The sequence below is a fragment of the Weissella hellenica genome (genome assembly GCF_005405545.1).
Taxonomy (GTDB): Bacteria; Bacillota; Bacilli; order Lactobacillales; family Lactobacillaceae; genus Weissella; species Weissella hellenica.
Map to the genome: position 1 here is coordinate 1 of NZ_BJEG01000009.1, position 57,671 is coordinate 57,671.

Annotated in this window: 60 protein-coding genes and 5 pseudogenes (1 of these 65 running past the window's edge); 50 read left to right on the forward strand and 15 right to left on the reverse strand. The window is 39.8% G+C overall.

Going from position 1 to position 57,671, the window contains the following annotated elements; all coding sequences use genetic code 11:
* Positions 1-62: 62 nt before the first annotated feature.
* The 6 genes and pseudogenes from FFM61_RS09100 to FFM61_RS05675 all read left to right on the forward strand — a co-directional run.
* Positions 63-266, forward strand: a pseudogene (locus FFM61_RS09100) (prolipoprotein diacylglyceryl transferase family protein); the annotation flags it as partial.
* Positions 250-474, forward strand: coding sequence for a DUF2933 domain-containing protein (locus FFM61_RS05655; protein WP_002307648.1), 225 nt, complete (start codon positions 250-252; stop codon positions 472-474). The pseudogene FFM61_RS09100 and the gene FFM61_RS05655, both read left to right, overlap by 17 nt.
* Positions 471-656, forward strand: a complete 186-nt coding sequence (locus FFM61_RS05660; RefSeq protein WP_002307645.1) for a DUF2933 domain-containing protein — start codon at positions 471-473, stop codon at positions 654-656. The genes FFM61_RS05655 and FFM61_RS05660 overlap by 4 nt, the downstream gene beginning before the upstream one ends.
* Positions 657-888: 232 nt before the next feature.
* Positions 889-2,414: pseudogene (locus tag FFM61_RS05665) on the forward strand (ABC transporter permease/substrate-binding protein).
* A complete protein-coding gene (locus FFM61_RS05670) occupies positions 2,415-3,386 on the forward strand; it encodes an ABC transporter ATP-binding protein (protein WP_074426897.1) in 972 nt (323 codons plus the stop codon).
* A gap of 77 nt (positions 3,387-3,463) precedes the next feature.
* On the forward strand, positions 3,464-4,795 hold the full coding sequence (locus tag FFM61_RS05675) for a dihydrolipoyl dehydrogenase family protein (RefSeq protein WP_074426898.1): 1,332 nt from the start codon (positions 3,464-3,466) through the stop codon (positions 4,793-4,795).
* A gap of 427 nt (positions 4,796-5,222) precedes the next feature.
* On the opposite strand, the gene FFM61_RS05680 is transcribed toward FFM61_RS05675, so the two are convergent.
* The 7 genes from FFM61_RS05680 to FFM61_RS05710 form a co-directional block, all read right to left on the reverse strand.
* Positions 5,223-5,906 carry an IS6 family transposase gene (locus FFM61_RS05680; protein WP_074426899.1) on the reverse strand — a complete coding sequence of 228 codons (684 nt, stop codon included), beginning with the start codon at positions 5,904-5,906 and terminating at the stop codon, positions 5,223-5,225.
* Between the two features lie 283 nt (positions 5,907-6,189).
* Entirely contained in the window at positions 6,190-6,432 is a 243-nt protein-coding gene (locus FFM61_RS05685; protein WP_074426900.1) for a hypothetical protein, read from the reverse strand.
* A 220-nt stretch (positions 6,433-6,652) separates the two neighbouring features.
* A complete protein-coding gene (locus FFM61_RS05690) occupies positions 6,653-6,922 on the reverse strand; it encodes a hypothetical protein (protein ID WP_074426901.1) in 270 nt (89 codons plus the stop codon).
* A gap of 338 nt (positions 6,923-7,260) precedes the next feature.
* Complete coding sequence (locus tag FFM61_RS05695) at positions 7,261-7,461, reverse strand: DpnD/PcfM family protein (RefSeq protein WP_074426902.1); 201 nt, start codon at positions 7,459-7,461, stop codon at positions 7,261-7,263.
* A gap of 8 nt (positions 7,462-7,469) precedes the next feature.
* Positions 7,470-7,655, reverse strand: coding sequence for a hypothetical protein (locus FFM61_RS05700; RefSeq protein WP_074426903.1), 186 nt, complete (start codon positions 7,653-7,655; stop codon positions 7,470-7,472).
* Entirely contained in the window at positions 7,655-8,086 is a 432-nt protein-coding gene (locus tag FFM61_RS05705; RefSeq protein ID WP_074426904.1) for a hypothetical protein, read from the reverse strand. The genes FFM61_RS05700 and FFM61_RS05705 overlap by 1 nt, the downstream gene beginning before the upstream one ends.
* Before the next feature lie 2 nt (positions 8,087-8,088).
* On the reverse strand, positions 8,089-8,343 hold the full coding sequence (locus tag FFM61_RS05710) for a hypothetical protein (RefSeq protein WP_074426905.1): 255 nt from the start codon (positions 8,341-8,343) through the stop codon (positions 8,089-8,091).
* A 502-nt stretch (positions 8,344-8,845) separates the two neighbouring features.
* Between FFM61_RS05710 and FFM61_RS08970 the strand changes: the two genes are divergently transcribed.
* The 8 genes from FFM61_RS08970 to FFM61_RS05745 all read left to right on the forward strand — a co-directional run bounded on the left by FFM61_RS08970 (position 8,846) and on the right by FFM61_RS05745 (position 20,057).
* Entirely contained in the window at positions 8,846-9,010 is a 165-nt protein-coding gene (locus FFM61_RS08970; protein WP_168388698.1) for a hypothetical protein, read from the forward strand.
* Positions 9,000-11,234 (forward strand): toprim domain-containing protein, encoded by a 2,235-nt coding sequence (locus FFM61_RS05715; RefSeq protein WP_074426907.1) that lies wholly within the window; start codon positions 9,000-9,002, stop codon positions 11,232-11,234. The genes FFM61_RS08970 and FFM61_RS05715 overlap by 11 nt, the downstream gene beginning before the upstream one ends.
* Positions 11,231-11,830, forward strand: a complete 600-nt coding sequence (locus FFM61_RS05720; RefSeq protein WP_074426908.1) for a hypothetical protein — start codon at positions 11,231-11,233, stop codon at positions 11,828-11,830. Before FFM61_RS05715 ends, FFM61_RS05720 begins: the two co-directional genes overlap by 4 nt.
* Positions 11,827-13,713: an AAA family ATPase gene (locus tag FFM61_RS05725; RefSeq protein WP_074426909.1), complete on the forward strand. Its 1,887-nt coding sequence runs from the start codon at positions 11,827-11,829 to the stop codon at positions 13,711-13,713. The genes FFM61_RS05720 and FFM61_RS05725 overlap by 4 nt, the downstream gene beginning before the upstream one ends.
* The gene (locus FFM61_RS05730) at positions 13,710-16,799 is read left to right on the forward strand and encodes a type IV secretory system conjugative DNA transfer family protein (protein WP_074426910.1); all 3,090 of its coding nucleotides are present in this window, start codon (positions 13,710-13,712) and stop codon (positions 16,797-16,799) included. Before FFM61_RS05725 ends, FFM61_RS05730 begins: the two co-directional genes overlap by 4 nt.
* An 18-nt stretch (positions 16,800-16,817) precedes the next feature.
* Positions 16,818-18,965, forward strand: coding sequence for a pLS20_p028 family conjugation system transmembrane protein (locus FFM61_RS05735; protein WP_074426911.1), 2,148 nt, complete (start codon positions 16,818-16,820; stop codon positions 18,963-18,965).
* Positions 18,966-18,988: 23 nt separating this feature from the next.
* Complete coding sequence (locus FFM61_RS05740; RefSeq protein WP_074426912.1) at positions 18,989-19,294, forward strand: hypothetical protein; 306 nt, start codon at positions 18,989-18,991, stop codon at positions 19,292-19,294.
* Positions 19,270-20,057 (forward strand): IS5 family transposase gene (locus FFM61_RS05745; protein WP_371258037.1). Its coding sequence is split into 2 segments (ribosomal slippage): positions 19,270-19,537 and positions 19,537-20,057, totalling 789 coding nucleotides; the frame shifts between segments, so codons are not numbered across the junction. The genes FFM61_RS05740 and FFM61_RS05745 overlap by 25 nt, the downstream gene beginning before the upstream one ends.
* Here the strand turns inward: FFM61_RS05745 and FFM61_RS05750 are convergent.
* The 5 genes and pseudogenes from FFM61_RS05750 to FFM61_RS05770 all read right to left on the reverse strand — a co-directional run bounded on the left by FFM61_RS05750 (position 20,044) and on the right by FFM61_RS05770 (position 23,313).
* Positions 20,044-20,403 carry a hypothetical protein gene (locus tag FFM61_RS05750; protein ID WP_074426915.1) on the reverse strand — a complete coding sequence of 120 codons (360 nt, stop codon included), beginning with the start codon at positions 20,401-20,403 and terminating at the stop codon, positions 20,044-20,046. The genes FFM61_RS05745 and FFM61_RS05750 overlap by 14 nt on opposite strands.
* 115 nt (positions 20,404-20,518) lie before the next feature.
* Complete coding sequence (locus FFM61_RS05755; RefSeq protein WP_074426916.1) at positions 20,519-21,577, reverse strand: baeRF6 domain-containing protein; 1,059 nt, start codon at positions 21,575-21,577, stop codon at positions 20,519-20,521.
* A 96-nt stretch (positions 21,578-21,673) separates the two neighbouring features.
* A pseudogene (locus FFM61_RS05760) lies at positions 21,674-21,992 on the reverse strand (MazG nucleotide pyrophosphohydrolase domain-containing protein).
* A 173-nt stretch (positions 21,993-22,165) separates the two neighbouring features.
* The gene (locus FFM61_RS05765; RefSeq protein WP_306452592.1) at positions 22,166-23,056 is read right to left on the reverse strand and encodes an IS3 family transposase; all 891 of its coding nucleotides are present in this window, start codon (positions 23,054-23,056) and stop codon (positions 22,166-22,168) included.
* 5 nt (positions 23,057-23,061) lie between these two features.
* Positions 23,062-23,313, reverse strand: a complete 252-nt coding sequence (locus tag FFM61_RS05770) for an IS3 family transposase (RefSeq protein WP_074426918.1) — start codon at positions 23,311-23,313, stop codon at positions 23,062-23,064.
* Positions 23,314-23,395: 82 nt separating this feature from the next.
* On the opposite strand from FFM61_RS05770, the pseudogene FFM61_RS05775 reads away from it, so the two are divergent.
* Positions 23,396-23,548, forward strand: a pseudogene (locus tag FFM61_RS05775) (transposase); the annotation flags it as partial.
* A gap of 70 nt (positions 23,549-23,618) precedes the next feature.
* Entirely contained in the window at positions 23,619-23,837 is a 219-nt protein-coding gene (locus FFM61_RS05780; RefSeq protein ID WP_074426919.1) for a hypothetical protein, read from the forward strand.
* 232 nt (positions 23,838-24,069) lie between these two features.
* Here the strand turns inward: FFM61_RS05780 and FFM61_RS05785 are convergent, their stop codons facing one another.
* Both FFM61_RS05785 and FFM61_RS05790 read right to left on the reverse strand, forming a co-directional pair.
* The gene (locus tag FFM61_RS05785; RefSeq protein WP_074426920.1) at positions 24,070-24,249 is read right to left on the reverse strand and encodes a hypothetical protein; all 180 of its coding nucleotides are present in this window, start codon (positions 24,247-24,249) and stop codon (positions 24,070-24,072) included.
* Positions 24,250-24,259: 10 nt separating this feature from the next.
* Entirely contained in the window at positions 24,260-25,060 is an 801-nt protein-coding gene (locus tag FFM61_RS05790; RefSeq protein ID WP_074426921.1) for a ParA family protein, read from the reverse strand.
* Between the two features lie 297 nt (positions 25,061-25,357).
* Between FFM61_RS05790 and FFM61_RS05795 the strand changes: the two genes are divergently transcribed.
* The 31 genes and pseudogenes from FFM61_RS05795 (at position 25,358) to polA (ending at position 53,666) form a co-directional block, all read left to right on the forward strand.
* Positions 25,358-25,696: a hypothetical protein gene (locus FFM61_RS05795; RefSeq protein ID WP_074426922.1), complete on the forward strand. Its 339-nt coding sequence runs from the start codon at positions 25,358-25,360 to the stop codon at positions 25,694-25,696.
* A complete protein-coding gene (locus tag FFM61_RS05800; protein WP_074426923.1) occupies positions 25,697-26,341 on the forward strand; it encodes a hypothetical protein in 645 nt (214 codons plus the stop codon).
* Positions 26,342-26,370: 29 nt separating this feature from the next.
* Positions 26,371-28,323, forward strand: a complete 1,953-nt coding sequence (locus FFM61_RS05805) for a putative type IV secretion/conjugal transfer ATPase (protein ID WP_074426924.1) — start codon at positions 26,371-26,373, stop codon at positions 28,321-28,323.
* Positions 28,324-28,542 carry a hypothetical protein gene (locus FFM61_RS05810; RefSeq protein WP_074426925.1) on the forward strand — a complete coding sequence of 73 codons (219 nt, stop codon included), beginning with the start codon at positions 28,324-28,326 and terminating at the stop codon, positions 28,540-28,542.
* A gap of 3 nt (positions 28,543-28,545) precedes the next feature.
* On the forward strand, positions 28,546-29,274 hold the full coding sequence (locus FFM61_RS09105; RefSeq protein WP_240005979.1) for a phage tail tip lysozyme: 729 nt from the start codon (positions 28,546-28,548) through the stop codon (positions 29,272-29,274).
* A 75-nt stretch (positions 29,275-29,349) separates the two neighbouring features.
* Complete coding sequence (locus FFM61_RS09110; protein WP_240005980.1) at positions 29,350-29,775, forward strand: M23 family metallopeptidase; 426 nt, start codon at positions 29,350-29,352, stop codon at positions 29,773-29,775.
* Positions 29,776-29,784: 9 nt separating this feature from the next.
* Positions 29,785-30,192: a thioredoxin family protein gene (locus FFM61_RS05820; RefSeq protein WP_074426926.1), complete on the forward strand. Its 408-nt coding sequence runs from the start codon at positions 29,785-29,787 to the stop codon at positions 30,190-30,192.
* A 3-nt stretch (positions 30,193-30,195) separates the two neighbouring features.
* Complete coding sequence (locus FFM61_RS05825) at positions 30,196-30,783, forward strand: hypothetical protein (protein ID WP_074426927.1); 588 nt, start codon at positions 30,196-30,198, stop codon at positions 30,781-30,783.
* A gap of 6 nt (positions 30,784-30,789) precedes the next feature.
* Complete coding sequence (locus tag FFM61_RS05830) at positions 30,790-31,149, forward strand: hypothetical protein (RefSeq protein WP_137604615.1); 360 nt, start codon at positions 30,790-30,792, stop codon at positions 31,147-31,149.
* A 5-nt stretch (positions 31,150-31,154) separates the two neighbouring features.
* Positions 31,155-31,454, forward strand: coding sequence for a hypothetical protein (locus FFM61_RS05835; RefSeq protein WP_074426929.1), 300 nt, complete (start codon positions 31,155-31,157; stop codon positions 31,452-31,454).
* Positions 31,455-31,723: 269 nt separating this feature from the next.
* The gene (locus FFM61_RS05840) at positions 31,724-32,095 is read left to right on the forward strand and encodes a hypothetical protein (protein WP_074426930.1); all 372 of its coding nucleotides are present in this window, start codon (positions 31,724-31,726) and stop codon (positions 32,093-32,095) included.
* A gap of 35 nt (positions 32,096-32,130) precedes the next feature.
* Complete coding sequence (locus FFM61_RS05845) at positions 32,131-33,702, forward strand: hypothetical protein (RefSeq protein WP_074426931.1); 1,572 nt, start codon at positions 32,131-32,133, stop codon at positions 33,700-33,702.
* The gene (locus FFM61_RS05850; RefSeq protein ID WP_074426932.1) at positions 33,703-33,984 is read left to right on the forward strand and encodes a hypothetical protein; all 282 of its coding nucleotides are present in this window, start codon (positions 33,703-33,705) and stop codon (positions 33,982-33,984) included.
* 124 nt (positions 33,985-34,108) lie between these two features.
* Positions 34,109-34,384, forward strand: a complete 276-nt coding sequence (locus FFM61_RS05855; protein WP_074426933.1) for a hypothetical protein — start codon at positions 34,109-34,111, stop codon at positions 34,382-34,384.
* Positions 34,385-36,570, forward strand: a pseudogene (locus FFM61_RS05860) (type IA DNA topoisomerase).
* A 54-nt stretch (positions 36,571-36,624) separates the two neighbouring features.
* Positions 36,625-36,789: a type II toxin-antitoxin system RelB/DinJ family antitoxin gene (locus FFM61_RS05865; protein ID WP_043941736.1), complete on the forward strand. Its 165-nt coding sequence runs from the start codon at positions 36,625-36,627 to the stop codon at positions 36,787-36,789.
* A gap of 304 nt (positions 36,790-37,093) precedes the next feature.
* Positions 37,094-37,486: a hypothetical protein gene (locus FFM61_RS05870; RefSeq protein WP_074426934.1), complete on the forward strand. Its 393-nt coding sequence runs from the start codon at positions 37,094-37,096 to the stop codon at positions 37,484-37,486.
* A 237-nt stretch (positions 37,487-37,723) separates the two neighbouring features.
* Entirely contained in the window at positions 37,724-38,761 is a 1,038-nt protein-coding gene (locus FFM61_RS05875; RefSeq protein ID WP_074426935.1) for an IS30 family transposase, read from the forward strand.
* Positions 38,762-39,192: 431 nt separating this feature from the next.
* Positions 39,193-41,058, forward strand: coding sequence for a DNA primase (gene dnaG, locus FFM61_RS05880; protein ID WP_074426936.1), 1,866 nt, complete (start codon positions 39,193-39,195; stop codon positions 41,056-41,058).
* Positions 41,059-41,068: 10 nt separating this feature from the next.
* Positions 41,069-42,202, forward strand: coding sequence for an RNA polymerase sigma factor RpoD (rpoD, locus tag FFM61_RS05885; protein WP_042494209.1), 1,134 nt, complete (start codon positions 41,069-41,071; stop codon positions 42,200-42,202).
* A gap of 106 nt (positions 42,203-42,308) precedes the next feature.
* Positions 42,309-42,989 (forward strand): MFS transporter, encoded by a 681-nt coding sequence (locus FFM61_RS09115; protein ID WP_240005981.1) that lies wholly within the window; start codon positions 42,309-42,311, stop codon positions 42,987-42,989.
* A 51-nt stretch (positions 42,990-43,040) separates the two neighbouring features.
* Positions 43,041-43,532 carry an MFS transporter gene (locus FFM61_RS09120; protein ID WP_240005982.1) on the forward strand — a complete coding sequence of 164 codons (492 nt, stop codon included), beginning with the start codon at positions 43,041-43,043 and terminating at the stop codon, positions 43,530-43,532.
* A gap of 118 nt (positions 43,533-43,650) precedes the next feature.
* Complete coding sequence (locus tag FFM61_RS05895) at positions 43,651-44,364, forward strand: response regulator transcription factor (protein ID WP_074426937.1); 714 nt, start codon at positions 43,651-43,653, stop codon at positions 44,362-44,364.
* Between the two features lie 19 nt (positions 44,365-44,383).
* Positions 44,384-45,754, forward strand: a complete 1,371-nt coding sequence (locus FFM61_RS05900) for a sensor histidine kinase (protein ID WP_074426938.1) — start codon at positions 44,384-44,386, stop codon at positions 45,752-45,754.
* A 22-nt stretch (positions 45,755-45,776) separates the two neighbouring features.
* On the forward strand, positions 45,777-46,379 hold the full coding sequence (gene udk, locus FFM61_RS05905; RefSeq protein ID WP_074426939.1) for a uridine kinase: 603 nt from the start codon (positions 45,777-45,779) through the stop codon (positions 46,377-46,379).
* A gap of 54 nt (positions 46,380-46,433) precedes the next feature.
* Entirely contained in the window at positions 46,434-47,507 is a 1,074-nt protein-coding gene (gene pepA, locus FFM61_RS05910; protein WP_074426940.1) for a glutamyl aminopeptidase, read from the forward strand.
* A 32-nt stretch (positions 47,508-47,539) separates the two neighbouring features.
* Positions 47,540-48,178 carry a YtpR family tRNA-binding protein gene (ytpR, locus tag FFM61_RS05915; protein ID WP_074426941.1) on the forward strand — a complete coding sequence of 213 codons (639 nt, stop codon included), beginning with the start codon at positions 47,540-47,542 and terminating at the stop codon, positions 48,176-48,178.
* Between the two features lie 12 nt (positions 48,179-48,190).
* Positions 48,191-48,568, forward strand: a complete 378-nt coding sequence (locus tag FFM61_RS05920) for a hypothetical protein (RefSeq protein ID WP_074426942.1) — start codon at positions 48,191-48,193, stop codon at positions 48,566-48,568.
* A 106-nt stretch (positions 48,569-48,674) separates the two neighbouring features.
* Complete coding sequence (gene murC, locus FFM61_RS05925) at positions 48,675-50,015, forward strand: UDP-N-acetylmuramate--L-alanine ligase (RefSeq protein WP_074426943.1); 1,341 nt, start codon at positions 48,675-48,677, stop codon at positions 50,013-50,015.
* A gap of 100 nt (positions 50,016-50,115) precedes the next feature.
* On the forward strand, positions 50,116-50,835 hold the full coding sequence (locus FFM61_RS05930) for a Bax inhibitor-1/YccA family protein (protein WP_074426944.1): 720 nt from the start codon (positions 50,116-50,118) through the stop codon (positions 50,833-50,835).
* A gap of 131 nt (positions 50,836-50,966) precedes the next feature.
* Entirely contained in the window at positions 50,967-53,666 is a 2,700-nt protein-coding gene (polA, locus tag FFM61_RS05935; protein ID WP_074426945.1) for a DNA polymerase I, read from the forward strand.
* A gap of 72 nt (positions 53,667-53,738) precedes the next feature.
* Here polA and FFM61_RS05940 read toward each other — a convergent pair whose 3' ends face one another.
* Complete coding sequence (locus FFM61_RS05940) at positions 53,739-53,927, reverse strand: hypothetical protein (RefSeq protein WP_074426946.1); 189 nt, start codon at positions 53,925-53,927, stop codon at positions 53,739-53,741.
* Positions 53,928-54,129: 202 nt separating this feature from the next.
* Here FFM61_RS05940 and FFM61_RS05945 point away from each other — a divergent pair, with 202 nt between their 5' ends.
* From FFM61_RS05945 to pnuC, 3 genes are all read left to right on the forward strand, one after another.
* Positions 54,130-56,025: a glycoside hydrolase family 2 TIM barrel-domain containing protein gene (locus FFM61_RS05945; RefSeq protein WP_074426947.1), complete on the forward strand. Its 1,896-nt coding sequence runs from the start codon at positions 54,130-54,132 to the stop codon at positions 56,023-56,025.
* Positions 56,003-56,965 carry a beta-galactosidase small subunit gene (locus FFM61_RS05950; RefSeq protein ID WP_074426948.1) on the forward strand — a complete coding sequence of 321 codons (963 nt, stop codon included), beginning with the start codon at positions 56,003-56,005 and terminating at the stop codon, positions 56,963-56,965. Before FFM61_RS05945 ends, FFM61_RS05950 begins: the two co-directional genes overlap by 23 nt.
* Positions 56,966-57,161: 196 nt before the next feature.
* Positions 57,162-57,671, forward strand: the 5' portion of a protein-coding gene (pnuC, locus tag FFM61_RS05955) for a nicotinamide riboside transporter PnuC (protein ID WP_083194433.1). Its footprint extends 132 nt past the window's final position; 510 of the gene's 642 nt are visible here — the first part of the coding sequence; its start codon is at positions 57,162-57,164; its stop codon lies off the right edge, out of view.

Below are 57,671 nucleotides of genomic sequence, written 5' to 3' on the forward strand. Positions count from 1 at the left end.
AAGATATCAACCTAGTCAACACGAACGTGTTGATAATCAGCTCAAAGAAAAAATTAAATTGATTTGGGAAAATAATTTTAATTTATGTTTCACTATATTTCGTCGGGAGATTCTGGATTGAAGGATTACGGACCGACAGTTTAATGCTAACAGCAAACTTGAGAATGGCTCAAGTCCTGTCCATAGTCCTATTAATTGGCTCTATATTAACTTACATCTATCTCAAAAAATCTAAGGAGGAAGATTCACATGGAAGCATTACTTAATCTCTTACCACTACTATTACTACTAATTTGCCCTATCTCAATGATGTTTATGCATAAAGGGCACGGACATGCTGGGCATCATCATATGCATGGAGAAGATCATTCAAAACACACTGGTTCCGAAAATGATATAGCAAGTTTAAAAATCCAAACTGAGCAATTAAAAGAAGAAGTTGCTACTCTAAAGAACTTAGTTAAGGAGCGATGACAATGCAGTGGTTATTACTTTTATTATGTCCGATAATGATGATATTTATGATGAGGGGTATGCACTCAGGATCGCATAATGAAAAAGATGACGAACAATTGAAACAGGATCTTGAAAATTTAAAAGAGCAAAATGATATCTTAAGTAGTGAACTAAGCGATTTGAAGTCAAGGTTAAAATAAGTTAAAGGAGGCGTGACATAAGTTACCTAGTTACGCTCTCCAAAAAACAAGGAGCACTTGGAAATCATGAGATTTTAAATTAATGAATAATTTTAACGTGAAACTACAATAGTTACAAAATTTAGTGAATTGCCGGTGCGTATTACTATGATTTTTGGCGCATTATGCTACGATTAAATACATGGATAATTAAGAAGTTATTAAGCAATAAAGGTGAGCACTGGAGGTTAGCATGCAGACATTAATACAGACGTTTATAGATCGACGCGGGGATTTGCTGACTGCGCTATGGCAACACTTGGGGATTTCATTAGCATCATTAGTCATCGCAATGGTAATTGCGATTCCGTTGGCTATTTGGGTCGTTCGACGACCACGGTGGGCCGAGGGATTATTACAGCTCACGAGTGTCTTACAGACGATTCCGTCTTTGGCACTGTTAGGGTTATTGATTCCGTTAGTTGGGATTGGAACGGTGCCAGCAGTAATTGCGCTGGTGATCTATGCTTTACTGCCAATTTTTCAAAATACTTATTTGGGTATCTCAGAAATTGACGCCTCAATTGAAGAGGCCGCCAATGCCTTTGGGATGTCACGAATGCGTAAGTTGTTTAAAGTTGAACTACCCATTGCCCTACCACAGATCATTGCTGGGATTCGGACCGCGCTCGTCTTAATTATTGGGACGGCTACTTTGGCCGCTTTGATTGGTGCTGGGGGTCTCGGGACCTTTATCATGCTCGGTATTGACCGTAATGATACCTCGTTATTATTGATTGGGGCTATCTCATCAGCATTGTTAGCAATTCTGCTGAGTGCGCTCGTTCGGTGGTTTCAAACGGCTAAACCACGCCACGCCTTAATTGTCTTTGTCGGTATTTTAGCTTTACTAGGTGGTGGCGGGGCTTATAGTGTTTATGCCAATCGAGTTGAAACAATTACGATTGCAGGTAAACTCGTTCTGAACCAGAAATCTTGATTAATATGTATAAGCAGCTGATTGAAGCTGAAGATGAGCATGTTCATGTGACGCTCAAGCCTAACTTTGGCAAGACCACGTTCTTATTCAGCGCGTTAAAGAATAATCAGGTTAATATTTATCCTGAATTTACTGGCTCGGTGCTGGAGACCTTAGGTAAGGGAAATAACCCAGCTGGTCAAACAGCTAACCAGACCTATCAGCTCGCCAAACAGCGCCTCGCTAAACAGGAAAAAATGACTTACTTGAAGCCGATGCAGTATAACAATACGTACGCATTGGCAGTGACTAAGAAATTTCAACAAGAACATCATTTGAAGATAATCAGCGACTTAACGCAAGTTGAATCGATTCTGAAACCCGGAATGACCCTAGAGTTTATTGATCGTAATGATGGCTTAAAAGGAATCAAGAAGACTTATGGGTTAGACGTGACTGCAAAGTCGATGGAGCCGGCGCTACGCTATGAAGCTATCAGTAAGGGGAAAATCAACTTGGTAGATGCCTATGCGACGGATAGTGAATTACGGCAGTATCACTTGGCCTTATTGAAGGATAACAAGCACTTCTTCCCAACGTATCAAGGGGCACCGTTGATGAAGACGAGCTTTGCCAACAAACATCCTAAGGTCGTTAAAGCGTTGAATAAGTTAGCAGGAAAGATTTCAGAAACTGATATGCAAGAAATGAACTATGAAGTCAATGTTAAGAAGCAGTCCGCTTCGACGGTTGCACATCGCTATCTTGTGAAGCACGGTTTATTGAAGGAGGGACGTTAAATGACAACGGCAATTGAATTTCAACACGTCCAGAAAGACTTTAATGGGCAGACCGTGATTCCCGACCTTAATTTAACGATTGACCAGGGTGAGCTATTTGTTTTGGTAGGGACTTCTAGGAGTGGCAAAACGACGTCACTTAAAATGATCAACTGCTTAGAGCCATTGACGGCTGGTAAAATCCTAGTTAATGGTACTGATACAACCACGATACCAGTCCGAAGTCTACGGTGGCAAATGGGGTATGTCTTACAGCAAATTGCCTTGTTCCCAACGATGACGGTGGCGCAAAATATCGCCGTGATTCCAGAAATGAAAGGGACAGCTAAGAAGGAAATTAATCAAACGATTGATGAGCTATTGGCGGAAGTTGGCCTCGATCCAAAGGAATACCGTGACCGGATGCCGTCAGAATTATCCGGTGGTGAGCAGCAACGCATCGGTATCTTACGGGCGATTGCGGCGCAACCAGATATTGTTTTGATGGATGAACCATTTAGTGCGTTAGACCCCATCTCGCGGCAACAATTGCAAGACTTGGTCTTACGGCTACACGCCCGCTATCACAACACGATCGTCTTCGTGACGCATGATATGAATGAGGCGTTGAAGTTGGGTGACCGGATCGGTGTCATGCAACACGGTCAGTTAATACAAGTCGATACGCCGGCTGCTCTGGCTCAGCATCCAGTGAACGACTTTGTGCGGAACTTCTTTGGCGCGAGCCGAGCTAAAAATGTCTATGATGTCTACGTTGGGCGTGTAGGGCTTATTCAGGGTTATCTCACAGAAAAACCCAGTGTTGCGAGTGGTCGGATTCAATCGTTAGACGTTCAAGCCACGTTACGCACCGCCTTTACGGCATTGACAGATCACGATTATGTGGCGGTCACGGAAGAAAATCGGGTTGTTGGCTATTTGGATAGCCAACGAATCGTGGCTTACTTGAGTCAACATGAAGAAGTATCTTAATCGTCAATTAAGGATGAATCAGTTACACTAGGTTGTGATAATTGATGGTCGCTAATGAATTTAAGGAGGAATTTCGAATGGCGGAACAGTACGATGTTGTTGTGATTGGTGGCGGACCAGCCGGCAATGCCATGGCTAGCGGATTAAAGGCTCAGGGCAAGACAGTGTTGATCGTTGAAGCGGATCTGTGGGGCGGCACTTGTCCTAACCGCGGTTGTGACCCTAAGAAAATCCTATTAAGCGCCGTCGAAGCGCGACAAGCAGCGCAACATTTACAAGGGCAGGGCCTGATTGGTGCGCCCAAAATTGATTGGCCAGCACTGATGGCGCATAAACGAGGCTATACGGATGGCATCAACGATGGGACGTTGAACGGACTAAAGGGGCAAGATATTGCGACGTTACATGGTCAAGCGCACTTTCAATCCGACAATCAGTTAGCGGTCGGGGATCGAGTAGTCAGTGCGACTGATTACGTGATTGCCACTGGTCAGCGTCCGGCGATTCTACCGATTACCGGGCACGAATACTTTAAGACGAGCACTGACTTCTTAGATTTGGACCAGATGCCTAAACGCGTGACATTCGTAGGTGGTGGCTACGTAGGCTTTGAATTGGCGACGATTGCGAATGCCGCTGGCGCTGATGTGCACGTGATTCATCATAATGACCGCCCGTTAAAAGCTTTTGATGCAGATTTGGTTAAGGATTTGATGGCCGCAATGACGGCTGATGGAATCACGTTTGACTTGAATACGGATGTCCAAGCAATTACTAAAACGGCGACCGGTCTACAATTGACAGCTGATAATTTCGAGCTGACAACGGATCTGGTCATCAGCTCAGCGGGACGGATTCCGAACGCGGACCAGTTAGGTCTAGCCAACGTGGGCGTTACCTTTGATCGGCATGGGATTCAAGTCAACGATCATTTGCAGACGGCCAACCCGCACATTTATGCCATTGGGGATGTCAGCGATACACCGGTACCGAAGTTAACGCCAGTTGCAGGTTTTGAAGCGCGTTATCTGGTCGGTGAGTTGACGCATCCCGGCGCAGCCATAAAGTATCCCGTTGTGCCAACGCAGGTTTTTGCAGCGCCCAAGTTAGCGCAAGTCGGGATCAGAGCGGCCGCGGCGACTGAGCATCCAGATGAGTATCGTGTCAATACACTTGATATGACGAAGTGGTTCACTTATTACCGCTTTGGCGCACAACAAGCCCAAGCTAAAGTAGTGGTTGCTAAAGCGAGTGGGCAGGTTGTGGGTGCTACCCTTCTAAGTGATGTTGCCGACGAGATGATTAACTACTTCACGTTGTTAATTGAAAAACACGTGACTTTACCAGATTTACAACGGTTGGTATTGGCTTACCCAACGCCGGCTAGTGACTTACAATATTTGTATTAATGTGTGGTTGAATTAAATCAACGTCCTCGCAAAGTGTTAAACTATGAAACCCCATATGAAGTATTTTTTGACAAACCGTTGCACTTAGTTTGACAATTCGCCGAACACAAAAAAGAGTATCCTGGTTATTTATTCTCTGAAACAGAGAATAAAGATATTTTTTTAAAATACTCAATTAGCAAAATCATAGAGAAACATGATGCACAATTGAACAGCGATAGTCTTTGGAATAACCCTGAAATAAAAGCGCTACAAGGAGTTACGCCCCAAATGATTCTTACAACTAATTATGATCTTTTATTAGAGAAGGTTTTTCGCAGTATGATTCATATATAGGCTAAGATTCAATAAAGAGTAATCTAAATGGATCTGGTGCAAACAGTGTGAGAGATGACCATCTAACCAGCTATTGATCCTATGTTGAAGGTTATGCAGCTAACAATGCTTCTAATTCGTCCACGACTGAGAACCCGATGAGACTTAACTCTCGTCGGGTTCTTTTGCGTATTGCGTGAACAATTTCCACACCGCTCAACGTTGCACTAGCGGTTCGAATGCTTTGAAAGCTTGCTGAGCGGACACGATGACGTTTAATGAATCGGTGGTCCTGTTCAATCAAATTATTTCGATATTTGGAACATTGGTGGGCTGATTTGCTAAAATAGTCTTGCTTTATCAGGTGCTTCACTGCTTTCAGTGTTGCCCGATATTGATCAGTGACTAATCGATCAGGCCGACCATTGGTCGTCAAGAGACGCTTCAAAAAGTGATAGGATGCGGTATAATCGCGGTGTTTTCGTAGCTCAAAATCCATGGTCAAACCGTTACTGTCAATAGCGCGATACAAATAGGCCCAACGGCCTTTAACTCGAATATAGGTCTCATCGATTCGCCAACTTTTAGCGTGAGCTGTTTGATGCCGACGCCATAGAGCCTTAAAGATGGGGCCATAGTGATGAACCCAACGCATGACCGTGGTGTGATGAACAGTGATACCCCGATCCCGAAGCAATTCAACGATGTCACGATAGCTGAGACTGAATCTGAAATAGTAGCCAACGGCTACTAAGATGATGTCCTTTTGAAAGTGGCGTCCCTTAAAGTGATTCATGCGCGCAATCCCTCGTTTCTTGGCACCCAGTATACTAAAATCAAGTCAGCGAGGAAAATTTGCACCAGAACCATATTAAAAAGTGACATAACTTAACAGTAATGTCGCTTTTTTATTGTAATGAAATAATTTGACATAACAATGGTTATAGTTAGTTGTTGATTTGACGGGCTTGTCAATGGTTTGTGCAGTCACGTCAATTCACAAACTCATTTTTTAGTTGGCAGCCAAGTTCACAAGCAAAAATTTTGCGAAATTTCACAATCTAGACCATTCATTAAATTTAGGGTTGATTCAAGCAATATTGTTGCCATTTATTGTGCATGTAACGCCATGACCAACCAAGACAAAAGGCGATGCCACAGAGTAACCACGTTAATAAAATCATGAATAACTTGCCTAATAGTCCTAATATTAACTTAGCAATGCCTAAAATAATGCCAAAAATATAGGCAACGAGTTTGGCTGTCCAGCCAAGCAACACCCAAAAAATGGCAAAGAAGATAATTAAAATGAAGTAGGGCATCAGGGGCCTCCTTTCTGTCGGTTCTTAATGACATATGTATCCCAACTCAACCATGAGTTAGGTTTCTGGCACACAGGTGTCAACAATTTGTTTTCAAGTTAATTGTCATGCATTAAAGAAGCATTTTTTTGCCAGAGCGATATTTTAAGGCAGCCACGTCCCTAGGTTTAATATAACATGATTCAGTTTTTGCAGTAGTTGTTAGGTTTTAATAGCTGCGTTACCAATTAGGCAGTTCTTGATTAATGATTTGCTGTAAATTTGATAGAAAATGGGCATCAGACATGGTGGCTTGAAATGCCATCGCTAGGATACCACCTAAATAATTTACAAAATAGTGGGCGATAGCGGTATCACTGACCGTTAACCGAAAGGTTGCTGCTGCTAAATTGGGGGTGTTGGCGTCAATATCAACCGAAACTTGATTGAGATGTTGTTGGACGCATAATTGATAAGTGTTTGCTGGGGTTGTAATGGTTGTCTTTATCATGTAGTTGCCTCCCTAAAAATTTTCTGTTGGTCAATTGGCTTTGATTAACTAACCAAACTTTCATTTTGACAGGAGAAGTGTGATATAGGCACTGGCCAATGACAAGGGCAGCGGAGCTGTGCTATTTACCCTTGTCATTGGTCCGTAGTGTTGCTTAGGGCATTAGCCCTTAGCAATCACTGTCTATATTAGAGTTTGGATGGCAAAAAGAAAGGTGCAGTAATCTAAGACGGTTGCGCCGAGCGAAACCGTTTGTCACCGGTGGGGTCGGGGGTACAAGGGAGCCCCGCTTGCGGGGACTGGGGCACGTAGAGAAGGGCGCAGTGCGCCCCAGTGATTTAGATTTCAACCCAACCATTGTCAGTGGTTGGCGTATTGATGAGATATTGGGCATCTGTTAAGTCGGTAGCAGATAACACGACTTGTTCATTCTGATAGGCTTGTCTTACTTGTTGGTCAAGGTCATTTTCACTATCGACCGTAAGAGCAACGGTACGGGTTAGGGTTTCTTCAAATGTGACATAAATTTCTTTTTTCATGGTTTCACTTACCTTTCAAAATCGTTTTTAACATGTAGATGAACCGTTTGGGTATCATCTGGGGTTAGAATAATCTCGCCGTTATCGTACATGAGCATGGCTTGTTGACTTAAATCATCAATGTTCATTTCAGGAGTTAATTCAAGGGTCACTTCTTTTTGACGATATTCTTCAAATAAAACACGGACTTTCATTAGTTGTCTCCTTCATTTTTAAAGTGATACAATGTGCCATTTTCTAATACTTCATTAAAGGTTGTATGTGTTTGTTCATTTAACATATGCGCCTTTTTTGTTTGCTCAAATTCATCAGTGGCAACGGATAACGCTTGATACTGACTAGCTGACATAGTACTGGGTTTAACGCCGGCATCAATTAAAACTAAGGCTTGAAAGAATAACCGGGGGCTTTCTTTTTGTAAGCCAATTAACATGTTGTAAATCGTTTCAACCAGTTTCACACTGACATTTGCCGATACCATTTCTTCATAACCAGTGCCTAAAGCTTTTTTGTAGTGTTCTTTAGGCACTTTAGTTTCTTGATAACCGTAGGTTATATCTGCCATAGCTTGTGCCATTTTAGCAATGGGTAGTTTTGTAAAATCATCATAATAAGTTTTGGTCATGGTTATTCTCCTTGTTCAGCGTATTTAAGCAATGTTTTTAAACTTTCGACATCTTTTTCATAGTCGGCATTACTTAAACGAATGGTTACTTGTTCATGATGCGCTTTTGCTAATTGTAAAGCGGTTATTAAGTTATCAATTTCTTCAGTTGATAAATCAATATCAGCAAAATTATCATTTGCAAAAGGTAGCGGTGTGGGTCGAAAACCACGCCATGCTAAAAACGTTAATGAAAAATCGGTTAAATTTTGAGACATAGTAAAACTCCTTTAATGTTGACTAGGTGTGCCGAAAATTTTTTCTGCCAGCAAACACCTGTTGTTGCTGGGTTTGTCGTTGTGACGGGAAATTTTTAGCAGATAGCGGGGCCAAGCACAAGGGCGGCGTAGCCGTGTTATTTACCCTTGTGCTTGGTCCTAGTTGTCCTTAGTCGCTGGCGACTTAGGACTAACTGCTGTCATGCTATAAATGATAGGCACATAAGGCAGGCCCAGTGACATCAGGTGGTGGCAGGCGTAAGCCTGCTTGGCCCCCCGCTTGCGGGGCCTGGGGTTATTAATAAATCTTCTTTGTATAACTGTTAAAAATTTCTTTGGGACACTTTTACATAGGCCTCACAAAATTCGTTACGATAACCCTAGAATCAATAAATTAAAACAATTTTTAAGGGAGATCACACATGGTATCAAAGAAATTAGCCGCAAGAAACAAACCGAATTAGCTAACGCCGAGGCCAAAGTTAAGGTCTTAAAAAGCGAAGTGGCCGAATTAAAGCAACAAGTCCAACTAGAATTAGTTAAAAAGTTACAGGATAATCTACACACTGATGATTTAGGAACGATTGAGCAGTTTATTGCCCAAGCTACACCAACTGACACCACAACGTCGACAACAGCAGATGGAGGTGAATTAGATGGCCATTAATCGTGCCGCCATGAAGGCGTTACCCATTCAAGGGTATTTAGATTATAAAGGGATTGATTATACGACCGAACACAATCGTGTGCGGCTGGTTGATCACGATAGTTGTGTTATTAATACTGATAAAAACGTCTTTTTTTGGAACTCAAAGCAATTATCTGGTGATTTAGGAGATTTTATTGCCGCGTATGAGGAAGTAACCCCTAAAGAAGCATGGGTCCGTTGGTCAGAGTATGGGCGCCATTACAATGGGCAAGATGCAGCCGATAAAACGAAGTATGAAACACACGCAACAACAGACAATTATCAATTTAATTGGCAAAGGTGGCGTACCGCACAAACGACAAATAATTCAGAAAATTATTTGGTAAATGAACGAGGTTTTGATGCCACGTTTGTGCAACGTCTGGAAAACGCTGATTTTATTAAACAAGGTAAACCAAGACAGGACCGCCAGACAAAAGAATGGCAGAAACCGGCGATTTTATTTCCATGGCACGATGAAAATGACCAAGTCGTCGGTTTAGATCAACAAGGGATTGAAATTAACTTTGAAAAATATGGGAAACGGGGAACACAAAAGAAGGTCGCCGCTGGATCTGATACCCGTTATGGATATAATTTTCGCACCGGGAATGGAGCTGATCAGTTGATTGTTTTTGAATCACCGATTGATGCACTCTCATATGCACAGATGCATTTTACGGAACCCCAAAATAAAAATACAACTTTTTTATCACTATCGGGGACGGATCACCAAAAGGTGCTGTCTCAACTAGATCGCATGAAGCAATTAAATGGGCATTTACCCAAGCAACTCGTTTTAGCAATGGATAATGATTTAGCCGGGTTTAAAGCAGTAGCACCCTTTGATATGTTGCAATTTGAAGGTATGACAAATATTAGGCAAATCCCAACACAAGGTAAAGATTGGAACGATCAATTAAAGGCACATGACCTCGCTATTAAAACACTCACAATGGCTGAAAACCAACAACAATTAGCCGCACTAGAAACGTTTACACAACAAGCTAAGTCGGCTGCTAAAGCACCGGCAACTGATGACAAGCAAGTTGCACAACCACAACGCAAGACGCGTGAACAGCGGCGTGATGACCGTAAGGACAAGAGTCGTGAACGGAATGAAGAAATTATTAAAGATGCGTTGACGCGTGTGCAAAATTATCAGAATGATCCCAAAGAAGTGCAAAACTATTTGGATTTTGTGGCCCAGGGCCAAAACTATTCACCCCGAAATACACTACTAATTTATGGGCAACGGCAAGATGCCACGATTGTGATGGGTTATAAACAATTTGCTGAACGGGGCATTCAAGTGAATAAGGGCGAAAAGGGAATGAAGATTTATGGCGCCCCTAAAAATTTGCAAAGTATTGTGACTCCCGAAGGTGATCGTGTGTACTGGCGTGATGCCACTGCTGAACAACGCCAACAAGCCAAAGCCGGTGATTTAGAAACGCGCACGGTCAAGCACTATCCAATTGAAACGGTGTTTGATGTCAAACAAACCAATGCGAAATTGGATGACTTACCGAAGTTGTTACCCAACCGGCCGGTTAATTTAGCCACTGATCAATCATTGGAACACCTGGAAACCGTTTATCAGACACTTAAAAAGTATGCGCAAGATGAACAACATGCCCGGGTGGTTGACCAAGACCAAGGGGCGATTAAATTCTTAGCGGATCATAAGCCGATGACGAGTCACGGAGTAGCCAAGGGGGCGACAGTGATTAATCGGCAAAAACCGGATGAACCAACAATTATTTTACGCCCAGATTTACCCGTGACGGATCGGATTGCTACGTTAGCGCATGAAATGGGGCATACGGCGTTACATCAACAAAGTGATGACAAGATCCCTAACGGGGTGCAAGAGTTGCAAGCTGAAATGACCAGTTATGTGGTCTTAAAAAATGTCGGCGTGGAACCTGGTGATATTAGTGAAAAATATATGAGTGATTGGACTAATCACTTAAAGGAATTTTCTGACCTAAAAGAGAAATCACCTAATCTAATAACCGATGTGACCAGAGCGAGTACGTCAATCACAAATTATTTATCAGATCGCCTCACAAATGGCCAACAAATAACGTATGCCCGGCGGGCGGTGCCTAACATCCAGCCAACCGCTGTACAAATGGCCACAAACCAGGTTACCCAAGATCAAGCCAATGAAACGAAAACACGAGGACAAGCAAGATGACCACAATACAAGGTAAGTTAGTCCAAATTGCCCAAGGCAACGGACTGTATATGTTAAGCGTTGATACTGAACAAGCAGCGGACGGATTACTAGAATTACCCGTCACGGCTGAACATTATCATGTGTTATTTCCAGCTGGTGATCCAGTTTTAAATGAAATCTATGAATTTATGATGCAACCTGCTGATCAACAAATGACATTAGTTAATGTTTTCCCTGTTGATGCAGAAGTCATTCCAGCAGATTTAGTCCCGACTTTAACAGCAACCCAAAACATGGAATTACAAGGAGAGCATTTTATGGATACACAGAAAGCTAGTGCAGCGTTAGAAAAACGCTTAGATGCTATTCGACAAGATGACTCATTGATGCAAGATATTCAAACCGAACTGGATCAAGAAGCGCAACAACGCTTAGCTAATATTAAAGCCCGTCAACAAGGACAAGGGATTGAACAACTATTTACGGCTGAAGAATTAGCGCAGCTGCAACAAAAGCAACAACAACAACCAACCAAAACCGTTTCACTGTCAGAACAAACCCGCGTTGCAGGTCAAGATGATGATTTACTCTTGGGAGGAGATGATGACGCATGACAACCAATTATTTAGACGTCTTTACCACGAATTTAAACCAAGTAATTGCGGTAGATCCAACTGAATACGGTGCCTTTGGCCGTGATGTTGAACTGGGTCGTTTGGTCCGAATTTTAAATCAACATAAGAAAAATAGTGCTGCGGTATTAGGTGAAGCGGGTGTTGGTAAAACGGCGCTAGTCGAAGAATTGGTTAAACGGATTTTAACCAATGATGCGAGTTTACATGGCACATTAGTTAATCGCGAGGTGCATTCATTAGAGTTAGCCAGTTTAATGTCAAATACTACGGGCAATAATTTTGCGGCTAATTTGCATCATTTGGTGGCGGAAGTCAAAGCCAATCAGCAGATCTTGTTATTTATTGACGAGATGCATGAACTCATTGGGACAGGTGCAGAAGGTAGTTCCGGCATGGATGCAGCCAATATTTTAAAGCCTGCCATCGGTCGTGGTGAGATCCAAGTCATTGGGGCAACCACTAATCATGAATTTAAACAATATATTGAAGCGGATAATGCCATGGAACGGCGTTTTGACAAAGTCATGCTGGACAAATTTACGCCAGCACAAACCCGGACCACTTTACAACGCATTATTGCGGCTAATCCAGATTATTTGACGGTACCGGATGAGGTGATTGAGACGATCATTCAGTTTTCTGATCGCTACATTACCACGTATTTCTTTCCGGAAAAGGCCATTACCTTACTAGATAATGCTTTAGTTGAGGCGAAAATGAATGACCGTTCGGTCTTAACAACTCAAGATGTAGCCAGTATCATCAATGAACGTTGTCGGGTGCCAATGTCTGTTTTAACTGAACAAGATAATGACCGATTATTCCAGTTATATGAACGGATGCAAGGGCAAGTGATGGGGCAAAATGCCGCTTTAAAGAAAATTGTCACGAGTATTCGCGTGCGTGCGGCTGGATTAGGTGATATGAGTAAGCCCTTATCATTTCTGCTGGCCGGTACACCCGGTGTGGGAAAAACGGAAACGGCTAAAGCCTTAGCCGTGCATTATTTTGGAGACGAACGGCAATTAATTCGCTTTGATATGTCGGAATTTAAATTTGCCAAGCAATCAATGGCGCGGTTTGCTGAACGAGCCGCTGAAGCGGTTAAATTTAATCCCTATTCAGTTTTGTTACTGGATGAGATTGAAAAAGCGGACCCGATGGTGTTGGACTTATTGCTACAAATTCTTGATGATGGGCGCTTAACTAACGAACGCAGCCAAACAATTAACTTTAAAGATTTAATTGTTGTGATGACCACAAATATTGGACATCAGTTAATTATCGAACGAGCTGCCAAAAGTGACAGTTATCGTCATGATCCACAACACCAAGTGACCTTCAGTAAAAACTTTGAAAATGCCTTGTTGGGAGCCGATTTAAGACAAGAATTTATCAGTCGTATTGGGGCGACCATTATTTTTGAACCATTAGAAGTGCCGGACGTGAAGCGAATTATTGACTTAAAATTAACCAAACTTAATCGTCAAGCGCAACGACAAGGCTATCAATTGGTTTATCGGCCACAAGATGTCAGTCAATTAATTCCAAGTTTTGCCAGCGGACAAGAATTTGTCAATGAACGAGTGGTTGAAACACACCCATTGATTGATTTCTTAGTGGATAAAGGTTATCGCAAAAGCTTAGGTGTTCGGCCATTAGATGATGCCATCATGGAATTTGTCGAATCACAAATGGCAACGGCTATCTTACATGAACGACGAACCGGCCAAGTGAACGGGCATTCCTTTGTGTTTCGTTCCTGGGGTAATCCACCGGATGCGACGCATCCACGTGGTAGTTGGCAAGCCGTGGTTACACAAGCAGAATTACCCATTAAACAAGAGGAGGTTGGTGCATGAGTAGAGAATGGTTTGGGAATCGTTATGAGCAAGCCCGGTCATATGAAAAGCAGAGCCAAATTCGTTTGCGCGGGCAATTCTGGTTTCAACTCGTAATCTTTATTGGTTATTGTGCCGTTGGAATCGTGGTGGCATTACTCGTTGGGACGTTAGCCGGGGCGCTATGGTATATCATTCGATCAGGTCTCGGTAATATGGCCTTAAACCTATTCAATGTTTATTTTAAACCCGCTTTCAGTTGGAATTATTTACAGCAATATGTGATGTTTTCCTTGTCAGGTGGGGTTTTACATGAACAGTCTTACATCATTTGGGCGATTATGTTGGTCATGTTTGCCATTTTCTGTCGGTTAGGGGTTAAAAATTGGTATGACTGGGTGCAAAAATTTGGTGATCGCACAACCAATCAAAACCGTTGGGCCACATTAAATGAAATTGAACGCACTTACGTGTTAATTCCTGATCGTAATAAGTTTTATAAGGGACCAGCAGGTCAACCAATTAGTCATATTTCGGGATATGCGTTTGCATTTTTCAAATTGCATCCGTTCCTTTGGCTAAAACAAGTGGTCAAAGCCCCACTGGGCTTAAATCGGGAAAGCTTTCCCAAATGGTACCAGCAAGTGCGCCCGCAATTAATGAGACTACCACTGTTAAGCAAGTATTTTGATACCCAACTGACAGTTGCAGGTGGTTTTCAAGGGTTCTACTGGATTGATCCCAAACCGACTCATGCGATTACCACCGGGGCAACCCGTTCTGGTAAGGACCAACGACGAGGCTATATTTTTATTGATATTATGCGGCGAGCCGAAATCCAACCAAATATTATTGATACCGATGCGAAAAACGAAGATGCCAAGATGTCATTTATCCCGCTCCAAAAAGCTGGTTATGAAGTGCAATTACTCAACATTGCTGATACAGATTGGTCCGAGTCATGGAACCCGTTCCAAGTTGCTTTAAATTACGCCATGGCTGGTGAATTAGACAAAGCGCGTGATGAAGCGATGGTGATTGTGCAAATCATTGGGTCATCGAGTTCGTCTGAAGGTGGAAATGATATTTGGGATAAGACAGCGGAAGACACGCAATTAGCGATTATTCTGATTCTCTTATGGTTAGCGATGGCTCAAGACGATCAAACATTGGCTACGCCAGCCGGCGTGCCACAATTTATTAATTCAGTTAATCAATTTAATGATCCCAAAGATAAAAATTTGGACGGTTTAACGCAATACTTTAATATGCTACGCAAACTAGATCCGGTGCCACCGATTATTAATGAAGCTATCCTAAAGGCCGGGTCTTACTTAGGCGCAACGGGTGATACCAAATCGTCCGTCATGTTTACCTTACAAAGTCGATCAAGTTTGTTTGCGTCAGAAACGGTGGCGCGTTTAACGTCACGTTCAACCATCCAAATTTCAGATTATGGTTTTCCCCGCATGTTAAAGGTTAATGTGCCAACAGATTATGTTGGGGCAACCGCCATGGTGGAACTTTACAAACAACAAGATGATCAAGCGCAAAGTCATTACCTAGAACAAGATGCCGTGAAGGTTAGTCGAGCGGGGGGTATTCAATATCCGTTCCAGCATGTCTTTCCGGATGACTGGTTAATCAAGATTCATTTTGCGGATAAAGGTAATCCCAAGCATCTACAAAAATCATGGTTGCAAATTAGTGGTGAAAAGCGAATTAAACGCCAGTTGAATCACCAAATTAAGGTGGATCCACAGAGTCAACGCCCGATTAAACAGGTGGTGAGTTATCCGTTGCAACAACATTTAATCAATGATGAGATACCAGCTACCTTTAGATTACGGTATTCAGAAAAACCTAAAGCCGTGTTTATCGTCACGCCACAAAGTAATGATAACTATGCTGCAATTGCGTCCTTGTTCCTAGGACAAGTTTTCTCCGTGAATACACAAATTGCCTCGGAAATCACAAGAAGAAAAATGGACCGACAGATTATCTACAAGTTAAATGAGTTTTCTATGTTCCCCCGGATTCCGGGGTTTGATAATTTCTTAACCCGTGGTCTAACCTACGGTCATATCGTTGATATGTATGTGCAAGATGACGTCCAAGTCGCTAAACATTATTTAGAGTCAGAAGCTAAAGAAATCATGAACAATATGTTGACGCAATTCCACATTCAAGCCAAGGACCGGGATACCAACCAAGCCGTTTCGGATCGTCTAGGTGAGATTGAGGTGCAAAAGGAAATTGTTAACTCGCAGATGGGCGAACAGCAACAAGATAAAGGAAATCGTCAGGTTTCCATTGATAAGGTGCCGTTGTTATCAGCCAAAGAATTAGAGGAGTTGAACGATGGGGAAATGGTGATTATGCGAACGGCTAAGCGTAACGATAAAAAGTGGCGCCGTATCCGACCACTACCAATTTTTGATACCGGGAAAACGTTGATGCCCAATGCACGTGATCTCATTGGTCAGACTTATCGTTTGGATTACTACACCACTGACTTGCGGATTAAGAACAACACGAAGCATTTAAGTTATCAAGATATTTTCCAAGATTACAGTGGTTATTATCAACAACTAGCTGTACATGTTAATCCAGAAAAGATTACAACGGACACTGATCAGGTAACAGAACAAAACCAAACTTTAGCTAATGTACATGATGACGAGATTGGTAATACCAGTGAAACTAATAAGATAGATGAAAACCAGGACACGACTGACAGACATGAAGATCAAACACCAGTTACTAGTGAATCCGATGACGAAGAAGTCGATGATTTTACTATCTGGCAACGTGAATTTGCACAACATGCTAATGAGCGTCTTATTTCAGTTGTAGACACGGTAAACAAACATTTGTTGCAACAAGTGGAAGATGCCATTGCTGATGCTTTGGATATACCAGCAATAATGGCAGATTCAGCAAAATCAGTTGTGCAAGCGGACGCCGTGGATCATCAATTTTTTAAACTACATCCAGACTTAAACAAACAAGTAGCAATACGCAATTTCCTGGCTGATGATGACCGTTGCTTTAATTTGTTAATGACTATTGCAGAATTACGCGATGCACAAGAAATAGAAAATTAAGAAAGCGAGGAAAAATACATGATAGGATTGGTACCACTGCCAGCAAATGGGCCCACCAATGCGTTTTATGAATCATGGGCTGATTATTTACAACCGAAATCCCGGATGTTCTTGTCGGTCTTACAAATGATGTGCCAAGGAATTGCCGATTTATGTTATGACTTGGCCAATGCGGTTTTAACAGCGTGGAATGCTGCTTGGAAACTAGCCCAGTTTAGTACAATTTTTACTAAATCCGATGGGACGGGTCAAGATATATCAGGGTATAGCTTAACCCAGTATATTGGCACATTTTTCATGATTGGGATTATTATTTTAGCGGTAATGATGGCGATACAATTAATCCAATTTAACTTAACGTCAGGGCGACGGGGTAAAGAATGGCCATCTGGTATCGTCACGGCCATTATTATCATTGCCATGGTGCCGCTACTGATTTCAGGAGGAACTAAGGTTGCGAAAAGTATGAACAATGCCATGTTAGGGGCGAATACCTCGTCGGCACAAAAAGGCGGGCACAGTATTCTAACTGATATTTGGCAAAACAATTCAGTTGATCTCAAAAAGGTGGCGCAAGCGGACTTTAAAGTCAAAGAGGGCAATATCCATGATTATAGTCCGATTAAAAAAACGTCGTCGAATGCGATTGTTAAATCGTCAATTTTTACGGATACAATGGACGAAAAGGATAAGAAAGGTATTAAAAATAGACAAGCACAAAAGGTATTTGATAAAAAGCAAGGGGCGGATAACCGCGAAGATTTAGATAAAGGCGGATGGTTAAAAGGAACCGAGGAAGTTTACCCACGAGTGAAAGTAAATTGGATTGGCATTATTGCTGCCGAAATTGTCTTTGCGATTATCGGATTTTTGGCAATTATCGAACTGATTGTGCGTTTCTTCCGACTGGCTTACTATTCACTAACCCTACTAGCTTTAGCCTTTCGTGATATGGAAGGTAAAAAAGCAATGCAGATACTACATGTGATGGAAGGTAGCATACTTGGTATGGCATTATTGCCATTAAACCTTATTTTGTTCTTTGCTTTCGTCCAATGGGGTATGACGGCCATTAATGACCAAAATCTATCATGGGGACCTTACACAATTATCAGTGTTGCCCTCCTATTAGCTGCTGGTAAAGGGCTACTCTCTGGTTTTGCTTTGATTGATGATTGGACTGGTATGCCAACCGGACACGGGAATACTGCCAGTGGTTTGATTGGTGCAGCAGCCACAGGTGCAACCGTGGGTCGAGCCACTAAGGGCGTCACGGGTGCAGCAGCACATATGGTTGGTGGTGCAACGCGTGGTGCAGCAAAAGGTGGTAAAAAAGCAGTGGGTAGCGCCCAGTCGATGAAAGCCAAGATTGCCCAAGCAGGTAAGAATAATCAAGCGACGCAACAAGCAGTACAAGCAGGTACCAATGCAAAATCTGGTAGCGCTGGTAAAGGCCTAGGCCATCAAAAAAATAACGCAGCCACACGTTCAGAAAACAGCGCAACTGGCTTGCCCGTTAATGCAGCTGCTAATCAATCACAAGCAACTGGCGGTGATCATGAAACCATGACTAAAGGTGAGGATAACGGCCAACAAGCGTCTGGGACAGATTCTCGAAAGGCTGGTAAAACGGATGGTCCTAATGGTTTGCGGACACCCGCCCAAGCGCATAATCCTGGCACACAACCAAGTAACTCATTAAGTAGTAGCAGTAACAGTCAATCAGCAACCACGAGTCAGTCAAGTCAAACGACTGGACAAACAACTAGTACAACTAATGGTACGAGTGCAGGTACAAGTACTAACAATCAGCCGGGACTTAAGGTACCTAATAATGCGATGAACAGTGGCAGTCAACCAGCATCAACAAACACACCTCAATCAGTAATGCCAGGGCGATCAGTGAGTGTAGGACCACAACCAATGACAGGACCAACACGACCAACTAATCAACCGATGGCTAGTCAACCGGCATCTAATCAACATGCCAATAATGCAGGTCAGGCAGTACAAAATAGCACGGGTCGCCAAACGAGTGGTCAACCAACTAGACAGACGTCAGCTACCCAGCAATCATCAAATGCTGTGTATAATAGACTTGAAAAGGAAGTACAAAATGATTTGCGTCAGGCTTATCCGAAAAAAGATAATCCGCAACGATCATAGTCAGGGCATGATGGAGGCTGAAAATGAGTAACAAAATTAAATGGCTTATTGGTATTCTTGCGACACTCGTAGTTGTGACGGGTGGTGTGTCATATGGTATCTATAAACATAATCAACCCTTATCAGACGAAGCGTTTAGCAAACTGGAAATTAATGAACAATTTGAAAAAGCGCCGGCAGGTCATTATATACATTTACGGAAGAATGATCCCAATTTATACCGAACAACTTGGTCACCTCAACATGTTAAACATTATTTACTTAGAAGCTGTCCAAAATCTATGATTTTTGATATCCTAGCAATATTACTCGGCAACAATTTGAATTAACTCGGCAACAATTTGAATTAATTCGACCAGCTTTAGAAAATTTTCGTAAGCGAACTAAGCCTCGAAAATATGACCTCTACGAGGTCTTCTGTGCGGTCCTATATGTCTTGAAAACCGGTTGCCAATGGCGTCAAGTCCCCGGTGATTTCCCAGAATGGCGGTCAGTTTACAACTATTACAAAATTTGGTCAACTAAAGCTGAGCCTACGGCTGATTCTTTATTGGAACAAGTTTTAAAAAAATTGTCATTGCTCGGCGAACTTACCAAGGACGTTCAGCTTTAACTTCCTTTATTACCGTTGACGCTCAGAGCGTCAAAAACACCGCTACTGCTGAAAACAAAGGTTACGACGCTGGTAAGAAAATCTCGGGGATTAAGCGCCATCTGGCAGTTGATATCAATGGCTTTCCGCAGGCCATTCACATGACGCGAGCGAACGTCTCTGATCGAGACGGGGCCAGTGCAATGATCGCTTTACATGCCATGCATTTACGCCAGGTTCAAAATGTCTTAGTTGATGGTGGTTATTCAGGCGTTAATTTTCAGTTCGATGTAGCCAGTAATTTAAACGCAACCGTGCAGGTTGCGAAGCGCAATGAGTTGCATCGATTCGAAGTCATGCCCCAACGTTGGGTAGTCGAACGATCTTTTAGTTGGCTAGAGAATTGTCGGCGACTTTGGAAAAATTGTGAGCGTCAATTAACCACCAGTCTGCAAATGGTCGTTTTAGCGTTTTTAGCACTATTACTTAAGAGATTTTAGACAGCTTCTTAGAAATTGCTTTTAGTTTAAAACTTTCGTTGATAAAGAAATTGCAAATTGAATCTGGTTTTGTTGAGACACGTTTACCAGTCTGGCATTTGATCCCAGCAAGTAAATAGAACTTCTGGTGATGTCTGACTACTTCGCCAACATAGACGATTCGAGTTTGCTTTGCCTCGCGTTTTGTTAATGCTTTATCTGCGATATTGATTAGCTTGGTTTGAGTTTGGGGTGCTAATTGTTGGTTAGACTGATTGTCGGAATTTGTTTTACTTGCGAGTACAGTTAGGGTAACTGCGATGATTAACAGTGCAATTGCCCAGATTGAAAATATCAGCTTTTTCATTATCGACTCTCCAAAAAATAATAGACCCTTAGTTTATTATTTTTTGGTGGTTTTCGCAAGTCATCAAAAAGCTCACAGAACAGCCCCGTTTAGGCGTGCTCTGTGAGCTTTTTGATTAATAAGTTGTTGCTTCCAATAAGGCTGGTGATTGTGGTTCTTCTTGTTTAAGAACAACCACCTGACTGTTAATCTTTAAGGCACGAGAGATAATTCGGTTGATGTCATTGTATAGGTGGTCATCGACGCTATTGGATAGGTTACCAACGTTAACAATCAGCTTGTTTAGTTGGTTTGTATCAATTGCTTGGTCAATTTCAGCTGTGTCAGTTAATACCCGCTTGTTATTAATGGCAGCAACATCGTCAGTGATTGTTTCAACCTCTTGTTCACTGATTTCGTTGCTAGTGGTCTTTTCAATTTGGGCATTTGTTAAGTCCGTTGGGGATTTGCTAATTTGAATTTCAGATAGAGACAGCTTTTCTGAAATTCGTTTGAATAATGCCAGATTTTTAGGTAATCCCATTAAGACGATTGGAACAGTTAAGTCAATAGTTCCAACCAGATACTTATTGATTTCGCGGTAGTAACGCTCTAAATCAATCTGTTTTTCCTTGCTTGTTTCATTGTGGCCATGGAAAGTTGTTGAACCACCTTGACCAATAAAGTTAAGTCCACCACCACGTCTTTCTGATCCTAATGTTTCCACTAGGTCGGTTGGGGCGTCTGCATCTAATTTCACGGGTGCAACTGTTTTATCAACAATTTTGAATAGTCTGAATGATGTTCCCTCTAACGCTAACAAGTAATACATCTTGTTTGGTTGCTCACGTAAAATAGATAGTAAGTCGGGAGATTTGCTAATTGTTAACTTTACTTCGTCAACAGTTGTCCGTGGTAAAACGAACAACTCTAAAGTATTACCTTGAATGAATAACGTTATCCCTTGGTATGGTAGGTTCTGATCAATCAAGTTGTCTACCTGACGTTCAAGCTCTTTATAGTTTAATTCAGGGTGTTCCATAGAATATTTTTTAATTTCTGTAAGCGCACTCTTTAAGTGCAGACGCTCATCTTGTTGGTATTTTAATTTATTTAAATTAATGCTCAAGGTGAGTACATCTTCATTCGGAGTCAGTGCCTTCGGCAAGTTTTTCAGTGTAATCAGTTTTGTCATTTATGTCACGCTCCCTTCGTTTGTATAACTTTATTATAACAAAAAAGTGAGTAGGGAGGGTCAAATGAGTCTGATGCCTACCGTAGCAACTTTCCATTAAGCACCTTGATTTGATTCGAAACGTTTATTTAGCTTCCGCTCGCTAGGATGTGGGGTCAATGTCGTATTGACTACAAATTATCAGTACTTGGTCAATGACGTCTGCAAGTTCTTCGTTTAAGTTATCAAACTTTTCATAGGTTGATAGCTTGCGCTCACCTGGATGATCGCGACCGAATTCAATTGAACGGATTGTTCTTGACAGTTCACCAACCTCTTCGGTCAAATAATTTAGCCTAACTGGAGGAGTGTACTTATATCAATCTCGTTGTTTGTAAAAGTCTACTAACCAATTTTCATGATCTTTTAAATTCATCCACAATTCCTCCGTGATATTATTATCGTAGTGCTTTTAATTATATGATTGTGGATTGAAGTCAATATTTGAGACAGATTTTAAGAGACATTCAGAACCGCGTTTACCTTCCACAGCTCAAATAAATCATTAATCGCGATTAATAACTTATTTGAACCCTGGAAAGCATTAAATCAGGCGGCCATTTGGCTCGTAAGTGTTGCAATTTCAACTTGTAAGGGGGGCTGGTAGCCCAGTGAACTATGAATTCTCTTCCTATTGTAGAAAGCATGCACATATACAAAAAGGACGGCAGCGGCAGTTTCATAATCTTCAAAGACCGGCACTGGATAAACACATTCCTTTTTGAGGGAAGCGTGAAAGGATTCCATTGGCGCATTATCATACGGACAACCCTTACGGCTGTATGAGTGGCGGATATGTAGTTCAGTTAAACGTTGATTGTAATCATCGCTGGTATACTGTGCTCCTAAATCCGTATGGATAATCAGGTCCCCAGTAATGGTTCGATTTTTAACCGCGCTTTCAAGGGTCTTTAAGACTAAATCAGTATCCATCTTTTTTGAGAACGAATAGCCGATAATCCGTCGTGAGTGCAGGTCCATGATGGTTGATAAGTAACACCAGCCATTACGCTTCGTTTGAATATAGGTCATATCAGCGGTCCATTTTTGATTTAAACCAGTGGTCGAGAAATCCTGCTTAAGCAAGTTGGGATGCTGTTCAACCTTGGTTTTGGAAGCCGAAGCCGCTTTCCACTTATTGACGGTAACGGAGTGGATATCCAGTTCCTTCATGAGCCGGGAAATCCGTCGTGGACTGCACCGAAGCTGCAGTGGTTGAAGTTCCAGATTCAATTCATGGTGGATCTTCATAACACCGTATCGCTGCTTAAATTCCGTAAAGATCCGCAGAATCCGTTGTTTCAAGTCCGCATCTTCGGCCCGGCGTTTTGAAGGTTTGGGGGATCGATAACGATAATACTGAGCTCTGGAAACACCGAGGATTCGGCACATATTGGTTACCTGGCGGTGATGGCTTTCTTGGTGAATGTAATCAAAGATATTGGTTACTTCTGCGCAAGGAAGCCCAGGGCTTTTTTTAGGATTTCGTTCTCCTCAGACAGCGAAGCCAGTCGCTTTTCCATCGCTTTGATTTCGTCTGGCGATTTACCGGATTGAGTGTTGGCCTGGCCCTGGATCCACTTATGAACTGTTGAATAGCCAATGCCATATTCTCTGGCCAGTTGGGCAGCTGATTCGCATTGCTTATATAGGTCGATAATGTTTTGTTTGAATTCTTTGTCGTAACGAGTTGGCATGTAAAAATTCCTTCCTTTTGAGAGACGATTTATTCATTATACCCTCTCTTAAAAGTTGTCTCAGGAATCAGCTTACATCCAATTCGAAGTCATGCCCCAACATTGGGTAGTCGAACGATCTTTTAGTTGGCTAGAGAATTGTCGGCGACTTTGGAAAAATTGTGAGCGTCAATTAACCACCAGTCTGCAAATGGTCGTTTTAGCGTTTTTAGCACTATTACTTAAGAGATTTTAGGCAGCTTCTTAGAGAATATGGCGTTGGTGTTAAAAATAGAGCGGATGGTACAAATAATGAAAAATCTAAAATGGGAACTGATCATTTATTTAACAACAATCGATTAGTGGATAAACAATGTGGATATGATGAAATAGGTCTTATCTATACTACAATTACAAGTAACAGTAAATTTAATTCAGATGCAGCGTATGATAGTGATTTAGCTTATAACTGGTATTTTAGTAGTCCTGAACAAGCACAAAAGGATCCCGATGTTAAAGAAAATGTCAATGATTTGATTCGTTAATGATACAATATACTTAAACGTATACGCTAAGTATAATTAGAAGTATACGCAATGTTATATGATTACGTATACTTGGCCATATGAAAAAGGCGTCCAACATGAATTTCGTGTTGAACGCCTTTTATTATGCACTTAATTAATCTTTTGATTGTTGATCTAAGATGGCTTGAAAAATTTCAACGGCAAAACTTGATAAACCAGCATAACCATTTTGTTTCGCAAGAGTTGTTAATTACTGTTTCATTGTTGGTGTCATCGTGATTGACACGGATTGCTTACGTTCACTCGTGGGTTTGGTGTTGATATTAAGACCGGCGACTAAATCAGCAGCAGTGTGTTGGCGAACGGGGTTTTGAGCAAAGGCCGCTTTCATCTGTTGGTCACTAGTGGGTTGTTTTGAATTAAATGACATAAATATACTCCTAACTGTGTTGATTATCTTGCAAAGTTTGCGTCATGCGTGTGAATTGGGTTATTAGCTGCTCTTTAAAGCCGGGGTACTTTCTTAAGATACTAGCGGGCATCTCAACGACGGCTTGTTTTTGAGCCGTTGATTTGCGCATGATTTCACGGGCATCAATTTGCGCAATGACATTTGGCATCGTTGCTAATGCTTCACGAAACTGGCGACTTTCAATGGTATTATGTTGGATTTTGTTACCAACATAATAAACTTGGGCATCAATATCACTGACGCCCGTCCGGGGATCAATACTGTCTTGTCGATATTCGGCCATGCGAAGTTCAAATTGCGTTTTGAGTTGTTTAAACCCATACTCACGAGGTTCCAATGGCACGATAACGGCATCACTGACCGCAATCATGTTCTTCGTGAGTAGACCAAATTCTGGGTGTGTATCAATCAAGATATAGTCGTAAGACTGGATAGTATCGACGTGTAGACGCATCCACTGCATCAATAAGTATTCACGATACATTTTTGTTTGAATTAAGCCTTCAACGCGATCCAAATTTGGCGAAGCCGGTAACAAATCAATATTTTGGGTAACTGGTCGGATAACGGGTTCACCACCAATAAACACATCTAATAACGTATTTTTGTTGGTAATTAAATCATATGTGGCACTTAAATTCGCTTGAAAGTCACCATCGATTAATAGGACGTGATAATTATTTTGTGCTAACCAGGCGGCGTAATTAAAGACAAGGGTGGTTTTACCGACACCACCTTTTGATCCAGTAAATGTCATAATTTGCATCATTATTTCCTCGCTTGTTTATTTGTCAAAATGAAAGTTTGGTTAGTTAATCAAAGAAATAATATAATGCTGTAAACAGTATAACACCAGGCTTTTGTTAAGCGTATACGATACGTATATCTTTAAACATACTCATGCGTATACGCAATATGATAATTAATCGTATACGCACAAAAATATTTAACAACTATAATCCAAAAAAGTTGTATGAAATGGTTCACTTTTCCCTAAGACTTATAAAATTCGTTACGATAACGGTAGTTAATCAAAGAAATAAAATTTCAAGAAAGGTGACAGATTATGCAAGGTTATAACTATCGTGAGTTTTCACCAGGTAACAACATCTGGCAGAAACAACCACGACTTTTATTTTTAAATTTTGAACGACTAGCAGTATTAGGGGGATTTTTCATGTTTACCTATATCATGCTATCCAAAGCATTTTCGTATCAATTGACGTTTTCAAAAGGCCTTTTTCTGGTGGTCATGGTGATCACAGCGATTTATGCCATTTTACCAGCACCCAGCAATCCGAATAGTTTGGTGATTGATGAAGTCTTTGTACGCGGTCCTAAAACGGTCAGTTCACAAAGTCTGCACGGCTCAATGAAATGCATGCCGTTGGAAAAGGAGGATTAAATGGGGTTTAAACAACAAAAAAAGCACCAATTATCATTGAAACAAGTTGCTGAATTAAGGCGACCAAAAGTTGACCTGTTGGATTTATTACCGTTTAAACGTTTCGAAGGAGAGGATAATTTATTAGTATTAGCCGGTAATGATAAACAAGATGCGGGTTACATGGATATGTTGACGATTTATGGTAAAGACTTAGATTTCGTCTATGGTGTCGGTTCCGAAGGAGCCTCAAATATTATTCGTGACTACCATTTGTTACTCAATACGTTTACCAGTGATTTTGATATTATCATCACGCGAATGGCCGCTGAAACTACCATCCAACAACGGGCTTGGTTGGCTAATCGGCAAGCAATTGATGCAGAAATGGCCCAAACCACAGATGCACGACGTTATCGGCAATTACAACTCTGCCATCAATTAGTCACGGATCAAATTGCCAGTTTACGCCACGTGGCCGAAAACGTGAAGTACCAAAGCTATACGGCTTTTATTTATGGTGAATCAGCAGCAGAAACCCGGACTGCCAGAGAAATCTTTATCAGTTCCGGTGGTCGTGCCATCACAGCCCAACCGATGTCATTAAAGCAAAAACAAACGATGTTGCAGATCTTACAGGATCCGACGCAACAATTAAATCAATAAACAAGCAATAAATTAAAGGAGGCACAAGCATGAAAAAAAGTGTAGCCGCAAAACTACGCAACCAAGGCTATGATTTAGATTTAATCTGGCAGGTTCAAAATCCAAGCCCCACCATTTATCATTCTGATTATATTCATTTTGGGAATGGAGTCGGCACGATTGTCACCATTTATGATTATCCCAAAGAAACCCAACAACAAATGTGGTTTCACAATCTGCTAGACACGGATAACACGATTACGATTCTCAAAGTGGGAACTGAATCACGGGCCAAGGTGGAAAAAGCCCTACAAGATGCAGCGAATGCCAATAACGCGATTTTAGGGGATAAGTGGCAAAACGATCAACGCAAGTTGTTGGCTGGCAATGAGTACCAACAAAACATGGCCGATTTGAATGATGCCTTAAATGGGCAAGAAATCTATAAACGCTTGTACGTACGCGTATTATTTACGGAACGAACGATTGAAAAACTGCGTATGAAACTAGATGATTTTCGGCAACGCTTAAGTAATTATAAGTCGATGGTCTATGCTGGCGAAATGGCCAATCATATGCGCCAATTCTTTATTCCAGCGATGAAAGTACAAGATATTGCGCTTAAAGATAAAGGCTTCCCCATGAAATCTTATTCATTGGCCGGCACTTATGCCTTTAACCAAACATTTTTGGCCGATCCACGGGGTGCCAATTTAGCGACAACATTTCAAGGAGGCGAGGTCACCTTTGACCCAAGTCTTTCGGATGGTAAACATCGGACAACGGCGTATAACTTGATTGTGGGTGATGCCGGTTCAGGTAAATCAACCTGGATGCACCAACAGTTGGATCCGTTATTTGCCCGTGGTGACACGATTTGGTTGTTTGACCGGACCCGGCGCTACGTGCCGCATGTGCAACAATTAGGTGGCTTGATTTTAACGATGGACGGTTCACAAAACCGAGTAAATATCTTGCATGTTTTCGGGACGGTGCTTGATGAACATGGCCAAATTGATGTCATTAAGTCCTTTAAACAACACCTAGAAAAGGTTAAAACGTATTATGCCACCTTATATCCAAAGGCAGAAGAAGGGGAACTTCTTTTATTCAAAGATGAATTACAACGTTTTTATATTGAAGATCAAGAGATGTGGTCGTATTCAGCTGAAGATCACCCCGAAGAATTACGGGCGATTGGCTTAGATGCCAACGCCTATCCAAATTTGGAAATGTTTATTAGTTATCTACAAGCCCGTTTATTAAATGCCCGCGACTTTTCTGGGAAGAACTGGGAACGTTTAGATAACATCGTCAAGGTGTTAAATAGTCTACTAAATGACCATGGTCCAAGTGTCAATGGGCATACGAATGTCCCAGACTTATCAAATGAGCAACTCATTATGTTTGATACGTCAGGTATGGCTCAATGGAGTGATAAGGCCTATGCCGCCCAATATTTTAGTATCTTGTCATTGATGAATGCGTATGTCGTCATGAATGGTAACCAACAGTTAGCCAGCGAACAACGTGGTGAATTTACCAAGAAAACCGTCGCTGATGGGACCGCAGCGCCCAAATACTTCTGGTGGATCCAGGATGAGGCCGATGATGTCATTAACTATAATAACCCGTTAGGCGTTTCGTTTGCCGATAAGATGATGCAACAACAGCGTAAGAATTACTTTGGGTTATTTATGATTTTCCCCGGTTTAAAGAACGTATTACCGACTGGACAACAACAAGATTCAGAAGAAACCCGTGCGATGACCGACTTTTTCAATCGTTTCCAAAATCATCATATTGGCCGGCTACCAGAAGATGACAAAAATCGTTATGCCAGCGTGACGAGTCGTTCAGATGCCACGCCGGATCAATTAGATACGTTACCGATGTTACAAGTGGGACAATTCTTATTAATTCTGCGGAGTTACCAATCAATTTTTATTACAGCTTATCGGCCAACCGATGCCCAATTACGGATGTATGGTGGAGGTATCTAAATGAGTCAAAAAGAACATAATAAAAGCCGTTTAAATCGTTATAAACCCAGTACCATTCGGGCGGATGCACAACGGGATTATGAACATTATAAAGCAACAAGTGAATGGCCCAAAAAGGACCCGGCAGTGGTGAAACGCACGTTACGTTTAGTCTTAATCACTGTCGTGATTTTCTTAATGCTTGCCATCGTGTTGCTATTACAAGTGATAGGATGTTAGGCCATGAAAAAAACCATTAAAGTCTGGTTTTGGGTTAAAATCTTGGTGCCGATACTGCTTGTGTTAATTGGTTTATTATTCTTCTTTCTGGTGGTGATTAATCTGTTAGCCGGTGGCAGTAGTGATGATAGTCAAGTTTGCTACCCCAGTAATAACGACACTTCTGCTGGTGCCGGCATTGGTGGTGATTGGAAAGATAGTCATTCCAAAACTCACAAAGCGATGCAAGCAGCAGCTGATAAATTTAAAAATGAGTTACATATGAGTGGTGACAACATTGCGGCAGCGTTAGCGATTGGGTTACGGGAAAGTCAATTTAATCCCAAGGCTGAAAATCCGAGCGGACAAGTGAAAGGGATTTGGCAATGGGGTGCTGGTGGTGTGAATGGTAATCGATATAAAGACACGCAAGACAATGTTGATAGCCAAGTTAATTTAGCAATTAAAGAATTAAAGTCCAGTCATGCAGCCACCTTAACGCATATGCATAATGCCGACTTAACGCATTCGTTAGAAGCATGGGACGTGCATTTTGAAGGTGTCGCTGCCTCGGACCCACAACGTAAGTCAATACAAACCTTAGCGACAGCGCAAAATGTTAAGCAGGTGTTTAAGTTAGACTTTTCTGGTAGTTTAACCAACCTCACCGGCGGTGATGCCAACACAGCCCAAGGTGGTGCGACATTGAACCCCAATAATTGTCCACCCGCAACCGGAACGAGTTCTGGGTGACCCATTAAAGGCCAGTACAACATTACCGGGGGTTATCCGAACTACCAAGGTGCCGGTGGTAGTCCGCATTATGGCGTGGACTTTCAAACGGTGGGCGCCAAAGAAAATGGTGATGCCAGCAATGTTTATGCTGTTGCTGATGGTAAAGTCTATGCCAAAGCCTCTGATGCAACTGGTGGTAACAATGTCATTATCAAAAATAACGATGGTAGTTATACCTATTATGGGCATGCCCCTTCACAAGAATCAATCGTTGTAAATAAAGGGGATACCGTCCATAAAGGACAACATATCTCACACCAAGGCCAAACCGGTCTAGCGACGGGTGTGCATGTGCACTTTGGGGTTAATAAGAAGAAGCCTGCTTTCGCACCCCAATCAGATGGGCTCGTAAGTGGTGGTGATTATCTATCAAAAGTGCCTCGTAAAGCAGTTCCGGAAAAGGGGCAAACCGTACCTGCCGGACCATTTTCAACTGATCAAGACAAAGATAAAAAGTAGGGATTAAACATGAAAGTTAAACAATATGCAACCACCATCCTCGCTTTGTTAGTGAGTATTGCGATTGCCGTTGGCGGTTACTGGACCTGGCGTAATTATACGTACCATGACACCAAGCAACCCCAACAAATCTTACAGCAACAACAGAAAACACAGGATGACGTCGTGTTAATTTTTCATAAAACGGGTTGTCCGGATTGTCAGCAAGTGGTCCGGCAGGTGAATCAAGCCGTGCAATCAGGCCAAGCCGATCACTACGTGATGGTGGATACCCAAGATTCAAACTTATATCAAAAATATAATGTGATTGAAGTGCCCACTGCCATTCATTTAAAGGCCGGTCAGGAAGTGGCCCGGTATGCAGGCGCCAATAATCCGGATCGTTTAGTTAACGTCATTAAAGCCACGAAGGAGTAAGGCATGGACAAACAAAAAGTTACGAAAGGGCTACTGAAACTAGTGTTAGGGTTAAGCATAATTTTTGCGGGTCTGGCCTTTGTTTACGACCAAAAGCAGTCTCAACAACAACAGGTAACCCAACAGCAAGTCCAACAAGTCAAACACCAACAAAAAAATATTCAGCAGAAACGCCAAACCCAAGAAAAATTAGTTACTGATGCCGTTTATCAAAAGCGGGCGGTGGCGTTTTTGAATCGTGCGTTAGCGCGTGCCACGAAATCAGGTGATATTAGTGCTAAGGATGAAACTTATGGGAACACAGATGCTTATACCGCCATACAAGCCATGGCCGGTATGAATAGTGGCATGAAGCTAACGCAACATAAGTTACAATTTAACAAAATGGCCGATGGTGAAATTGTCGGTGACGGTCAGATTGAGATTGAAGCCTTTGGTATATCGGACGATAAAAAGGCCAAGACGCGCCATGTCAAATCAAAATTTACTGTCTTATTAACCTTAGATCAGTATCAAGGTCAGTTACGCGTTGAAAGCATTAAGTTAGGGGAGGTGAAAGCAAGTGAAAATGCCAAAGATACCGTCTACTAAGACTAAGTGGTTCTATTTGATTACTGGCGGGTTAAGTGTGGTGGCCATCGTGATCAACTTGTACGACTACAAATGACTTATAACTTATTAAGTCAGGATGAGTTGAAAATAGATTTAATCATTGCCAAATATCGATACCGACAATATCAAGGGAATCATCGTTTTACTTGGTTAGGACTCATCTTATTATTGGTGATTGTGCTGGTAATGTGGACAACATCATTAATTAAAATGGCGTTAGTGTTAATGTTGCTAATTGTCTTGATAGTTTTGCTAATTGGTACTTTAATTGCCTGTCAATTATCGCTTAACAGATTACGGGTTAAAATTGACTTGATGACTAGTATTTTAGAAACAAGGGGGTGAGTCATATGAATTGGATACCACACATTATGGCTGCTGGTCAGGGGGATTTAAGTAGTCCAGCAGCGCAGGAATTGGGCCACAAATATTGGCAAACGTCGGCACAAGGACATTATATTGTTGATTATGCCAAATACTTTAGTAATTTAATTGCATTAAGCGAATTTTTGCAGGTCACACAAGTTTACCTACGACTAGAAATGCTTAAAGCTGATCAAAATGGCAGACATCAGTTTACAATTAATGACCATATTATTCGCTTTAATAACAATGAGGGCTATCAATCATTTTTGAAACCTCAATCATAAACGTATACGCAATAACATACGAGTAAGTATACGGTATAACATACGATACGTATACGCAAAATTATTGTTCGTGACAATTAGTTAATGTGCCATACTAATTTTGGTAATTGGATTTCAAGAACAACCGTTCACTTGGTGCTGTGCACTGCCAAGTTGAGCGGTTGTTCTTTTTTTGTATAAAATGGTTCACTTTTACATAGGCCTTTAAAAATTCGTTACGATAGGGTTGCACTAGAGATAGTGACAATAATTTTTTTGGAGGTCAGACAATGACAACATATACAAAACCGTGGTCACGCGGATTTGTGACGACACCGCTTAGTGCTGGAACAGCTTTATTGATCAGCAGTCAAGCCACTTTAGTTCACGCAGCTGCTTTAGAAGAAACGGCTAAAAACACTGGTAGTAAAGTGATTACCTTTTTGATTCTGCTAACCGTTGTTTTAGGCGCAATTGGGGCTGCTTTAGGTATTGCCATGATGGCATCAGGTAATCAAATGCTGCATGCATCTGGTACGAAAAAAATCATGATTGGTTTAGCAAGTATTGTGGGTATCCTATGCTTGAGTCTTGGGGTGACTTGGATCGTCAATACCGTTACCAGTGCTGGTGGTGGCTTTAACTGGACTTGGCCATTTTAAGCGGTCACAGCTAATTTGAAAGGAGGGACATGTAGATGCATTGGCTAAAAGCAAAGAAACGACAACCGCCGGTTGATTTAGGCGATTATCGCGCCCAAGTGGTTAAAAGTACGTTAGATCGTGACAATCCGTTGATTAAACAATTGCTTGATGAGACGGGTCAAGTGACGCAAACCTGGCCTAATCTGAAACTAGATGAGTTAAAAACGCTGACAGAAAAATTACAACAAAACGTGGCGACCGCTACCGGTGAAGTGGTGCCGTTAGGGGACATCAGTTTTTTAACGGTAGACCCAAAAAATCCGAAGAAAACGGTGGAAACGGGCTTAACCTGGGAACATGCTGTGGTAAAAGGCGACATGGAAAATTTTGTCGTGGAAACAGTTAATCAAGTATTGAATGATGAACAAGTACGTCTGGCCGATGATTTAACGTATCAAGAATTAACAGACGCATTGACAGCCTTTTTAACTGCCAGTCATGAGCTAGGAGGCTTTACCGATCAAGAGTTACCAACCTTGCCCAGTGAAGACGAATATATTGAAGCCGTTGAGCATAATGAGCTCTTTAACCGGTTACCACAACGGTTAGTGGTTCGTGATGAACCCACGACTGATCAACCTGAACAGACGGTTAAATCAAGCCAACCACAATCTGAAACAACCTTATCAGAAGCTTCATCACAAGCAGCTAACGATGCTGAACCAGCTAGTGCAGCTAGTCAAGCTGCAACAGCAGCTGTCGCAGATGCTGCTTCGGTTGCCACGCAACCGGTAATGCCAGCTGCAGCTACCGCCGATAGCACTTTAACCATTGCCAAACTTATTCAAGCCTTTCAAGTTAAAACTTCGTTTTTCAAAACGAAACCGTTGGATGAAAAACAAACGGTGGTACCGGAAAGCGATGATTATGTTGACGTGATGATGGTACGCGAAACTAAAGAAGCAAATGCCTTCATGCAACAAACCGCCGATAAGGTGGCCGATGCTTACCGTGAGACACTGACGCAAAACATTGCCGATGTGCATGAAGATACGCAAGCCATTGATGACTTGCTAACAACAGATTGGCAAACACCAATTAAACAACAGGTAACGCAACGCCATACGAAAGATTATGGCAATCGTTTGGACAATTCGTTAGCAGCTTTAGATAATGATTATCAACAGGCTGTTGCCGAAGAAGAACAACGTCATGAACAAACGTTAACCAAGCTTGAACAACAATTAACCATTGATAAAGCCAAAACAACGGCTAAATTAACGGGTGATCGTGACCAAATTATTCAACATGAAATTGCCCAAATTATTACCACGCAAAAGCAATATATCGAGCAAGAAGTGCAACAATTACGCTATAACCAAGCCGAATTTAAACGCCACAAAGTGATTGACCAAATTGTGGCTGGGCAAAAGGAAGCTAATGACTTAATGACGAAAGCTTATCGGCAGTTATCGAGTGATTTAGAAGTACGCCGCCAAGATTTTATTAAGGAACATGAACATGCCTTAGGCATCCGTGAGGATTCAGATAAAGCCCAAGCTGAAAAGGAACGTCTCCAATTCGCTAATGCGGAAGTACTCAATCTTGAGAAACGCCATGACTAATTGAAATCAGTTAAAATGGTCCTAGAAGGTCAAATTGGTCAACTGCAAGCCGAATCATCTAAGTGGCAATTCCGTGCGGAAACGGCCCAAGAAGATTTGGAACGCGTTAAGCAACAATTGGTTGAAGTTAATCAACAATATGAGCATCGTTTACAGAGTGATCAAGTCGATTTAGCCCAACACCAAGAATTGGCACAACAAGCCCGCCAAGCTAAGTTAGCTAAGTGGTTACATCCATTTAAAAATCGGCAAAAAGAAACGAAGCATGTCTCACAGCCGTGAGACGAATCACGTCATGCCTGGTGGTCAGTTCTAGACTGGATGAGGTTCGATTCCTGATCATGATGATTGCTGAATTATCAGCAAATAATTTCTAAATACTAATATCAAAAATGGAGGGGAATATATGATATTTCAATTAAAACAATTTAAAAGACGTTGTCGCTATTACTTTGGGTATATGTATTCAGTTCTTTTCTATGTAGCACCTAGCCTACTAGCAGCTAATCTTTTTGAACAGGGCGAGGATTATATCGCCTTTTTGATGCTAGGTACAGGTTACCTGATGAGTATTTTATTTTTTGTTGCCAGTCGTAAAGACCAAAAATACTACCATGAAGTTCGTCATGAATTTGCGGGACTTTATGCAAAATTTGACCAATTAGAAAAGCGAGGTGACTAAATGAGCACGGTTATTCTAGCAGAGAAGCCGAGCCAAGCACGAGCTTATGTGGATGCTTTGCAACAGAATACCAAACAATCGGGTTACTACGAGGTCAGTGACCCGATTTTGCCGTCAGATACAACCATCACGTTTGGGTTTGGTCATTTAGTTGAACTGGCACCACCTGATGATTACGATGCCAAATTTAAGCACTGGTCGTTGGACAATTTGCCGATTTTTCCGGAAAAATACCACTTTGTGGTTGGGGCAGATAAACAAAAGCAATTCAAGATTGTTAAAAAGCTATTACAAGCTGCCGATACCATTATTATCGCCACAGATAGTGACCGTGAAGGCAGTAACATTGCTTGGAGCATTATTAAGCAAGCTGGAGCTTATACAAAGAACAAAACCTATCAACGTTTGTGGATTAATAGTTTAGAAAAAGCAGCTATTCGAGAAGGTTTTCAACATTTACGTACAGGCGCTAGTGATCTACCGGCTTATTACGAAGCACAAACGCGCCAGATTAGTGATTGGTTAGTCGGCATGAATGCGAGTCCGCTATACACGTTATTATTACGACAAGCAGGTGTCCACGGCGTTTATTCCATTGGGCGTGTGCAAACCCCAACGCTGTATATGGTTTATGAACGTGATTTAGCGATTAAAAACTTTCACCCGACACCTTATTTAGAGTTACAAGCACAAGTCCAAGTTGAACAGCAAACATTTCAAGCAAAATTAGAGCCATATCAGCGTTTTGATGATCAAAATCAGCTTAATACCTACATGGCGTCTAAAACCGTGCAAATTGGTTTACAGGACGGTTTCATTGCGGGTGTTGATACAACGGCTAAGCAAACCGCTAGTCCGCGTTTGTTTTCGTTGTCGAGTTTGCAAAGTACCATGAATAAACAAGCGCACGTCAGTGCTAGTGAAACGTTAAAAGCGGTGCAAGCATTGTATGAAGCGAAATTATTAACTTATCCACGAACGGATTGTCAGTATATTACGGATCAAGAATTTGATTATTTACTGGATAACCTGACGGCTTACCAAGCATCGATTCCAGAAGAAGTTGTTTTAGATCATCTGACCGCCAATAAACGTTATGTTAATGGAGCTAAGGTGCAAGAACACCACGCCATCATTATGACCAAAACGGTCCCAACACCAGCGCAGTTACAAAAGCTCACGCCTTTGACGCAACAAATTTATGATTTGGTCCTACGAACGACGTTGGCCATGTTTGCCCAGCCGTATGAATACCAAGAAACCGTCATTATAACGCAAGTTGGCCAAGCCCTATTTAAAGCCACGGGTAAAGTTTCCACTAATCCCGGCTGGCAGGTATTATTAAAACAACCACTGACAGAAAAAAAGGAACCGGAATCAGAAGAACCGGCTGTTTTGCCTAAAGTTATGCAGGGGCAACAAGTCCAAGTGACGTTAGCTGCCGCTAAGAAACTAACCAAAGCGCCCATACCTTTCACCGAAGGAACGTTAATTACCGCTATGAAAACAGCTGGTAAAACATTGGATGATGCCGACGAACAAGATATTTTAAAGAAGCTGAAGGAATTGGGACTGAAGCCACCCGGGCTAATATTTTGGAAGTGCTTAAAAAGCGGCAGTATTTAGTGACGGCAAAGAATCAGTTACATGTATCGGCAAGTGGACAAACCTTATGTCAAGCTGTTTCATTACAGCCACTATTAACAAGCCCAACTATGACGGCAAAATGGGAAACCGCTTTGAAACAAATTGGTCAACAACAACGGACGCCAAACAACTTTCTTGGCCAAATTCAAAAATTTGTGCAGAAATTAATTGACGAAGTACCAGACCAATTAGGCCAATCAACAACTATGCAGCAGCAAATTAACGGACAAAAAGACTATGAAGCTAAGCAACAAGCAGCCGCTAATCTAGGGCAATGCCCGGTCTGTCAGCAAGGACAAATTGTGGACAAAGGCAAGTTTTACGGCTGTACGAATTATAAAGCTGATCAATCATGCCAATTTACGCTGCCCAAAAAATGGAGTAGTAAAACACTGACACCAACCATTGTCACAACTTTACTAACGAAAGGGACGACCGCTAAGTTGAAGGGGTTTAAATCAAAGAAAACGGGCAAGTCGTTTCAAGCAAAATTGCAGTTGAAAAATGGCAAACTAGCTTTTGATTTTGGTAAGCAATAATATTCAGTAACATGACGCTGATATACAGACATAAAGGGGAACTATATTATGGTTATGAGTGAAAAGTTAATTCAATTACGAGTCGAAGAAGATGTTAAGGATAAAGCAGATGCCATTTTTAAGGCACAAGGGCTAACGACACAGTCAGCAATCAAAATGTTTTTAACACAAGTTGCGCATACAGGTGAATCACCTTTTGATCATTTGTTTAAAAATTAATCTGGGTTTATCCTCTGATTAATATTAATTGCAGAGGTGTCGTAAAATTCGTACAATATAGGTGATAGGTATTAACAATAGATACCTATTAACTTGTTTTTACTACATCTTATTTTATCGTTTGTTTCATCTTTTTCAAATATTATCTGATTTGCGAAGATATTTAAGGCCAGTAACTTACTGGTCTTTTTTAATATATTAAGCAAAGTTTGTCTCTACAAAATAATATTTGATTAATCATTTAATTAGTTTAAAATTAATGATATACAGTTAAAACTAACAATTAAGTGGCGAGGTAACACTCATGATGAATCAAGATGAAGAATTACAGGAACAATTAAAGCGAGCAGCACATTTTTTTAAATATGATTATCAGGATCGGGGCCTAGTGAAATGGCAAGGGTTCTTTCTTAGTGATCACACAGCAGATGTGGCTAGCTACTCAAATAACAGAGCTCAAAATATAGCGCGCCAGGACCAGCAAGAAATGACACAAGAAGCCATTGGTCGGTATTTAATGAAAGCTTTTGATCAACATTTCCCAGTTACTTTGCAATTACGGAATCACAATGATGAAGGGGTGGTGAGTCCGTTTTATCATGGCAAAGTGCTAGGATTTCAAGATGATGATGTGATTCTTTCAGGTCATCAACGCCGATTTCCAATGTGTGATATTTTATATGTTGCACGACACTAACACTAGTTATAACTAAAACATCAGTAAATTAGGACTAGCGTCTGCTGGTCTTTTTAATTTGGCAAAATTTAATTGCTGTGAAACAGCATTCTACGGCCATTTTTGATTGTAAAGTGACCAACTATGCACGGTTTATTTAATCTAATCACTTGTGTGAACGGGTATTCTATTATTAGGTAAAGGTTTTAACGCTATTTTTAAATTTACCAATCAATACTTTGTTGAGGAGATTAACTTATGAGATCTTATAAACGCTTAAGTCGTTCAGAGCGCTACTACATTTATATTTGGTACTATGAACAAAAAATTAGCTTACGCCAGATTGCCTTACGGTTACACCGGACACCCAAAACAATCTATGACGAAGTGCATTATAATCGGCGCCGTACTGATGTTTCATTAGACAGAATTCCCTATGATCCGGAATATGCCGATTGGTTAGCTGCACAAAATCGTATTAATCGTAATTACGGTAAATTACATACGTCACGTGGTACTTTAAAACGCATTCAAAAAGCGGTTGAGGAAAAGCATTGGACGATCCCGATGATAGCGCACCGTGTGAAAAATGCGCCTTCAGCGGCAACCTTATATCGTTATTTAAAATTAGGCGTGCCTGCCTTGCTTAATTACCAAAAACATAAGTATCACATGCGACCAGTTTCTATGCGTGAAATTATGCGATCGCATCGCGAAAGCGATTTTATGCAAACTCACAGTATTGAGCAACGACCATCAATCATTAATGAGCGACGTAATTTTGGTCACTGGGAAATGGATTGTATTGATTCCTCTAAAGGGGTTAAAGCCAGTCTCTTGGTTTTTTACGAACGTAAAAGTCGGTATGTGGAAATCATGAAGTTAGCCAGTAAACAAGTCAGTGCCATGCATGATGCAATTGAACAATTTTTAAAACGGCATCCGAATCAAGTTCAATCAATCACGACAGATCGGGGTCACGAGTTTACAAACTTTGATGTAATGATGTTGCTTGATAGGTGGCAGGTGGCTGTCTATTTTACCCATGCATATAGTCCGGCAGAAAAGGGGGGTATTGAACGCATTAATCGTGATATTCGGCACTTCTTTCCCAAAGGGCAGAGTTTTACTAAAATTACCTTAGTGGCACTACGTGCTGTTCAAGATATTATTAACCACTATCCCAAAGCAGTATTAGGGTGGAAAACACCGCAAGTCTGCTATAACCAATTCTTACAAAGCCAAAAATTCCGTCAAAAGAAAGCGCATCGGTTAAATAATAGCCAATTGGCTTAAGGTCAATCAGGTAACTGAATAACTAACTAAACTTGTATTTTTGCTGCTTAAATACAAGTCCTTTTGGCTGCCTTGAATTAGCTGCTGAACACATGTAAATATTTCTGTCAGATAATTGGTTTCAGCCAGCAATAAAAGTCACAACGAGATAATCCAAAAATGATATTGAAATGTAAAAAAGCGGGCAAAGGTTGGTTTAATGCAGTGCACGTCCTTTGCTTAAAATTTTTTAAGAAATTGCTAGTTAAAGACTTGACAATTCCCTTGACAATTTAGTTTACATAATATTTGTGTGAGGTTTTAAGAACCTTATCATAACAATCTTTCGAACGTTTCATAGGGGTTGACAAGATACTTGCATATTAATTATTCAAGCGTATAATTATAGAAGCTGGAAAAGTTCATTTTGTTTGAAATGGAGGTGCTATGTTATGGCTAAAATTCCTCAGCAACTCGTAGAAGAAGTACGTGAACGTATCAATATTATCGATGTTGTTTCACCATATGTACAGTTAAAGAAACAAGGACGCAATTTGTTTGGTAAATGTCCTTTTCATGAGGAACGTACACCGTCATTTTCTGTTAATGAAGAGAAGCAAATTTTTCACTGCTTTTCTTGTGGACGAGGAGGTAATGCGTTTAGTTTTTTGATGGAAATTGAAAACATGTCATTTCCACAAGCAGTAGCAAAACTTGCACCACAAGCAGGTGTAGCTATAGATGATTCATATTTGAATAATCAAACTAATGTACAGGTTGATTCAGAGACAAAAGCTTTGCGTGATTTGTATGCCGAAGCAACTAGGTTATACCATCATTTATTGGTTAATACAGATTCTGGTGAGCAGGCTTTAGCATATTTAACTGCACGTGGATTAGATGAATCCACAATTGATGCATTTATGTTGGGTTATGCCCCTGAAGGAAATATTTTATACGAATATTTTCAAACGCAGAAAATTGACTATCAGTTATTACGTAAGTCGGAATTATTTGTTGAGTGGTCCGATGGTAGTTTACATGATCGTTTTACTGAGCGTGTATTGTTCACAATTAGGGATAGTAGTGGGCATCCGATTGCGTTTTCAGGGCGCAAGTTGACAAGTGATGATGATGTGCCAAAGTATGTTAATTCTCCGGAAAGTCCATTATTTAATAAATCTTCTGAACTTTTTAATTTAGATTTAGCAAAAGATACTATTAAAAAGCAAAAAACGGTTATTTTATTTGAAGGCTTTATGGATGTGATAGCAGCATTTCAATCAGGAATTGCAAATGGTGTTGCATCAATGGGAACGTCACTAACAATAGAACAGGTGCAACAGCTATCGCGATTGGCCGATAAGATTAGTATTACGTATGATTCGGATATGGCCGGTCAAAAAGCGACAAAGCGTGCGTTAGATTTAATTGCGCAACATAGTCGTCTATCAGCACAAGTTATTCATATACCTGATAATCAAGATCCAGATGAGTATCTACGCTCAAATGATGCTGATGCATTTAAGCAAGTATTGACACATAATATAGAGGATCCTGTTACATTTAATCTACGCTATCTACAAATTGATCGTAACTTAAATAATCAAACGGAATTTTTTACTTATATTAGTGATGCACTTGCAGTAATTGCAACCGTTGAAGAGCCGGTCATTAGAGAGCGTTTTTTGCGACAAGTCGCAAATGAATTTGATTTAAGTTATGAAGCGTTACAAGATCAAATTCGACCGCTTTTGTTACAACGCCAAGCGCGTCAACCGTCAAAACACCAGCATGATCAGCAGCAAAAAGAGATATCATCTAGTTCGCAGGTATATACTAGTAATGTTACTGTTAAGCGCAATGTATCCCGAATTGAAAAAGCAGAACAAATTTTATTTGCGTGGATGTTACATGATAATGATGTTTGGTTACAAGTCACAAATTACGTTGGCTTTTCATTTCAAGATGTGTCTTATGAAACATTATTTATGATTGCTATGGCATATCGTGAAGAGTATCAACAAGAACCAATCAATGATATGGCCGCATTTATGGATTATGTACAAAAACCAGAATTAACACGTATTTTAGCCTCATTGGCAGAAATAGACCCTCAGTTATTTACTGACCGTGAACAAGTCTTAGCATATATTAATGTGATTAATAACGAAGCGCCGCTAGAGGAAAAAATTCGACAATTATCTCGTAATATTAAAGAAGCTAACCGACTTCAAGATCATGGTCGCGTTGCACAACTAAGTGTTGCATATTTAGCTGCATTAAAAGAAAAACAAAATAAAAATACAAAACACTAAGGAGTCTATGATGGTTGCAAAGAAAACACAAGATAAAACGACCTTTAATAAGGCAGACTTTGATAAAGCTGTTAAAGGAATTATCAAAGAATTTAAAAAAGATAAGCAAATAAAGGAAACTGATTTGCAAAAGGCTGTTGTAAAGCCAATGAGTTTAAATGCCGATCAGATCGATGATTTGTATGACAAAATTGAATCAGCTGGTATTTCTATTGTTGATGAACAAGGTGAACCAACTGCACGAGCTTTGGAAAACAAGAAGACAAAGTTATCAGAAAAAGAGCTTAAGCAAGCTGCTGATGCACCAACTGGGATGAAAATCAATGATCCTGTCCGGATGTATTTGAAGGAAATTGGTCGTGTATCATTGCTAACTGGGCCGGAAGAAGTTTCTCTAGCCGAAAGAATTGAAGCTGGTGATGAAACTGCTAAGCAAGAATTGGCTGAAGCCAACCTACGTTTGGTAGTTTCTATCGCCAAGCGTTATGTTGGTCGTGGTATGCAGTTCCTTGATTTAATTCAAGAAGGAAATATGGGCTTGATGAAGGCTGTTGAAAAGTTCGACTACCGTAAGGGATTCAAGTTTTCAACATATGCAACATGGTGGATTCGTCAAGCAATTACTCGTGCAATTGCTGACCAAGCACGTACCATTCGAATTCCTGTACACATGGTGGAGACAATCAATAAGTTAATCCGTATTCAACGTAATTTGTTACAGGATTTGGGTCGCGAACCAACGCCAGAAGAAATTGGTGCTGAAATGGACGTTCCAACGGATAAAGTTCGTGATATTTTAAAGATTGCACAAGAACCTGTATCATTAGAAACACCAATTGGTGAAGAGGATGATTCACATTTGGGTGACTTTATTGAAGATAATGAAGCTATATCGCCAGCTGATTCAGCTGCGTACCAGATGCTAAAAGAACAGTTAGAGTCAGTATTAGACACATTAACTGATCGTGAAGAAAATGTTTTGCGTTTACGTTTTGGGCTTGAAGATGGTCGTACCCGAACATTGGAAGAAGTTGGAAAAGTATTTGGGGTTACACGTGAACGAATTCGACAAATTGAAGCAAAAGCGTTGCGTAAGTTGCGCCATCCATCACGTTCAAAGCAATTACGTGATTTCTTGGATTAAGCAATAAGTGGCGACAATAATAGAGTGGTTTAACTATATGACATAGTTAAAGCCACTTTTTTTAAATAAAAAATCATTATTACTAGTATAAAAAGGAGGTGTGTCTATGGATGAACACCAATCAAAATTAGCAAATTTTAGTTTCCCACTATTGGCATCGAATTTTGCCTCAGTTTTTGGTGATGGCGTATATCGTTTTGGATTGAACTGGTTTTTAGTGGCAAGCTATGGTAATGCTCAAATATTAGGACTATTAACCGGATTCGGATTTGTTGTGTATGTTTTAAATGATATTTTTGTTGGTTCAATTCTTGATCGATTTAATCGTAAAATCGTTTTACTATGTGCAGATACATTGGGGGCAATTGGGGCGTTAAGTTTATCCTTTTTTATAGATCCTACGAAACCACAAATATGGATTTTATTTATTTTAACTTTTATATTAAATATTGACGTGTCATATTCGTATCCCGCAACGCGTGCAATTCTACCTAATGTTATTAATAAACAGTCTTTAGCTAGTTTCAACGCCTGGGCAAGTGCAGCTTTTTCAACAGGACAAGCTCTGGGTCCACTTGTTGGTGGGTTATTATTACATTTAGAATGGATTAATCTAAAAACATTTTTACAAATATTAGGGTTGATGTTACTAGTGACGGTGTTATTTAATTTAGCGATTAAGTATCGCCCTGAGCCAAAAGATAAAACGAGCGAATCAGAACCATTTTTGAAAAGCTTGATAGATGGATTTAGATATGTACAACAATCACCTAAATTATTTGAATGAATGTTATTAACAATTTGGACGAATTTTTTCTTTGAAGGTTTTATTTTAGCAATGCCATATCTTATTCAGCATAATTATCATGGCTCAGCCACTAGTTATTCAACAGCACTAACATTGGCAGCTGTTGCAGGTGTCTTAGTAAGTGTATTGCTAGCTAAATTCCCTACTTTTAATACCATTAATTCGATGTATCGTGATTTTTACTTATTAGGTGCAGCTTTCATTTTGACAACATTCTTTCAACACCTTTGGGTATTTATTATTTTAGTTATTTTATATGGATTCGCAAGATCTGCTTTTGTAATTAAAATTAATACTGTCCGTCAGCAAGCTAGTTCACCAGCATATCTTGGTCGTGTGTTTGGTATTTCATTTTTTGCGACTGATTTATTTGCACCACTTATTACAATTTCGTTAGGCTATGGGGTTTCAATTATGGGAGCCTGGACACTCTTTGTATTAGGGAGCTTATTATTGGGTGGTATGATGGCAATTAAAGTTTTGAGTAATCATCATGAAAAAAAGTTAGGGAAACAATTCTAATTAATAAATGAGCGGTCATTTATTTTATGGAATGTATATTTTTATATTCACAATAACCCGCAAATTCGTTAATTTTCGTGGTAAACTTATAGTTAATATATGATATGGGAGTTTATTTATGACAAAAGTTTTAGTCGTTGATGATGAACCATCATTACAAACTTTGCTAACGTATAATTTAAAAAAAGCTGGTTTTGAAGTCGTTGCAGCTTTAGATGGAAAACGAGCACTAGAAATTATTCGAGAAGGTGACATTGATGTTGTACTATTAGATGTTATGTTACCAGAAGTAAGTGGTGTCGATGTCACGCGTGAATTACGTGCTGAAAAAAACCAGATTCCGATTATTATGCTTACAGCATTAGATGATGAAATAGATAAAGTAGTTGGCTTAGAAATTGGTGCTGATGATTATGTTACAAAACCTTTTAGTCCACGTGAAGTGATTGCTCGTGTACATGCTGTTTTACGTCGTTTTAACCAAAAGCAAGAGCCGGTTTCAGAAAATAACGTTAAGCAAATCCAATCATTTGGCCGTTTAACCATTGATTTCGATAAAATGGTTGTACAGTTTGATGGTGAAATTGTTAGATTAACACCAAAAGAATACGAATTATTGGCTTATATGGCTGAACGAGAAGGTCGTGTTTTAAGTCGCGAAACGATTTTAGATGGTGTTTGGGGCTACGAATTTTCGGGGCCAGATACTCGAATGGTGGATATGCACCTATCACATTTACGCGATAAAATCGAACTAGACCCCAAGCATCCGGTATATTTAAAAACAGTCCGTGGATTTGGGTATCGTTTTGATCGTTCTCATGATGAATAAACATGGAAAGGATTAAAATATGAATATTGATGAATTAATTGAATCAGCAAAGCGATTTGTGCTTTTTTGGTTTGTTTACGCTGCCATTATTTGGCTTATTTTATGGTTGACATCTATGACGGGTGACCAAAACGTCACTTTGAAATGGCATGTCTTAATTTTACTCTCAATGATTTTGTCTGGTGCAACAACATTAGCACTCGAGATTCAACGACAACGTCGTGATGCACATTTAGCCTTGTTTATTGAGAAATTACAAGATTTAGAGACAACGCATACTCACACGGCACACGTTTTAATGCATCCTGATGACTCATTGGCACCACTTGCAACGGCTATTAATAATGTACAACATCTTAATAGCCAACGTATTAAAATTATGCAAGAACAAAGTAGTACCATGGAAACCTTAATGGATAACATGCCGATGGGTGTTTTACAAATCACACCAGAACGCAAGATTATTCAGGCAAATGAACAATCACGCAAGTTGTTAGGCGTTTCAAGTGATTTAGTAAATACACATTACGATAATGTTATTAAATATCATCGGTTGATGGAATTATTTGAACAGGCATTGAAACAAAAGAAAAAAATTCGTGAACTTGTGAAACTTGAGAATAAAATGGTGGATGTTTCCATCGTCTATTATCAAACTAGAAAACGTCATTTTGAATTGCTAGTTCTTTTGTATGATATGACAGAAGTTATTCAAATGAAGGATATGCAAACAGCCTTTGTTGCGAATGCTTCACATGAATTGAGAACACCATTGACAGCGATTGCTGGTTTTACAGAAACTCTATTGAGTGGTGCGCAAAATGATCCTGCTGACAGGCAGGAATTTTTAGAAATTATTCAATCTGAAACAAATCGACTATTAGATTTAACTGATGATATTTTGACTTTGGCTAAGGTTCCTGAGCAAACGCATTCATTACAAGAATTTAATATGTTTGAAATGGCTACTAAGATTTTCAATACTAAAAAGCGTAAAGATAAATTGAATTTGTCACTTAAAAATGATGTTAGTGAAACATTAATAATTAAACAAGATAAACGTGTTTTTGAGCAAATTTTGACTAATCTAATTGGAAACGCAATGAAATACAATCGACAAGATGGTACTATCAAAGTTTCAGCCATGGTAACGGCTCATGAATTGGCGTTCGCGGTTAAGGATACAGGTTTGGGAATTCCAAGTGATGAACAAGATCGCATTTTTGAACGCTTTTATCGTATTGATAAATCACGGACAAAATCAATACCGGGAACAGGTTTAGGATTAGCAATTGTTAATGACTTAGTAGAACAAGCACAGGGTCAAATTCAATTAGAAAGTCAAGTTGGTGTTGGGTCAACAATTACGGTTACCTTGCCATTACAATAGTTAAAGAAGAAAGAGGCTAAGTATGTCTATATCACGTCCAATGGTAATTGGTGTTACGGGAGGATCTGGGTCCGGTAAAACAACTGTTAGCCAGGATATTATTAAACGTTTGGCGGGGGAATCAGTTGTAATGATTCCTCAAGATGCGTATTATCACGATCAAAGTGACAAAAACATGGCCGAACGGCGGATGACTAATTATGATCATCCAGATTCTTTGGATAATGAATTGTTAATTGAACAATTAAAACAATTATTAGAGCGCAAAACAATTGAACAACCTGTATACGACTATACAAATCACACACGATCAACTAAAAAAGTGGAAATTCAACCTGCTGATGTGATCATTTTAGAAGGGGTTTTATTATTCACAGAAGCAAAGTTACGCGATTTGTTAGACATCAAAATTTACGTGGATACTGATGATGACTTACGGTTCATTCGTCGAATGCAACGTGATATTGTTGAACGTGGAAGAACTGTAGATTCTGTTGTTAACCAATATTTAGAAACAGTCAAACCAATGTATCACCAGTTTGTGGAACCCACAAAACGATATGCTGATATTATTTTGCCAGAAGGTGGCGCAAATACAGTCGGCATTGGTATGTTAGAGGCCTAGATTAGGGATATTTTAAATAAAAACAAGGCATAATTGTTAGAAAGTGTGAATTAAGTGGAAGAAAAAATTTGGAATCGTATTGTTAAATATACAGAGTTACAAGGAACGTCTGGCCAAGAATATCAAATTAGACAAGCGTTCAGAGAAGATCTTTCACCACTAGTAGATGAAGTTGTTCAAAATGGACTAGGTGGGTTGTACGGTATCAAACATAACCCAGACACACATGCGCCACGGATCATGTTTGGTGCCCATATGGATGAAGTTGGTTTTGTGGTTACACAAATTACAAACCGTGGTATGTTGGTGGTTGCCCCCGTTGGTGGATGGAATCCTTATACTGTATCAGCTGAACGTTTTACATTATTCACACGTAATAAACAGTATCCCGTTGTTTCTTCATCAGTTTCACCGCATTTGTTACGTCAAGGAAATGTTAGTGGGACACCACAAATTCAAGACATTTTATTTGATGCTGGTTTTTCGTCTAAGGATGAAGCAGAGTCATTTGATGTGCACCCGGGTGATTTCATTGTACCAAAGGTTTCAACAACAATGATGGCAACTGGTAAGCGAGTTGCATCTAAAAGTTGGGACAATCGTTTTGGATTAGTTACCATTTTAAATGCGTTAGAAAATTTGCAAAATAAAGCGTTGCCTAATACGCTAATTATGGGAGCAAATACGCAGGAAGAAGTTGGTTTGCGTGGTGTTGGTCCGGCTGTAAATCAATTAAAGCCGGATATTTTCTTTGCACTTGATTCTTCTGCTGCTGATGATACAACTTCAGCTCAAGGTCAAGGACAGATGGATCAAGGCGCATTGCTACGTGTATTTGATCCAGGGGTTATTATGCCGTTGCGTTTAAAGGAATTTGTATTAGATACTGCTTTAGATGCACATATTCCATTGCAATACTTTGTTGCTAAGGGTGGCACAGATGCTCACGGTGCACAGTCCCAAAATAATGGGATTCCTTCAGTTGCGTTAGGTGTTGCTTCACGTTATATTCATACCCATCAAACGGTTTGGTCAATCGCTGATTTTGAAGCAGCTCAAGCGTTAGTTGAAACTTTAGCCCAAAAATTAGATGCAAGTACTGTAAATGATATTATTTACGGTAATTAAAAATAATTAATTTAAAAAGGAGAATTGACAGCATGCTAATTGCTAGCTATAATCCCGCTGGAATGGGTGATAATTTAATTGTCTTAACCCAACAAGGAACAGAATATACTTTTTCACAACAAGAAAACGTTGTACAATTTATTAACAAAAATGAAGAGGTTATTGGTTATAACTTTATTAATATCAGCGAATCATTAGATTTAGCTCATACTAATGGTCAAGTATTTCTTACTGAAGAGCAAGTGCATATTTTAAATAACCTAATTACAGCAGCTGATTTTACATCAACATTGACTGTTGATAATACACCTAAATTTGTTGTTGGTTATGTAGAATCTGCAGAACCACATCCTGATTCTGACCATTTACAAGTAACAACAACTGTTGTTGACAATGATGAACGCATACAAATTGTGTCAGGCTCACCAAATATGAAACAAGGAATTAAAGTCGTTGTTGCGAAAGTTGGTGCAATGATGCCATCAGGTTTGATTATTTGGCCAGGTGCACTACGCGGTGTTAAGTCAAACGGTATGATTGTTTCGGGACGTGAGTTACAGTTACCAAATGCACCACAGGTACCTGGTGCATTAATTTTGCCTGAAGATTTTGCACCAGTAGGAACGCCGTTTGATGCACAATCACCTGCAGCGCAAGCATTATTTGAATAAGGGTGGTGTAAAATGCCTATGCAACGCCCAATTGTTTTTTACGAAAATTTAATGCATACCTATGATAATCAGGTTGCAGAATTGTTGGCTGCCAAAACAACATACATTCTTTTGGCGTCAGACCAAGATAATGAAGTCCAAAACCTTGGTGTTATTGATGAGGCGTTGCCAACAAAGCCAGTGATTACAGAAGTCCTTCAACCAAAGGTTAAAAAAGAAGCACCAAAGCAGACAACTACTAAAAAAACTGCAAAGGTTAATAAGACTCTAACAAAAGCTAAGGCTAAACCTAAGTCTATCAAAACAGGTTTGGGCTTAAGTTTAGATGATATTCTTTCAGAAGAGGATAGTGTTGCTGCACGTGATCATAATCAATACTTTAATGATTAATAATATTAAAAACATTTGTCTAGATAATGAAGACAAGTGTTTTTTTTGGTAAGATGGAAATAACAAAATTTGATAAACGCAATTTACGTTAGAATGGATAAGAAAAATGGACAAGACTTCTCATTATTATTTTATTGGTATCAAGGGTTCAGGTATGAGTGCCTTAGCACTAATTTTACATGACCAAGGGTATGAGGTATCAGGGTCAGATATTGATGAATATACATTTACACAAAAGCCATTAGAGGCAGCAGGCATCCCCATATATTCATTTAATGCAGCCAACATTAAACCTGGCATGACGGTTATTCGTGGTAATTCGTTTGAAGATGATCAAGTTGAAGTGGCGGCAGCATTATCAATTGCTGACCGATTAATTATTTTGACATATCCAGATATGGTACAACAATTAGTTAATCAATATACATCAATTGGTGTGGCTGGAGCCCATGGTAAGACGTCAACAACTGGTTTGTTGTCGCACGTTTTATCTGGCATCGCACCAACATCATATCTAATTGGAGACGGTACAGGTAAAGGTGTTCCAAATGCACGTTTCTTTATCTTTGAGGCTGATGAATATCGTCGCCATTTCCAAGATTACACACCTGATTATGCCATCATGACCAATATTGATTTTGATCATCCAGATTACTATACGGGTATTGATGACGTACGGAGTGCTTTTGAAGATTTCGGTAATCATGTGAAAAAAGGTATTTTTGCATGGGGTGATGACGAACAATTGCGTAAAATTAAGGTGTCTGTGCCAGTATACTATTATGGTACAAATCCAGACACTGATGATTTTTATGCAGATAATATTAAGCGTTCAACTAAGGGGTCAAGTTTTGATGCCTACTACCATGATGAATTCTTAGGCAATTTCAAAGTACCTTTGTTTGGTCAACACGGCGTTTTGAATACATTAGCAGTTGTTGCTGTATCGTACTTCGAAGAAATTGAAACGTCATTAATCCAAGAAGAGCTGTTGACTTTTCAAGGTGTTAAACGCCGTTTTACCGAAAAGCATATTGGTCCGGTAACAATTATTGATGATTATGCACATCATCCATCAGAAATTATGGCAACAATTGATGCAGCTCGCCAAAAGTATCCTGATCGTAAATTAACGGCTGTTTTCCAACCACATACATTCTCGCGAACAATTGCTTATCAAGATGATTTTGCAAAGGCTTTGAATTTAGCTGATAATGTATTCTTAACGGAAATTTTTGCTTCAGCTCGTGAAAAAGCTGGTCAAATTTGTTCAGCAGATTTAGGTAAGAAAATTGCTAAATTTGCAGGAATCGTGTCACCAGCCGAAGTGTCACCACTATTGGCAGATGAAGAAGGTGTCTTTATTTTCATGGGAGCGGGTGATTTACAAATGACTGAATTTGCATTTGAAAAGTTATTGGCTAATACACAAACTAGCTTACAATAACAATTTGTACGAATACGTATTTCTGTTATAATTGTATTCATATACTTTTGGTAAAATTCGCCAAACCGTTGTCATATATCACAACGTAGGAGGTAATGATATGGATAATTTTGAACAACAAGAACCACGTTTAGTTAATCCTGATGCCAGTGGGTTAAATAACTTTTTTAAAAAAGTTTATTTATACATGGCATTAGCATTAATGGTAACTGCTGGTACAGCATATATTGGTGCAACCGTCTTTGCAGCACCAATTGTTCGTATCTTTAGTAGTCCAATCTCATCATTAATTATTTTTGGTATTATGATGGGCTTTGTTTGGCTATTTTCAAGTCGCGTTTATAAAAATCCAGCACAAGCATTTGGTATGTTAATGGGGTTTGCAGTATTAAATGGCTTCACGTTTACCGTTATTGGGTTAACTGTTAACTTTGGGCTAATTGCTTTGGCCTTTCTAACAACATCATTTTTATTTGTCGGCATGGCTGCATATGGTTATTTCACGAAAAAGTCATTGGCATCACTATCATCAATTTTATTTGGTTCATTGATTGCCTTGATTATTGGTGGCATTATCAACCTATTTTTCTTTAATAGTGTTGTATACTTTTTCCTATCAATTATTGGTATCTTAGTTTTTGCGGTGATGACAGCTTATGATATGAATCGTTTAAAGGCATTATATTTAGAGCATGGTGAAAAATCATCACAAATGACCCAAGGTCTAGCAGTATCTGGGGCTTTGAATTTATATATGGATTTCATTAATTTGTTTATCTATATCTTACAGTTATTTACATCATTTTCATCACGCGACTAAGCCAATTTTAAAAGTGTTACCTAAATTTAGGTTAACACTTTTTTTATGTTCAAATGTTGTTATCAGCATTTGAACTCTGCTAAACTGATATAGAGAGAAAACGCGGGGACATCCCCAGAAATGAGATGAACATGGCAAAACCAACTTTACTTTTAATTGATGGTAACTCATTAGCTTTTCGGGCATTTTACGCCTTAATTAATCAAGTCGACCGATTTGTTAACCATGAAGGTCTACATACAAATGCTTTGGTTGGTTTTAATAACCTAATTGATGGTATTGTTGATCCTTTTCAACCTGATTTGGCTTTAGTAGCCTGGGATGCTGGTAAAACAACTTTTAGAACTGGTAAATTTGATAATTATAAGGGTAATCGTGATAAGACACCGCTAGAATTAGTTGAACAATTTGAACCATTACGAGAAATGGTTACGCTACATGGGATAAAATCATATGAACTAGCAGATTATGAAGCAGATGATATTATTGGTACCATGGCAAGAAAAGGTGAACAAGCTGGCTATGCCGTTACAATCGTGACTGGTGATCGAGATATGACCCAACTAGTATCAAACGATGTAACCGTTTGGGTGACAAAAAAAGGTATATCTGAAATTGATCATTACACACCTGCGCTAGTAGCAGAAACTTATGATGGTCTCCAAGCTAAGCATATTATTGAAATTAAAGGGCTTCAAGGGGACACAAGTGATAATTACCCTGGGATAGCTGGAATAGGTCCTAAAACAGCTTTAAAGTTGATTAAACAGTATAATTCAATTCCAGAAATGTACGAACACATTGATGAGATGAAAACGTCAAAGCAAAAAGAAAAACTAATTAATGGTAAAGAAGACGCATTAATGTCACGTGATTTAGCACGGATTCGAACAGATGCGCCCGTAACAATCAGTTTAGAAGATTTGGCATATAAGGGACCAGATTATGAAAACATTATTCCCTTTTACCAACATCTTGATTTTAAAGCCCAGCTCGTGAAGCTAGCTAATCAAGGTTACACCATTCCAACAAATAATCATTCTGAAGCAGGTACTTTTAATTTCAGTAATACCACGCTTAATATGACTAAATTAACGAATGCTAATATGGATCATGTTAGTCAATTGACCGATACTGTTGATTTTTATCTTGAATTAGATGGTGCTAACTACCATACTGCTAATCCAGTTGGTTTCGTGATTGGTAATCAAGCTAAAGGATACTTTGCAAGTCGGGATATTGAATTATTAGTGCAAGATTCACCAATTAAAAATATTTTAGAAAACACGAATGTTGCTAAAAATGTTTTTAATGCCAAAGAATTATCTGTTAGTTTGCATCGCTTGGGCGTTACATTAACGAATGTGCAGTTCGATTTGTTGTTGGTATCTTATTTATTAGATACTAATGACAATAATGATGATTTAGGCGCATTAGCACACGATAATGATTATTATGCTGTTCAAACAGATGAAGAAGTCTATGGTAAGGGTGCTAAGTTTGCTATTCCAGAAGTTGATGCCGATTTATTTGAACATCTAGGACGTAAAGCAATGGCCATTGGCTTATTAGCAGAACCATTGCTTAAAAAATTAACAGATCACGCACAACTTGACTTATATCGGGATATTGAATTGCCATTAACTCAAATTTTAGCGCGAATGGAAGCGATGGGTATTACCGTTGATGCGCAACAACTATTGCAAATGGATAGTAAGTTAACAGAACGCTTGAGTGAATTAGAGCAAACCATTTATCAACAAGCCGGTCACGAGTTTAATATTCAATCACCTAAGCAACTTGGGGTCGTTTTGTTTGAGGATATGGGCTATACACCACTTAAAAAGACGAAGACAGGGTACTCAACCAGTGTTGAAGTCTTAGAAAAGATGGGTGATGTGCCAATCGTAGCGTCAATTTTGGCTTATCGTCAGATTGCAAAGATTAAGTCGACTTATGTTGAAGGACTACTACGGGTCGTTCACGGATCTGATTCAAAGGTGCATACACGTTACTTACAGACCTTAACCCAGACGGGGCGTTTATCATCAGTTGATCCCAACTTACAAAATATTCCAGTTCGTATTGAAGAAGGGCGTCAAATTCGTAAAGCTTTTGTGCCAAGTGAACCTGATTGGCAAATTTTAAGTGCTGATTATTCACAGATTGAATTACGTGTATTAGCACATATTACGGGAGATGCTAATTTACAAGCAGCCTTTATTAATGGTGAAGATATTCATGCGGCTACGGCTCGTCGTATTTTCGATGTTCCTGATGATCAACCAGTTGATGGTAATATTCGTCGTCAGGCTAAAGCCGTTAACTTTGGGATTGTGTACGGTATTTCTGACTTTGGTTTGTCTAAGAATATTGGGGTTTCAAGACAACAAGCTAAGACTATTATTGAGACATATTTTGAGCAATATCCTGATGTGAAAAAGTGGTCAGAATCAATCATTGCATCAGCACGTGAAAACGGCTATGTTGAAACGATTGCTCACCGTCGCCGTTACCTGCCTGATATCAATGCAAAACGCTTTAATGCCCGTTCCTTTGCAGAACGGACAGCGATGAATTCGCCCATCCAAGGTTCTGCAGCCGATATCATTAAAATTGCCATGATTAATGTGCAGGCAGCGATTGAAAAAGCTGGCTTGAAAGCAAACATGCTGTTACAGGTGCATGACGAATTAATTTTCGAGGTGCCCACAGATGAAATGGCTGAGTTAGAACAATTAGTTTCAAAGACTATGGATAGTGCCGTGCAACTAGCAGTACCTTTGTTAGTGTCGACGCATATTGGTGCATCATGGTATGATGCAAAATAAACAAAAAAGTAACTAAATAGGCGTTAGTTTGGCAAAAATCAAACTAACGCCTATTTTTGTGATAAAACACGGCTATCTTGGCATATTTAGTAATTTTTCAACAAGCTTGCTAATTTCCTCGCTAAATAAAATAATTGCAATTCCTAGCATGATAACGAGCATTGAAAATGAATCTAGGAAAATACCCAAAATTGTAATTAACATCCCCAAAAACATGATTAATGCAACAAGCTTATTCTTTTGTTTGAAATTATGTACCATACGATTGTTCACTCCTTGAAACAATTAGATATATTAAATTATACAGGTAACCTATTCAATGCTACAAATAATGATGCTCTTTCAATTTAAAAAATGAGATAATTTGTTAAATCTAAAGACAGATAACTCAGATTACGTTACAATTAATATTGAAAACGTTTACAGATTAAAAACGTGTCTATTAATTTTAGGGGGAGCTACGATGATAGCAAATTTAGAATGGTTAGATGATCCAACTGTGTTTAGAGTTGGTAAATTACCAGCTCATAGCGATCACACTGTTTATCGTTCAGCAGCAGAAGTGGCACAAAAGTCATCAAGTTTAATTAAAAGCTTAAATGGTACTTGGCAATTTAATTTTGCGAACACACCAGCAGAACGACTACTTAACTTTGAGAAATTAGATTTTGATACTGATCAGTTTGATGATATTAAGGTACCTGGTCATATTGAATTACAAAATTACGGTCAAATTCAATATATTAATACACTTTATCCATGGGAAGGTAAAACATATCGGCGACCACCATACGCTTTAGGCCCTGATAATACATATCCGGGTGTTTTTAGCGAAGCAGAGGACAATACTGTTGGTCAATATGTTAAAACATTTACTTTACCTGACAATTTTGCCGATCAAGATGTGCATATTGAATTTGATGGCGTCGAAGAAGCGATGTATGTGTGGTTAAATGGACAGTTCGTAGGTTATTCAGAAGATAGTTTTTCACGTGCTGAATTTGATTTGACACCATATTTGCAACCTGGTGAAAATAAACTTGCTGTTGAAGTATTTAAATACAGCACAGCAGCCTTTATTGAAGACCAGGATATGTTCCGCTTTTCAGGGATTTTCCGTAGCGTGCGTTTGATCGCTATGCCAGCAGTAGATGTTGTTGATGTGCACATTAAGCCGGTTGTTAGTGCTGATTTGCAACAAGGTGACCTTTCAGTTTCTTTGACACTTGCAGGCGACCTAGCTGGTGCACGTGCACAATTTGTTGTTAATGATTCACAAGGGGCAGTTGTATTAGATAAGTCAGTTGATGCTGATACAACGACTTCGTTAGAACATGCGGTCTTTGATGAAATTCAGCTGTGGTCACATAAGCATCCTAATCTATATACACTAACGGTCACAATTTTTGATGCTAAGCAACAAGTCATTGCCGTTGTCCCTTATGACTTCGGTTTCCGTCGTTTAGTTAAGAATGACCAAAACCAAGTTACGTTAAATAACGTACCATTGCATTTGAATGGGGTTAACCGTCACGAGTGGAGTCCAACTGATGGACGTAACGTCAGTTTGGCTGATATGGAAACTGACATTCAAATTTTCAGAGCACATAACATTAATGCTGTTAGAACGTCACATTATCCAAACCAAGTGCCTTGGTATGGTATGTGTGATGAAGCTGGTGTTTATATGATGGCTGAAACTAACCTAGAATCACACGGTTCATGGCAAAAAATGGGTGCAGTAGAGCCTTCATACAATGTCCCAGGATCAATTCCAGAGTGGTTAGATGTTGTGATGGATCGTGCAAAGTCTAATTTTGAACAATTCAAGAATCACCCATCTATTTTATTCTGGTCATTAGGAAATGAATCATACACCGGTGACAATATTGCTGCAATGGATGCATACTTCAAGTCAGTTGATGATTCACGATTGACGCATTACGAAGGTGTCTTCCAAAACCGTGTTGACGAAGATCGTATTTCAGACGTCGAGAGTCGCATGTATGCACATCCTAAGGGAATTGCCGAGTATCTAGCCAATAATCCTAAGAAACCATACTTAAACTGCGAATATATGCATAGTATGGGTAATTCAGTAGGTGGCTTTGATGAATATGTAAAGTTATTTGATGAATTTGATACATATTTGGGCGGTTTCATTTGGGACTATATCGATCAAGCCTTGTATGTTACCGATGAAGTAACCGGTGAACAAGTCATTCGTTACGGTGGTGACTTTGATGAACGTCATTCAGATTATGAATTCTCTGGTAATGGGATTGTCTTTGCAACCCGTCAGCCTAAGCCAGCAATGCAGGAGGTAAGCTACTATTATGGACGCTACGACAACGAATAAACTACAAGTCGTTTATGGTGATGGTTCGTTAGGCATCAAAGGTGCTGATTATCACTATTTGTTTAGTTATGAAAAGGGTGGCTTAGAGTCACTACAAATTGCTGGCAAAGAGTGGCTGTATCGCGTACCTAAACTAACTTTTTGGCGTGCGACAACTGACAATGACCGAGGTAGCCATTTTTCTACTAATTCAGCAATGTGGTTTGGTGCAGATATGTTCACTGAAGCAACAGATGTGATTGTTAGTGTTGATGGTGAGGAATTGGGTCAACCGATTGCACCGGATAATAATCGTTTCTCAGCAGATGAATTTGCAGATAAAGTATCATTAACGTATACATTTTTAACCGCAACCGTGCCACAAACAACGGTTAAGGTAATTTATACTATTGCTAATGATGGTGCACTAACTGTTCATGTTGATTATACTGGTCATGAAGATTTACCTGAATTACCAACATTGGGATTGCGCTTTGTTATGCCAACGTTAGCAGATGGTTACCGTTATGATGGTCTATCGGGGGAAACTTACCCTGATCGTATGGCTGGTGGTCGTGAAGGAACCTATGAAGTTGATGGTCTACCATTAACGCCTTATATGGTGCCACAAGAGATGGGGATGCATATGCAAACATCTCGGGTAGCAATTGCCCGCTCAACTTCATTAAATAATGCTGATTTTTCTAAAGAAACGCAATATTTAACGTTTAAACAAACTAAAGAACTGTTCGCTTTTTCTGCTTTGCCATATTCAGCGTTTGAATTGGAAAATGCGACACATATGGAGGAATTGCCAACGCCAAGAAGAACAGTAGTCACCATTTATGGTGCTGTTCGTGGTGTCGGTGGTATTGATAGTTGGGGTACTGATGTGCAACAGCCATACCATATTGATGCAACGGCTGACCATTCATTTGAATTTGTTATTCAACCAAAATAAATCAAAAACGATAAAAAGCTATGCTGACGGTAAAAAGTCACCATAGCTTTTTGTTCTGCAAAAAAAATTCACCAAGTATCCTATAATATCTGTTATAATATGAAATTGTGTTCAAAGAAGAAAGAGGTAGAAGAAATTGGCATATTTTGGGTGGCTTTATCGAGAAATAACATCAATTAACACAGTAGGTAGCATTATGCTGGCATTTATTTTTGGTATACAACTGGCACTTTTCTTAAGTAATCCGTTTACATTCTTATCAGTCATTACATTATTTGCAACCTTATTAGGCTCAGCATGTACAGTTTATATGATGATTGGTAAACCTATTAATGGTTTATTAGGATTAATCAGTGCATTAGGCTATATTTATATTAATTGGCAAGCAGGGCACTATGCATCTGTTTTAGATCAAATTGTCTTTATTCTATTAATTGACTTGCCATTAATTGTAACCTGGAAGACTTGGGGTCATCGCATCGTGGATGGTGTAAAATTCCTACGTATCCGTGGTTGGGTGATTACGCTAGTCGTTATGTTATTACTATGGGTACCTGTGATTTGGATTTATACACACCTAGGCGATACTAATCCAGTTTGGGATGCAATTGTCTTGATTATTGGGGCAACGGCTTCAATTTATGTCTTTATGGGCTATGGTGATTCATATACTCTATGGTTATTGTCAGGTGTTGTTAACATCTGC

Bases quoted from the DNA above. Each gene is read 5' to 3' on its own strand.
- FFM61_RS05685 (WP_074426900.1), bottom strand. From the start codon at position 6,432: ATGCCCTACTTCATTTTAATTATCTTCTTTGCCATTTTTTGGGTGTTG.
- polA (WP_074426945.1), top strand. From the start codon at position 50,967: ATGGCAAAACCAACTTTACTTTTAATTGATGGTAACTCATTAGCTTTT.
- FFM61_RS05750 (WP_074426915.1), bottom strand. From the start codon at position 20,403: ATGAAAAAGCTGATATTTTCAATCTGGGCAATTGCACTGTTAATCATC.
- FFM61_RS09105 (WP_240005979.1), top strand. From the start codon at position 28,546: ATGAAAAAAACCATTAAAGTCTGGTTTTGGGTTAAAATCTTGGTGCCG.
- FFM61_RS05715 (WP_074426907.1), top strand. From the start codon at position 9,000: ATGGCCATTAATCGTGCCGCCATGAAGGCGTTACCCATTCAAGGGTAT.
- FFM61_RS05855 (WP_074426933.1), top strand. From the start codon at position 34,109: ATGATATTTCAATTAAAACAATTTAAAAGACGTTGTCGCTATTACTTT.
- FFM61_RS05735 (WP_074426911.1), top strand. From the start codon at position 16,818: ATGATAGGATTGGTACCACTGCCAGCAAATGGGCCCACCAATGCGTTT.
- FFM61_RS05720 (WP_074426908.1), top strand. From the start codon at position 11,231: ATGACCACAATACAAGGTAAGTTAGTCCAAATTGCCCAAGGCAACGGA.
- FFM61_RS05725 (WP_074426909.1), top strand. From the start codon at position 11,827: ATGACAACCAATTATTTAGACGTCTTTACCACGAATTTAAACCAAGTA.
- dnaG (WP_074426936.1), top strand. From the start codon at position 39,193: ATGGCTAAAATTCCTCAGCAACTCGTAGAAGAAGTACGTGAACGTATC.
- udk (WP_074426939.1), top strand. From the start codon at position 45,777: ATGTCTATATCACGTCCAATGGTAATTGGTGTTACGGGAGGATCTGGG.
- FFM61_RS05675 (WP_074426898.1), top strand. From the start codon at position 3,464: ATGGCGGAACAGTACGATGTTGTTGTGATTGGTGGCGGACCAGCCGGC.
- FFM61_RS05795 (WP_074426922.1), top strand. From the start codon at position 25,358: ATGCAAGGTTATAACTATCGTGAGTTTTCACCAGGTAACAACATCTGG.
- FFM61_RS05845 (WP_074426931.1), top strand. From the start codon at position 32,131: ATGCATTGGCTAAAAGCAAAGAAACGACAACCGCCGGTTGATTTAGGC.
- FFM61_RS05790 (WP_074426921.1), bottom strand. From the start codon at position 25,060: ATGATGCAAATTATGACATTTACTGGATCAAAAGGTGGTGTCGGTAAA.
- FFM61_RS05900 (WP_074426938.1), top strand. From the start codon at position 44,384: ATGAATATTGATGAATTAATTGAATCAGCAAAGCGATTTGTGCTTTTT.
- ytpR (WP_074426941.1), top strand. From the start codon at position 47,540: ATGCTAATTGCTAGCTATAATCCCGCTGGAATGGGTGATAATTTAATT.
- FFM61_RS05730 (WP_074426910.1), top strand. From the start codon at position 13,710: ATGAGTAGAGAATGGTTTGGGAATCGTTATGAGCAAGCCCGGTCATAT.
- FFM61_RS05940 (WP_074426946.1), bottom strand. From the start codon at position 53,927: ATGGTACATAATTTCAAACAAAAGAATAAGCTTGTTGCATTAATCATG.
- FFM61_RS05660 (WP_002307645.1), top strand. From the start codon at position 471: ATGACAATGCAGTGGTTATTACTTTTATTATGTCCGATAATGATGATA.
- FFM61_RS05705 (WP_074426904.1), bottom strand. From the start codon at position 8,086: ATGACCAAAACTTATTATGATGATTTTACAAAACTACCCATTGCTAAA.
- FFM61_RS05785 (WP_074426920.1), bottom strand. From the start codon at position 24,249: ATGTCATTTAATTCAAAACAACCCACTAGTGACCAACAGATGAAAGCG.
- FFM61_RS05770 (WP_074426918.1), bottom strand. From the start codon at position 23,313: ATGCCAACTCGTTACGACAAAGAATTCAAACAAAACATTATCGACCTA.
- FFM61_RS05870 (WP_074426934.1), top strand. From the start codon at position 37,094: ATGATGAATCAAGATGAAGAATTACAGGAACAATTAAAGCGAGCAGCA.
- FFM61_RS05755 (WP_074426916.1), bottom strand. From the start codon at position 21,577: ATGACAAAACTGATTACACTGAAAAACTTGCCGAAGGCACTGACTCCG.
- FFM61_RS05690 (WP_074426901.1), bottom strand. From the start codon at position 6,922: ATGATAAAGACAACCATTACAACCCCAGCAAACACTTATCAATTATGC.
- rpoD (WP_042494209.1), top strand. From the start codon at position 41,069: ATGGTTGCAAAGAAAACACAAGATAAAACGACCTTTAATAAGGCAGAC.
- FFM61_RS05950 (WP_074426948.1), top strand. From the start codon at position 56,003: ATGGACGCTACGACAACGAATAAACTACAAGTCGTTTATGGTGATGGT.
- FFM61_RS05780 (WP_074426919.1), top strand. From the start codon at position 23,619: ATGGGAACTGATCATTTATTTAACAACAATCGATTAGTGGATAAACAA.
- FFM61_RS05695 (WP_074426902.1), bottom strand. From the start codon at position 7,461: ATGAAAAAAGAAATTTATGTCACATTTGAAGAAACCCTAACCCGTACC.
- FFM61_RS05920 (WP_074426942.1), top strand. From the start codon at position 48,191: ATGCCTATGCAACGCCCAATTGTTTTTTACGAAAATTTAATGCATACC.
- FFM61_RS05825 (WP_074426927.1), top strand. From the start codon at position 30,196: ATGGACAAACAAAAAGTTACGAAAGGGCTACTGAAACTAGTGTTAGGG.
- FFM61_RS05810 (WP_074426925.1), top strand. From the start codon at position 28,324: ATGAGTCAAAAAGAACATAATAAAAGCCGTTTAAATCGTTATAAACCC.
- FFM61_RS05875 (WP_074426935.1), top strand. From the start codon at position 37,724: ATGAGATCTTATAAACGCTTAAGTCGTTCAGAGCGCTACTACATTTAT.
- FFM61_RS09115 (WP_240005981.1), top strand. From the start codon at position 42,309: ATGGATGAACACCAATCAAAATTAGCAAATTTTAGTTTCCCACTATTG.
- FFM61_RS05840 (WP_074426930.1), top strand. From the start codon at position 31,724: ATGACAACATATACAAAACCGTGGTCACGCGGATTTGTGACGACACCG.
- FFM61_RS05710 (WP_074426905.1), bottom strand. From the start codon at position 8,343: ATGTCTCAAAATTTAACCGATTTTTCATTAACGTTTTTAGCATGGCGT.
- FFM61_RS05680 (WP_074426899.1), bottom strand. From the start codon at position 5,906: ATGAATCACTTTAAGGGACGCCACTTTCAAAAGGACATCATCTTAGTA.
- FFM61_RS05895 (WP_074426937.1), top strand. From the start codon at position 43,651: ATGACAAAAGTTTTAGTCGTTGATGATGAACCATCATTACAAACTTTG.
- FFM61_RS05865 (WP_043941736.1), top strand. From the start codon at position 36,625: ATGAGTGAAAAGTTAATTCAATTACGAGTCGAAGAAGATGTTAAGGAT.
- FFM61_RS05655 (WP_002307648.1), top strand. From the start codon at position 250: ATGGAAGCATTACTTAATCTCTTACCACTACTATTACTACTAATTTGC.
- FFM61_RS05800 (WP_074426923.1), top strand. From the start codon at position 25,697: ATGGGGTTTAAACAACAAAAAAAGCACCAATTATCATTGAAACAAGTT.
- FFM61_RS05820 (WP_074426926.1), top strand. From the start codon at position 29,785: ATGAAAGTTAAACAATATGCAACCACCATCCTCGCTTTGTTAGTGAGT.
- FFM61_RS05740 (WP_074426912.1), top strand. From the start codon at position 18,989: ATGAGTAACAAAATTAAATGGCTTATTGGTATTCTTGCGACACTCGTA.
- FFM61_RS05700 (WP_074426903.1), bottom strand. From the start codon at position 7,655: ATGAAAGTCCGTGTTTTATTTGAAGAATATCGTCAAAAAGAAGTGACC.
- FFM61_RS05805 (WP_074426924.1), top strand. From the start codon at position 26,371: ATGAAAAAAAGTGTAGCCGCAAAACTACGCAACCAAGGCTATGATTTA.
- murC (WP_074426943.1), top strand. From the start codon at position 48,675: ATGGACAAGACTTCTCATTATTATTTTATTGGTATCAAGGGTTCAGGT.
- FFM61_RS05930 (WP_074426944.1), top strand. From the start codon at position 50,116: ATGGATAATTTTGAACAACAAGAACCACGTTTAGTTAATCCTGATGCC.
- FFM61_RS05835 (WP_074426929.1), top strand. From the start codon at position 31,155: ATGAATTGGATACCACACATTATGGCTGCTGGTCAGGGGGATTTAAGT.
- FFM61_RS05670 (WP_074426897.1), top strand. From the start codon at position 2,415: ATGACAACGGCAATTGAATTTCAACACGTCCAGAAAGACTTTAATGGG.
- FFM61_RS09120 (WP_240005982.1), top strand. From the start codon at position 43,041: ATGCCATATCTTATTCAGCATAATTATCATGGCTCAGCCACTAGTTAT.
- FFM61_RS05945 (WP_074426947.1), top strand. From the start codon at position 54,130: ATGATAGCAAATTTAGAATGGTTAGATGATCCAACTGTGTTTAGAGTT.